The organism is Streptomyces sp. NPDC051921 (assembly GCF_040680975.1).
Lineage (GTDB): Bacteria > Actinomycetota > Actinomycetes > Streptomycetales > Streptomycetaceae > Streptomyces.
The window spans coordinates 1-46,785 of record NZ_JBFAXU010000041.1; the positions used below are offsets into that span (position 1 = coordinate 1).

The 46,785-nt window shown below is 72.5% G+C and carries 43 protein-coding genes, 1 rRNA gene and 1 riboswitch; of the genes, 16 read left to right on the plus strand and 28 right to left on the minus strand.

Annotation, left to right across the window (positions count from 1 at the left end; genetic code table 11):
• Window positions 1-100: 100 nt before the first annotated feature.
• From AB0M16_RS35110 to AB0M16_RS35120, 3 genes are all read right to left on the minus strand, one after another.
• Window positions 101-847 (minus strand): arylmalonate decarboxylase, encoded by a 747-nt coding sequence (locus AB0M16_RS35110; protein ID WP_365350386.1) that lies wholly within the window; start codon window positions 845-847, stop codon window positions 101-103.
• A 72-nt stretch (window positions 848-919) separates the two neighbouring features.
• Complete coding sequence (locus AB0M16_RS35115; RefSeq protein ID WP_365350388.1) at window positions 920-1,144, minus strand: tautomerase family protein; 225 nt, start codon at window positions 1,142-1,144, stop codon at window positions 920-922.
• A gap of 42 nt (window positions 1,145-1,186) precedes the next feature.
• Entirely contained in the window at window positions 1,187-5,086 is a 3,900-nt protein-coding gene (locus AB0M16_RS35120; protein ID WP_365350465.1) for an amino acid adenylation domain-containing protein, read from the minus strand.
• Between the two features lie 301 nt (window positions 5,087-5,387).
• Here AB0M16_RS35120 and AB0M16_RS35125 point away from each other — a divergent pair, with 301 nt between their 5' ends.
• Both AB0M16_RS35125 and AB0M16_RS35130 read left to right on the plus strand, forming a co-directional pair.
• The gene (locus AB0M16_RS35125; RefSeq protein ID WP_365350390.1) at window positions 5,388-5,987 is read left to right on the plus strand and encodes a TetR/AcrR family transcriptional regulator; all 600 of its coding nucleotides are present in this window, start codon (window positions 5,388-5,390) and stop codon (window positions 5,985-5,987) included.
• Window positions 5,988-6,134: 147 nt separating this feature from the next.
• Window positions 6,135-7,352, plus strand: a complete 1,218-nt coding sequence (locus AB0M16_RS35130; RefSeq protein ID WP_365350392.1) for a Cmx/CmrA family chloramphenicol efflux MFS transporter — start codon at window positions 6,135-6,137, stop codon at window positions 7,350-7,352.
• Here AB0M16_RS35130 and AB0M16_RS35135 read toward each other — a convergent pair.
• Window positions 7,331-7,660 carry a helix-turn-helix transcriptional regulator gene (locus AB0M16_RS35135; RefSeq protein ID WP_365350394.1) on the minus strand — a complete coding sequence of 110 codons (330 nt, stop codon included), beginning with the start codon at window positions 7,658-7,660 and terminating at the stop codon, window positions 7,331-7,333. The genes AB0M16_RS35130 and AB0M16_RS35135 overlap by 22 nt on opposite strands.
• Window positions 7,661-7,821: 161 nt before the next feature.
• On the opposite strand from AB0M16_RS35135, the gene AB0M16_RS35140 reads away from it, so the two are divergent.
• The 3 genes from AB0M16_RS35140 (at window position 7,822) to AB0M16_RS35150 (ending at window position 11,782) form a co-directional block, all read left to right on the plus strand.
• Window positions 7,822-8,697: an NAD(P)-dependent oxidoreductase gene (locus AB0M16_RS35140; protein WP_365350396.1), complete on the plus strand. Its 876-nt coding sequence runs from the start codon at window positions 7,822-7,824 to the stop codon at window positions 8,695-8,697.
• Window positions 8,698-8,722: 25 nt separating this feature from the next.
• Window positions 8,723-10,261, plus strand: coding sequence for an FAD-dependent monooxygenase (locus AB0M16_RS35145; protein WP_365350398.1), 1,539 nt, complete (start codon window positions 8,723-8,725; stop codon window positions 10,259-10,261).
• 195 nt (window positions 10,262-10,456) lie between these two features.
• The gene (locus tag AB0M16_RS35150; RefSeq protein WP_365350400.1) at window positions 10,457-11,782 is read left to right on the plus strand and encodes an ROK family protein; all 1,326 of its coding nucleotides are present in this window, start codon (window positions 10,457-10,459) and stop codon (window positions 11,780-11,782) included.
• Window positions 11,783-12,159: 377 nt separating this feature from the next.
• Here the strand turns inward: AB0M16_RS35150 and AB0M16_RS35155 are convergent, their stop codons facing one another.
• From AB0M16_RS35155 to AB0M16_RS35165, 3 genes are all read right to left on the minus strand, one after another.
• Window positions 12,160-12,819: a sigma-70 family RNA polymerase sigma factor gene (locus tag AB0M16_RS35155; protein ID WP_365350402.1), complete on the minus strand. Its 660-nt coding sequence runs from the start codon at window positions 12,817-12,819 to the stop codon at window positions 12,160-12,162.
• Between the two features lie 125 nt (window positions 12,820-12,944).
• Window positions 12,945-14,324: a deoxyribodipyrimidine photo-lyase gene (locus AB0M16_RS35160; protein WP_365350404.1), complete on the minus strand. Its 1,380-nt coding sequence runs from the start codon at window positions 14,322-14,324 to the stop codon at window positions 12,945-12,947.
• Window positions 14,325-14,442: 118 nt separating this feature from the next.
• Window positions 14,443-15,966: an SDR family oxidoreductase gene (locus tag AB0M16_RS35165; RefSeq protein WP_365350406.1), complete on the minus strand. Its 1,524-nt coding sequence runs from the start codon at window positions 15,964-15,966 to the stop codon at window positions 14,443-14,445.
• Window positions 15,967-16,133: 167 nt separating this feature from the next.
• On the opposite strand from AB0M16_RS35165, the gene AB0M16_RS35170 reads away from it, so the two are divergent.
• Entirely contained in the window at window positions 16,134-16,574 is a 441-nt protein-coding gene (locus tag AB0M16_RS35170) for a Rieske (2Fe-2S) protein (protein WP_365350408.1), read from the plus strand.
• Here the strand turns inward: AB0M16_RS35170 and AB0M16_RS35175 are convergent.
• Entirely contained in the window at window positions 16,561-17,211 is a 651-nt protein-coding gene (locus AB0M16_RS35175; RefSeq protein ID WP_365350410.1) for a cysteine hydrolase, read from the minus strand. The two genes, AB0M16_RS35170 and AB0M16_RS35175, sit on opposite strands and share 14 nt — an antisense overlap.
• A 92-nt stretch (window positions 17,212-17,303) precedes the next feature.
• Here AB0M16_RS35175 and AB0M16_RS35180 point away from each other — a divergent pair, with 92 nt between their 5' ends.
• On the plus strand, window positions 17,304-17,771 hold the full coding sequence (locus AB0M16_RS35180) for a pyridoxamine 5'-phosphate oxidase family protein (protein ID WP_365350412.1): 468 nt from the start codon (window positions 17,304-17,306) through the stop codon (window positions 17,769-17,771).
• A gap of 125 nt (window positions 17,772-17,896) precedes the next feature.
• On the opposite strand, the gene AB0M16_RS35185 is transcribed toward AB0M16_RS35180, so the two are convergent.
• Window positions 17,897-18,820 (minus strand): LysR family transcriptional regulator, encoded by a 924-nt coding sequence (locus AB0M16_RS35185; RefSeq protein ID WP_365350414.1) that lies wholly within the window; start codon window positions 18,818-18,820, stop codon window positions 17,897-17,899.
• Window positions 18,821-18,894: 74 nt separating this feature from the next.
• On the opposite strand from AB0M16_RS35185, the gene AB0M16_RS35190 reads away from it, so the two are divergent.
• Complete coding sequence (locus tag AB0M16_RS35190) at window positions 18,895-19,887, plus strand: DMT family transporter (protein ID WP_365350416.1); 993 nt, start codon at window positions 18,895-18,897, stop codon at window positions 19,885-19,887.
• On the opposite strand, the gene AB0M16_RS35195 is transcribed toward AB0M16_RS35190, so the two are convergent.
• Entirely contained in the window at window positions 19,878-21,209 is a 1,332-nt protein-coding gene (locus AB0M16_RS35195) for an aminotransferase class I/II-fold pyridoxal phosphate-dependent enzyme (protein ID WP_365350418.1), read from the minus strand. The genes AB0M16_RS35190 and AB0M16_RS35195 overlap by 10 nt on opposite strands.
• Window positions 21,210-21,244: 35 nt before the next feature.
• Between AB0M16_RS35195 and AB0M16_RS35200 the strand changes: the two genes are divergently transcribed.
• Window positions 21,245-21,979 (plus strand): pyridoxamine 5'-phosphate oxidase family protein, encoded by a 735-nt coding sequence (locus AB0M16_RS35200; RefSeq protein WP_365350420.1) that lies wholly within the window; start codon window positions 21,245-21,247, stop codon window positions 21,977-21,979.
• A 14-nt stretch (window positions 21,980-21,993) separates the two neighbouring features.
• Complete coding sequence (locus AB0M16_RS35205; protein WP_365350422.1) at window positions 21,994-22,653, plus strand: FMN-binding negative transcriptional regulator; 660 nt, start codon at window positions 21,994-21,996, stop codon at window positions 22,651-22,653.
• On the opposite strand, the gene AB0M16_RS35210 is transcribed toward AB0M16_RS35205, so the two are convergent.
• The 3 genes from AB0M16_RS35210 to AB0M16_RS35220 all read right to left on the minus strand — a co-directional run bounded on the left by AB0M16_RS35210 (window position 22,643) and on the right by AB0M16_RS35220 (window position 25,349).
• Window positions 22,643-23,611: a DMT family transporter gene (locus AB0M16_RS35210; protein ID WP_365350425.1), complete on the minus strand. Its 969-nt coding sequence runs from the start codon at window positions 23,609-23,611 to the stop codon at window positions 22,643-22,645. The two genes, AB0M16_RS35205 and AB0M16_RS35210, sit on opposite strands and share 11 nt — an antisense overlap.
• Before the next feature lie 176 nt (window positions 23,612-23,787).
• On the minus strand, window positions 23,788-24,795 hold the full coding sequence (locus AB0M16_RS35215; RefSeq protein WP_365350427.1) for an EamA family transporter: 1,008 nt from the start codon (window positions 24,793-24,795) through the stop codon (window positions 23,788-23,790).
• 41 nt (window positions 24,796-24,836) lie between these two features.
• The gene (locus AB0M16_RS35220) at window positions 24,837-25,349 is read right to left on the minus strand and encodes a Clp protease N-terminal domain-containing protein (RefSeq protein ID WP_365350467.1); all 513 of its coding nucleotides are present in this window, start codon (window positions 25,347-25,349) and stop codon (window positions 24,837-24,839) included.
• A gap of 295 nt (window positions 25,350-25,644) precedes the next feature.
• Between AB0M16_RS35220 and AB0M16_RS35225 the strand changes: the two genes are divergently transcribed.
• Window positions 25,645-25,866, plus strand: coding sequence for a hypothetical protein (locus tag AB0M16_RS35225; RefSeq protein WP_365350429.1), 222 nt, complete (start codon window positions 25,645-25,647; stop codon window positions 25,864-25,866).
• A gap of 70 nt (window positions 25,867-25,936) precedes the next feature.
• Window positions 25,937-26,365: an SRPBCC family protein gene (locus AB0M16_RS35230; RefSeq protein ID WP_365350432.1), complete on the plus strand. Its 429-nt coding sequence runs from the start codon at window positions 25,937-25,939 to the stop codon at window positions 26,363-26,365.
• A gap of 66 nt (window positions 26,366-26,431) precedes the next feature.
• On the opposite strand, the gene AB0M16_RS35235 is transcribed toward AB0M16_RS35230, so the two are convergent.
• A complete protein-coding gene (locus tag AB0M16_RS35235) occupies window positions 26,432-27,055 on the minus strand; it encodes a PadR family transcriptional regulator (protein ID WP_365350434.1) in 624 nt (207 codons plus the stop codon).
• Between the two features lie 185 nt (window positions 27,056-27,240).
• On the opposite strand from AB0M16_RS35235, the gene AB0M16_RS35240 reads away from it, so the two are divergent.
• Window positions 27,241-28,050, plus strand: a complete 810-nt coding sequence (locus AB0M16_RS35240) for a PhzF family phenazine biosynthesis protein (protein ID WP_365350436.1) — start codon at window positions 27,241-27,243, stop codon at window positions 28,048-28,050.
• A gap of 67 nt (window positions 28,051-28,117) precedes the next feature.
• Here AB0M16_RS35240 and AB0M16_RS35245 read toward each other — a convergent pair whose 3' ends face one another.
• Together AB0M16_RS35245 and AB0M16_RS35250 are read right to left on the minus strand one after the other, a co-directional pair.
• Window positions 28,118-28,906 (minus strand): CPBP family intramembrane glutamic endopeptidase, encoded by a 789-nt coding sequence (locus AB0M16_RS35245; RefSeq protein ID WP_365350438.1) that lies wholly within the window; start codon window positions 28,904-28,906, stop codon window positions 28,118-28,120.
• 66 nt (window positions 28,907-28,972) lie between these two features.
• The gene (locus AB0M16_RS35250) at window positions 28,973-30,490 is read right to left on the minus strand and encodes a glutamate--cysteine ligase (protein WP_365350469.1); all 1,518 of its coding nucleotides are present in this window, start codon (window positions 30,488-30,490) and stop codon (window positions 28,973-28,975) included.
• Between the two features lie 483 nt (window positions 30,491-30,973).
• Between AB0M16_RS35250 and AB0M16_RS35255 the strand changes: the two genes are divergently transcribed.
• Window positions 30,974-31,594, plus strand: coding sequence for a hypothetical protein (locus AB0M16_RS35255; RefSeq protein WP_365350440.1), 621 nt, complete (start codon window positions 30,974-30,976; stop codon window positions 31,592-31,594).
• A 302-nt stretch (window positions 31,595-31,896) separates the two neighbouring features.
• Complete coding sequence (locus AB0M16_RS35260; RefSeq protein ID WP_365350442.1) at window positions 31,897-32,103, plus strand: DUF5999 family protein; 207 nt, start codon at window positions 31,897-31,899, stop codon at window positions 32,101-32,103.
• 82 nt (window positions 32,104-32,185) lie between these two features.
• Here the strand turns inward: AB0M16_RS35260 and gcvP are convergent, their stop codons facing one another.
• Window positions 32,186-35,071: an aminomethyl-transferring glycine dehydrogenase gene (gene gcvP / locus AB0M16_RS35265; protein WP_365350444.1), complete on the minus strand. Its 2,886-nt coding sequence runs from the start codon at window positions 35,069-35,071 to the stop codon at window positions 32,186-32,188.
• 179 nt (window positions 35,072-35,250) lie between these two features.
• A riboswitch (glycine riboswitch) is annotated at window positions 35,251-35,350 on the minus strand.
• A 114-nt stretch (window positions 35,351-35,464) separates the two neighbouring features.
• On the opposite strand from gcvP, the gene AB0M16_RS35270 reads away from it, so the two are divergent.
• A complete protein-coding gene (locus tag AB0M16_RS35270; protein WP_365350446.1) occupies window positions 35,465-35,836 on the plus strand; it encodes a PRC-barrel domain-containing protein in 372 nt (123 codons plus the stop codon).
• Between the two features lie 109 nt (window positions 35,837-35,945).
• Here the strand turns inward: AB0M16_RS35270 and AB0M16_RS35275 are convergent, their stop codons facing one another.
• From AB0M16_RS35275 to rrf, 11 genes are all read right to left on the minus strand, one after another.
• Window positions 35,946-37,337: a DNA polymerase IV gene (locus AB0M16_RS35275; protein WP_365350448.1), complete on the minus strand. Its 1,392-nt coding sequence runs from the start codon at window positions 37,335-37,337 to the stop codon at window positions 35,946-35,948.
• 40 nt (window positions 37,338-37,377) lie between these two features.
• On the minus strand, window positions 37,378-38,001 hold the full coding sequence (locus AB0M16_RS35280) for a MerR family transcriptional regulator (protein WP_365350450.1): 624 nt from the start codon (window positions 37,999-38,001) through the stop codon (window positions 37,378-37,380).
• A gap of 209 nt (window positions 38,002-38,210) precedes the next feature.
• On the minus strand, window positions 38,211-38,684 hold the full coding sequence (locus AB0M16_RS35285) for a bifunctional nuclease family protein (protein ID WP_365350453.1): 474 nt from the start codon (window positions 38,682-38,684) through the stop codon (window positions 38,211-38,213).
• A 53-nt stretch (window positions 38,685-38,737) separates the two neighbouring features.
• On the minus strand, window positions 38,738-39,484 hold the full coding sequence (locus AB0M16_RS35290; protein ID WP_365350455.1) for a MerR family transcriptional regulator: 747 nt from the start codon (window positions 39,482-39,484) through the stop codon (window positions 38,738-38,740).
• Between the two features lie 28 nt (window positions 39,485-39,512).
• Window positions 39,513-40,439, minus strand: coding sequence for an FHA domain-containing protein (locus AB0M16_RS35295; RefSeq protein WP_365350471.1), 927 nt, complete (start codon window positions 40,437-40,439; stop codon window positions 39,513-39,515).
• Between the two features lie 82 nt (window positions 40,440-40,521).
• Entirely contained in the window at window positions 40,522-41,292 is a 771-nt protein-coding gene (locus tag AB0M16_RS35300) for a DUF881 domain-containing protein (protein ID WP_365350457.1), read from the minus strand.
• A 671-nt stretch (window positions 41,293-41,963) separates the two neighbouring features.
• Window positions 41,964-42,296 (minus strand): small basic family protein, encoded by a 333-nt coding sequence (locus AB0M16_RS35305; RefSeq protein ID WP_015032176.1) that lies wholly within the window; start codon window positions 42,294-42,296, stop codon window positions 41,964-41,966.
• On the minus strand, window positions 42,293-43,222 hold the full coding sequence (locus tag AB0M16_RS35310) for a DUF881 domain-containing protein (RefSeq protein WP_365350459.1): 930 nt from the start codon (window positions 43,220-43,222) through the stop codon (window positions 42,293-42,295). Before AB0M16_RS35310 ends, AB0M16_RS35305 begins: the two co-directional genes overlap by 4 nt.
• Before the next feature lie 110 nt (window positions 43,223-43,332).
• Window positions 43,333-45,828, minus strand: coding sequence for a mannose-1-phosphate guanyltransferase (locus AB0M16_RS35315; RefSeq protein WP_365350461.1), 2,496 nt, complete (start codon window positions 45,826-45,828; stop codon window positions 43,333-43,335).
• Window positions 45,829-45,945: 117 nt separating this feature from the next.
• Complete coding sequence (locus AB0M16_RS35320) at window positions 45,946-46,554, minus strand: CDP-alcohol phosphatidyltransferase family protein (RefSeq protein WP_365350463.1); 609 nt, start codon at window positions 46,552-46,554, stop codon at window positions 45,946-45,948.
• A 139-nt stretch (window positions 46,555-46,693) separates the two neighbouring features.
• Window positions 46,694-46,785, minus strand: a 5S ribosomal RNA gene (gene rrf / locus AB0M16_RS35325); the annotation flags it as partial.

The window sequence follows — 46,785 nt, forward strand, 5'->3', positions numbered from 1 at the left end:
GCGTCGACCAGGATCTCGTCCCGGCCCTCACCGGCGAGCCGGGCGCCCGCGACGACCGCCTTGAGCCGGGGCGCCGCACCGCCGGGAGGGTGGCTGTCGGTCAGTGCTCGGAGAGCAGCGAGCCGTGGCCGTGGACGCGGTCCTCGATGCCGTTCTGGCGCAGGGCGTGCCAGTACAGGACGGTGTTGTTGGAGATGACGGGCTTGCCGATCCAGAACTCGGCGAGCGCGGCCACGCGCGACAGCGCGACGTTGGTGCCGACCTGGACGATCGCCTCGATGTCCGGTCCGTCGATCTCCTTGATGACGTCGCGGAGTTCGGTCTCGGAGACGTGCGAGATCTTCGCCGGGCTGGGCATGCCGAGACCCTGGATGCGGACGACGTCGTAGCCGCTGTCCTTGAAGAAGCGGCTGACGGAGTCGTCGCCCACGGGGAGGTACGGGGTGATGACGGCGATCCTGCGGGCCTCGTAGGCACCGAGGGCGGCGTTGATCGCGTCGGGGCTCATGATGACGGGCAGGCCGCCCGCGGCCTCTCGCATGGAGGCGAGGACGCGCTCGTGGGAGGCCGGGCCGTCCCAGTAGCTCTCCGGGGAGACGCCGATGATCACGGTGTCGGGACTGCAGCTGACGACGCTCTTGATCGCCGGGTGCGTGGAGTTTCGGATGCTGTGCATCACGTGGTCGAAGCCGGGCTCGTCGACCATCGAGTCGTCGCCGATGACCATACGGCCGATGTGGTTGGTGACCTGGTGCGGCCGCAGGGCCTCCAGCTCGGGCTGGGCCGAGGTGTTGGTGGAGGGGACGACGACGCCGACCTTGAGTCGGGGGCCGAGGGAGTCGGTCATGTGCGGGTACCTCTCAGAAGATCGCGTGGTGCGGGTACGGCCGGGGCGCGGCCGTCGGGGTGTGCGGAGGGGTCACTCGGGCCGGTAGTCGGGCGCCTTGATCAGCAGGTCCGGCCGGCCGGTGATCCGGGGCTCGAGGACCTGCTCGGTCCAGTCCTTCCGGTCCACGGGGTGCAGGGAGACCGAGACGGCCCCGTCGTAGGTCGAGAAGTGCTCGACGACGACGTCGGCGAGGGCGCGGCCCAGCCGTTCCTTCTGCTCGTCGGTGAATTCCCTGCCGTAGTAGGAAATGTCCACGTGCGGCACGATGGGGACTCCAAGTCCTCAGGAAGAAGTGGGTTATGCGCCGAGCCGGGCGCGGATGGCGGCCACCAGTTCGGCGACGCCGCGCTCCTTGAGGACGCTGTAGTGGTCGCCCTCGAGCTCGACGACCGTCACGGGCGCGGCGGAGTAGCCGGAACTGCCCTCGATGAACGCGTAGTCGTCACCGGTCGCCTTGAAGAGGGTGACCGGGGTGTTCAGCTTGCGCTCGCTCAACTCGCGGAAGTTGTACTCGAATTCGTAGGTCTCGCCGACGATGCGGGTGATCCGGCGGATCAACTGCGCGTCGAGTGCCGGTATTCGCTCGTGGACGAAGGCGACGAAGCTGTCCTCGTCCCGGGCGGCCGCCAGGCAGTCCTCGACCTCGGGGCCGCTGATGGAGCCGGTGAAGACCGAGTACAGGATGGTGACGTAGGCGGGGTTGGCGAAGGAGGCCTCCCGGCCGTGGCGCTCGGCCTCGGCCGCCCGGACCTCGGGGTTGCCGGGGCACAGCAGGAGCAGCTGCTCCACCTTCTCGCCGGCCTGCTCCAGCTGCCAGGCCGCCTCGAAGGCGACGCGGGCGCCGAAGGAGTAGCCCCACAGCAGGTAAGGCCCCTCGGGCTGGATCCGTCGTATCTCGGCGACGTCGGCGGCGGCCATCTCCTGGACGGTCGGATAGGGCTCCTCGCCCTCGTTGATGCCGTGCGCCTGGACCCCGTAGAACGGCCGGCCGAGGCCGGACTCGCGGCCGAGCAGCCGCAGGTTCATCGGGTAGCCGCCGAGACCGGGCCAGCAGAACACCGGGCCGGCGATGCCTTCGGCCCCCTTCGGGGTGTCGTCGTGCAGCCGGACCAGGCGCGAGACGGGCGCGCCCGAGCCGTCGGCGATGCGGGCGGCCAGGTCGCCGAGCTTCGGCGCCTCGAAGACGACCTGCAGCGGGAGTTCGGTGTTGAACTCGCGGTTGATCCGGTTGACCAGGGCGACGGCGATCAGCGAGTTGCCGCCCGCCGCGAAGAAGTCGTCCTGGGTCGAGACGTCCTCGTACTTGAGGGCCGTCCCCCAGACGTCGGCGAGCCACCGCTCGTGGGCGGTCGCCGGGGCGACGTAGGGGGCGCCGCTGCCCGCGGCCCGCACCTGCTCGCTGCCGGCGAGGGTCTTGGCGTCGACCTTGCCGTTGGCGGTCAGGGGCAGGTCGTTCATGACCAGGACGCGGTTGGGGATCATGTAGTCGGGCAGGAAGCCGGCGAGCTCGTCCTTGATGATCTCGGCCGGGCCCTTGGTGTGGACGGCGTCCTCGTTCATGCCCTCGCTGAGGATCTGCTCCTGGGTGACCCGGCCGCCGAGGAAGAAGTACGAGGGGCCGGTCCCGGTGCCGATGGACGCGAGGATCTCGTCGATCCGCCGCGCGGCGGGCAGCGGGTTGCCGGACTTGGAGCTGTATCCGGAGGACATGAAGCCGAGCGCGAGCCCGTTGCGCTGGAGGTGGTGCAGCTTGGCCCCCATCGCGACGTACTCCAGCCAGGGTTCCTCGGCGCGGCTGATCGCCGTGATGCCGAAGGAGGCCCGGTCGTAGACCGACTGGTTGATGGCGATGACGTGGCGGCGCTGGATCAGCGCGTCGGAGACGCGCTCGAGCTCGCCGTCGACGTAGCGGTAGTGGCCGCCCGGCAGGTCCGCGATCCGGCCCGGGTGGGCCTGGACGTAGATCTCGGTCGGGTCCTGGCGGGGTTCGCCGTCGTTCGGGTGGATCTCGAAGGTGCCGAGGTAGTGGTCCTCGTCGACGACGTCGAGCCGGTCCTTGACGGCCGGGGTGAAGCCGGCGGGGCGGATGGTCAGTCCGTACTCGGGCAGCACCTCCTCGAAGACGCCGAGCATGTGGCCCGTCTCGAACTCCAGGACCTCCAGGATGTTGTTGGCGTAGACCGGCTCGATGGCCCGTCGCTTGCCGACGAAGTGCACGTTCAGGGCGGGGCCCGTCAGCTCGGTGCCGGCGACCCGCACCAGCGTGTGGTCGAGCGGGTGGTGGTAGTACACGCCCGCCTCGATCCCGGCGACGCCGCTGGTCTCCAGGTACATCTGGGTGGCGTACAGGGCGCCCGGCGAGGCGTAGGAGTACTTCGGGAGGAGGCGCTCCTCGCTGCGGAACTGCCCGAACCAGCGGAGGATTTCTCCCAGCTGGGCGAGGGACAGTTCGTCAAGTCCGCGCGACAGCCGCGAGACCGGCGGCGGCGCGAGCAGCTGCCGGATGTCCTCCCGGCCGACCTCGCCGCCGTCGTAGTAGCGGTAGGTCTTGCGGGCGAAGGTCTCCCGGCGCTGCCGCTCGGAGGCCTCTCGGCCGGGCAGGCCGAGCACCGGCCGGCCGGCCAGTTCGTCCGCGTCGCGCAGGCCGGGGTTGGACAGCTGCGCCTTGACCTGCAGCTTGCTGGCCTTGGACTGGTGGTGGCCGCCGTGGTTGCCCTGATCCATCAGGGCCGCCTCGCGCGGGTTGAGCTCGATGCAGGCCACCAGGTTCTGGAAGCCGGTGCGCGGGTCGTCGGTGACGACGGCCGCGGCGCGGCGGACCCAGGCGTGCTCCTCGATGGCCAGCGAGATCTCGTCGAGCTCGACGCGGTAGCCGCGCAGCTTGACCTGGTTGTCGGCGCGGCCGACGCAGGTGATGGTGCCGTCCTCGTTCCAGTAGGCGAGGTCACCGGTCTTGTAGAGCCGCTCGGTCGGGACGAACGGCGACGGGATGAATCGTTCCGCCGTCAGGTCCTCGCGGTGCAGGTACCCGCGGGCCAGCTGGACGCCGCCGATGTAGAGCTCACCGGTGGTGCCGATGTCGACCGGCCGGAGCTCCTCGTCGAGGATGAAGCAGGGCGTGTTGTCGACCGGGACACCGATCGGCACCGAGCCCGCGCCGTCGCCGAGCGCGTCCGGGTCGACCAGGCACGCGGTGGCGTTGATGGTCGTCTCGGTGGGGCCGTACAGGTTGACCAGCGAGATCCACGGCAGATCGGTCAGCAGCGAGCGGGCGAGCCGCTGCGAGAGCGCCTCGCCGCCGGAGAACACCCGGCGCAGGGTGGTGCAGGACCGGAACTCCTCCAGGTCCACCAGTGCCTGGAGCAGCGTGGGGACGCCCTGCAGGGTGGTGACCTCGTGCCGGTCGATGGTGGCGACGATCGCCTCGGGGTCGCGGTAGAGGCCGGGCGCGCCCACGACGACCTTGGCCCCCGCGGCGGGGGCGAGGATCTCCCACTGCGCCGCGTCGAAGCTCATCGGGGTCTTCTGCAGGACGGTGACGTGGCTGCCGAGGTGCCCGAAGGAGTGCATCCAGCGCAGCTGGGACACAATGCTCCGGTGCTCGATCATCACGCCCTTGGGCTTGCCGGTGCTGCCCGAGGTGTAGATGACGTACGCGAGGGAGTCCGGGCGGGGGCCCATCCCTCTGGGGTCGCGCTGCTGCGGGATCCGCGCGGGCTCGACGGGGCCGGCGGCACCGGCTCCCCCGACGCCGCAGTGCGGAACGCCGTCGAGCGGGACCTCCGGCACGTCCGCGAGCGTGACGATCCGGGTGCCGGCCGGGGCGATGGCGGCCAGCCGCTCCCGCAGGTGCTCCTGGGTGACGATCACCCCGGTGCGACTGTTCTCGATCATGTAGCGGAGCCGGTCCTCGGGGTACTCCGGGGACAGCGGCAGGTACGCGGCCCCGGCGAACAGGATTCCCCAGGCCCCGGTCATCAGGTCCAGCGACGGTTCGGTGTAGAGGCCGACGCAGTCGTCGACCGACACGCCGAGCCCGTAGAGGTGGACCGCCAGTCTGCCGCTGGACTCGGCGAGCTGACGGTAGGTGAGGCTGCGGTCGTCGGACACGACCGCGACGGCCTCGGGCCGCGCCGTGGCCTGCTGCTCCAGCAGGCCCGGCAGGCAAGCCCCGTTTTCCAGACGTAAGCCGTAAATGGGCGCAACGGACTGAACGGGTGCCAAGGTGATCCCCCATGGAAATGATGTTGATGCCCTGGTCAGAGGGCGCTCCCCCGCGTCCGCCCGGGTCGTTCGACGGGCGGACCGGGTCTTCGCGGCACGCCGGCGACGGGGGATGGTCGGACTCCCGCGCCGGATGGGTCGACACGAATGCCCGGGAGAGGTCCCGGGACACTCGGTGCCGCGTCGACGACTTGAGGTAATCACACCTTCGAGCAGGCCGTCACGCCGGTCCATCGAATTTTAACAATCGTTCCAGAACTGCTAACCTGTCGACATGTCACCTCGCCCCCGGGGCTTCGACCTCAACCACGCACTGGACGCGGCAATGGCCACGTTCTGGGACAAGGGGTACGCCGGCACGTCGGCCCAGGACCTCGTGGAAAGCACAGGACTGGGTCGCGGCAGCCTCTACAACACGTTCAACAGCAAGCGCGGGCTGTTCGAGGCAGCACTCCGGCGCTACGACACCGAGTGGACCAGCCGCCTGACGACGCTGCTCGAAGAGGGCGAAGGACCGGCCCGCGAACGCATCCGCGCGGTCCTGCTGAGCGTCGTCGACGAGGAGACCGCCGACACCCCCGAGCACCGCGGCTGCCTCGTGGTGAACACGGCGATGGAGATGGCCGGACAGGATCCGGAGATCACCGAGCACGTCCGCGGCACCTTCGCCCGGATGCAGACGGCACTGCGTGTCAGCATCGAGCAGGGGCAGCGCGACGGCTCGATGGCGGGCGACCAGGAGCCGCAGGCACTCGCGGTCTTCCTGCTCAACTCGATGTACGGGCTGCGGGTGCTCGGCAAGGTCAGCGACCGCGCGACCCTCTCGGCCCTCGTGGACCAGATCCTGCCGCCCGCACCCCGGGCCACTCCCTAGCCTCCCGACACCCCGGCCGACGCCCACCCGCGTCGGCCGTCCTTTCACCCTCATTTTGGAATGATGATTCAAAAAATTCCGGCCACGAGCCGGACATGAGCCGGTCATGAACCCGACACACTCGAAGGATTCCAAGGAGGAGCGGCGATGCCCTTCGCCGTCTACGTGCTCGGCCTGAGCGTCTTCTGCATCGGGACGACCGAGTTCATGATCTCCGGGCTGCTGCCCGACCTCTCTCGCGACCTCTCGGTCTCCGTGCCCGCCGTGGGCTGGCTGATCTCCGGTTACGCGCTCGGCGTGGTGGTCGGCGGCCCCGCGCTGACCGTCGCCACCCTGCGCGTCAACCGCAAGAAGGCCCTGGTCCGGCTGCTGTTCCTGTTCGTCCTCGGGCAGACCATGGGCGCCGTCGCGCCGGGGTACGGCGTGCTGATGGCCGGCCGGGGCGTCGCCGCGCTCGCGCAGGGCGCCTTCTTCGGCATCGGCTCGGTGGTGGCCGTCGAGCTCGCGGGTCCCGAGCGGCGCGGCCGCGCGCTGGCGATCATGTTCGCCGGACTCACCGTGGCGAACGTGTTCGGTGTCCCGGCGGGGACGTTCCTCAGCCAGCACGCCGGCTGGCGCGCCAGCTTCTGGGCGGTCGACGCGCTGGCGGTGCTCGCACTGCTCGGCGTCCTCCTCCTGGTGCCGCGGGGGCCGAACGGCCCGTACGCGGGGGTGCGCGCGGAGCTCTCCGCGTTCCGCAACCCCCGGGTGTGGGTGGCCCTTTCGACCTCGATGCTCACCCAGGCGGCGATCTTCTGCTGCTTCAGCTACCTGTCCAAGCTCCTCACCGACGTCAGCGGCTTCTCCGAGACGACCGTGCCGCTGCTGCTGACCCTGTTCGGCGTCGGCTGCTTCGCGGGAAGCCTCGTCGGCGGCCGCTTCGCCGACCGCCATCTGCTGCCCAACCTGTACGCGGGGATCGCGGCGACGGCGCTGGTGCTGGCGGTCCTGACGGTCACCGCACACCACCGGGCGGCCACCGTGATCGCGGTCCTGGCCTTCGGTCTGGCCGCCTTCTCCATCAACCCCGCACTCCAGGCACAGGTGATGCGCGAGGCCGGCGACGCCCCGACGCTCGCCACCACGACCAACACCTCGGCCTTCAACCTCGGCAACACGATCGGCCCGTGGGTGGGCGGCAGCGTCATCGGGGCGGGGCTGGGTTACACGGCTCCCGTGTGGTCCGGGGCGCTGCTCGCGGTGGCGGGCCTGGGCACGGCGGCACTCTCGGGACTCCTGCTCCGGCGGGCGCGCTCGCACCCCACGCCCGGGGCGGACGAGGTCGTCGCGCGGGCGGTCCCCCGTCAGGAGGCCGGCGCCCCGTGACCGGGCTCCAGGGTCAGCAGATTGCCGAGGAGACCGGGGAAGCGGCGCTCGAAGTCCGGTCGCAGCCTCAGCAGCATGCCCGTGCCGGTACTGCGCTGAACGATGAGCCCGGCCTCGCGGAGCACCTTCCAGTGGTACGAACGGGTGGACTTCGCGCCCGGCACGTCCAGCGCGGTGCAGGCGACCTCGGCGTCCGGGGTGCGGGCCAGCCGGACCACCACGCCGCGCCGGTGCCGATCGGCCAACGCCGCGTACACGGCGTCGAGTTCGACGGTGTCCAGCGGGGGGTGGAACAACTCGACGGGCATCGCGGGACCTCTCGGAGTCGGACAGGTGACAGAGACGGCCGGGACGCGTTGTGGGCCCGGTCGCGGCCTGCCTAAGGTAGCCCGGTACGAATATTTTCGAACCACTCGTGCGTTCGGCGCGAGCGGCGCGTACCCCCGAACCCCCTTTTAGGAGTACGGACATGACCTCCGCACAGCCGGTCATCGCAGTCCTCGGCACCGGCATCATCGGCGCCCCCGTCGCCCGCAACCTCGCCAGGAGCGGCTTAACGGTCCGCGCCTGGAACCGCACCCGGGCCAAGGCCGACGCCCTCGTCGCCGACGGCGTCACGGTCGCCGACACCCCGGCCGAGGCCGTCGACGGCGCCGACGTGGTGCTGACCGTCCTCAACGACGGCCCCCGCGTCCTGGAGGCCGTCCGGGCCGCCGCGCCGAAGCTGGCGCCCGGCACCGTCTGGGTGCAGGTCAGCACCGTCGGCGAGGCCGTGGACGAGCTCGCCGCCTTCGCCGACGGGGCCGGCCTGGTCTTCGTCGACGCCCCCGTCCAGGGCTCGCGGCAGCCCGCCGAGCTGGGCAGGCTCGTGGTCCTGGCCGCCGCCCCGGAAAGCGTCCGCCCCACCGTCCAGCCGCTGTTCGACACCATCGGCGCGCGCACGGTCTGGGTCGGCGAGGACGGCACGAGCGGCGCGGCCAGCCGGCTCAAGCTGGTCCTGAACACCTGGGTGGGCGCCCTCACCCACGGCGTGGGCGAGGCCCTCTCCCTCGCCGACCGGCTCGGCGTCGACCCGCGGCAGTTCGTGGACGTCGTCACCGGCGGGCCCATGGACAGCGGCTTCTTCCAGGGCAAGTCCGCCGCGATCCTGGACCGGGACTGGACGCCGCAGTTCTCCGTCGACAACTCCGAGAAGGACGCCCGCCTCGTCCTGGAGGCCGCCGAGCGCGTCGGTGTCCGGCTCGACGCCACCGAGGCCGGTCACCGCCGCTTCCAGCGCGCCGCCGCCCAGGGCCACGGGGACAAGGACATGGCCGCGGGCTGGTTCGCCAGCTTCGACGCGTAACCCGCGAGGACCGGGAAGGCCCGCCATGTTCCCCGAACACACCACCGTCCTCGTCGTCGGCGGCGGCCCCGTGGGGCTGCTGCTCGCCGGCGAGCTGGCGCTGCAGAACGTCGACGTGCTCGTGCTCGAACAGCACGAGCGGATACGGGACACCCCGCGCGCCGGCACCCTGCACGCCCGCAGCGTGCAGTCCCTGCTGCGCCGGGGCGTCCTGCGGCTGCCCGTACCGGGCCGCCTCGACCTCCGACAGCGCACCGGCTTCCACTTCGCCGGACTGCCGCTCCTGACGATCACCAGCCCCACGGCCGAGGGGCCGCCGATCTTCAACCGGCCGCAGTCCTCCCTGGAGCAGGCCTTCGAGGTCAGGGCCCGCACGCTGGGCGCCGAGGTGCGCCGGGGGCTGGGCGTCCGGCGGCTGACCGAGCGCGCCGACCTGGTGGAGGTCGAGGTCGTCGGCACCGACGGCACCGCTCGCACCCTGACGGCCGACTGGGTCGTGGGCTGCGACGGAGCGCGCAGCACGGTGCGGGAACGGGCGGGCTTCCCGGTCACCACGACCGAGCCGTCCTTCAGCGGTGTCATCGGCCTGGTCGAGCTGATCGACCCGGCCGACGCCCCCGGCGGCTGGGCCCGCGGTCCGGAGGGTTCGACCCTGATCAACGTCAACCCGCGCGGCTACAGCCGGGTCCTGACCCACGACTTCACCCGCCCCTTCCCCGACCGGAGCCGGCCGGTGACCCTGGAGGAGCTGAGCACCACCGCCGCCCGGGTCCTGGGCCGCGAACTGCCGATGCGGGACCTCGTGTACGCCTCCCGTTTCAGCGACTTCACCCGCGTGGCGGACCGCTACCGCTCACCCGGTCACGGCCGGGTCCTGCTGGCCGGCGACGCGGCGCACGTGCACGCGCCGCTCGGCGGCCAGGGCCTCAACACCGGCCTCCAGGACGCCTTCAACCTGGGCTGGAAGCTGGGTCTGGTGGCCCGCGGCGACGCGCCCGCCGAGCTCCTGGACACCTACACCGACGAGCGGCGCGCGGTGGCCCGCACCGTCGTCGCCAACACCCGAGCCCAGGCGGCCCTCATGGACCCGCGGCCCCAACAGGAGCCGCTGCGCGCCTACTTCGGGCGCCTCATGGAGGTGCCCGAGGCCCGCGCGGCGACCGCGGACGAGATCAGCGGACAGGGCATCCGCCATCCCCGGCCGGGCGCCGACCCGCTGACCGGGACCTTCCTGCCCAACCACACCTTCCTGACTCCGCGAGGCCCGCGCAGCACGGCCGAACTCCTGGAGGACGCCACTCCCCTGCTGTTGCTCGCCGAGGACGTCACGACCGTGCCCGGCGAGCTCCTCGACGGCTGGCCGCCGGACCGGCTCCGTACGGTGCGGGTCGCCCGGGCCGACGCGGACGGCGCGGCCCTCGGCTGGCGCGCGGTGCTGTGCCGCCCGGACGGCTACCTGGCCTGGGCGGCCGGCGACACGGAGCCGGACCCCGCCGAGCTCACCGTGGAGCTGGCGCGCTGGCTGGGTCCGGCCAGATCGCCGGCGGGGGCGCGCCGGGGGTAGGACACGCCCGTCGGGGGACGGCGGCGGCACCCGCGGCGGCGCCGCCGCGGGCCACGGCTCCGGTGGAGCCACGGCTGCTCCGCCCCCTCGCGGACGCGGCTTATTTCAGGACGCGAGCTAAACTGCGAGGGAAGGGACGGCGGGCTTGGCGCCGGGTGTATGTTGCACATCTGACGCCGACGAACTGGGGGTACGGTGCGAGCGACGAGTGGCCGCACGGTGCGCGACCTGCGGCGGGAGAACCGCACCGCGGTGCTGCAACGCCTGTACTTCGACGGCCCGACGAGCCGCCTCGCGCTCGGCCCGGCGACCGGTCTGAGCTCCGGCTCGGTGAGCAACGTCGTCGCCGAACTGGTGGCCGAGGGCCTCGTCGAGGAGGCCGGCAGCGTCGACTCGGCGGGCGGCCGGCCCCGCACGCTGCTGCGCATCACCCCGACCAGCGGCTGCATGATCGGCGTGGACGTCGGCGAGACGCGGGTCAGGATCGAGCTCTTCGACCTCACCCTCACCGAACTCGCCCGCACCGAACGCCCGTTGGCGGTCGACAGCCGGGAGCGCCACGACCGCTACGAGGTCGGGCTCGTCGTCGGGCACATCCGCGAGGGCATCGCCGAGGTGCTGCGCACCGCGAACATGCCCGCGGACCGGCTCCTCGGCGTCGGCGTGGGCGTCCCCGGCATCGTCACGCACGGCACGGGGGCCGACGGTGCCGTCGTGCACGGCCAGACCATCGGCTGGGACGCGGTGCCCCTGGAGCGGATGCTGCGCGAGGCCGTCGACCTGCCCGCGGCCGTCCCCTACCGCATCGACAACGGCGCCCGCACCCTCGGCCAGGCCGAGCTGTGGTTCGGCGCCGGACGCGGCGCCCACAGCGCCGTCTTCGTGCTCTTCGGCTCGGGGGTCGGCGCCTGCGTCGCCACCGACCCGCTCGGGCCCGGCCGGGCCCTCGAATGGGGCCACCTGACCGTCCGGGTACGGGGCCGCCGCTGCCGCTGCGGCTCCCGGGGCTGTCTGGAGGCGTACGCGGGCGCCGAGGCGCTCCTCGAACGATGGCAGGAGGCCGGCGGCCGTCCCCCGGCGGGCACCGACGAGGAGACCGCCCTCACCGCGATGCTCGCCGCCGCCTACCCGGCCGAGGGCTCGCTCGTCGCCCCCGACACCACGGCGCTGGCCGTCCTGGAGGAGACCGCCGAATACCTCGGCGCCGGCTTCGCCGACCTGATCAACCTCTTCCAGCCCGAACGGATCCTGGTCGGCGGCTGGGCCGGCCTCCAGCTCGGCAACCGCTTCCTCGACACGGTCCGGGGCCACGCGCGGGAGTACGCGCTGCGCTACCCGGCCGCCCGGGTCACCATCGGCCTCGGCACCCTGGGCCCGGAAGCCGTCACCATCGGCGCCGCCATCCTCCCGCTGGCCGACTTCTTCGCCCGCGGCGGACGGCGCGCCGACACCGGCGCGGAGTCGGCCGAAGGGCAGCAGCCCGCGTGGACGACGACGGTACGGGACCGGACGGCGCACTGAGCGGGGCGGCCTCCCCGTTCTCGGCTGAGCGGACACCGTGGAGCCGGGACGAATCCGGCGCGGCCCTCGGCCCCTGTTCACGGCTGCGTGGGCGCGCGCGGCGTGCGACGGTCGGTGCACGGTTCGCGTCGCTTGTGCGTCGCACGGCCGAGGCATGCCCGACGCGGAGCCTCGCAAGCCCCCGGATGCGGTGGCACGGGCACCCGGACGCCGCGCCGACCACCCTGCGCTCCCGGGACCGGCGGTAGGGCCGCGGCCCGGCCGCCCACGAGGACGGCCCGCCCCGCCGGCGGCCCGACCTGGGCGAAGCGCCGGCCCTGCTCTCCCGGCGGTACGGGGAAGCCGACGCGGCCGACGGGTAACGGCCCACCCGCGCCTCACCCGGGGGTGACGGCCGCCGCGGTCAGGTTGCGGCGCAGGCTCTGCAGTCCTCGGCGTGCGTGGCTCTTGACGGTGCCGAGGGGGAGGCCGGTGCGGTCGGCGATCTCGGTCTGGGTCAGGTCACCGAAGTAGGCCAGGGCCAGCACGTCACGCTGGACGCGCGGGAGCCGGGCGAGTTCCCCGGCGACCACGATCCGGTCGAGGACGCGCTCCGGCCCGCGCTCGGCCTCGTCCCGAGCACGGGGGCCGACCTCCGTGGCCGCCGCGGCCTCCGCGACGAGTTCGCGTCGGCGGGTGCGTGCCGCCAGCGCGTCGACGGTCTTGCGACGGGTGATGCCGACGAGCCAGCCCGGCACGGTGCCCCGCTCGGGGCGGAAGCCGGCCCGCCCCCGCCACGCGGCGACGAAGACCTGCTGGGCGACGTCCTCGGCCTCCCGGGGGTCGCCCAGGGCACGCGCGGCCAGCGTGTGCACCAGGCGTGCCCAGCGGCGGTGCGCCTCGGCGAGGCACCGTTCGTCGCCCCGGGCGATACCGAGCCCGACCTCCGCGTCCGAGAGTTCCCGGGCATCGGGAGCCGGTTCGTGACCGTGGTCGGGCTCGGGCGCCGGTCGGAACGGATCGCGGCCCGTTCCGCGCTCCTCGGCGGTGGCAGTCATGACGGCTCCTTCTCCGGCGGGACGACGGTCCGGAAGCGCCTCGCGCTTCCGACGTCCTGCCCTCAGCCTCGGCCCGCCGGACCCGGTGGTCCACTCGCATCGGTCGTGCGTCGAATGAGCGGCCGCTACGTCCCCGAGTCGTCCCGCGCCGCCCGGAACCGCGCCAGACCGTCGGCGAGCCCGATCACGGGGTCGGGGTAGTCGACTGCCGCCCGGTCGAGTCCGTCGAGCCGCCACGGTTCGTGCACCTCCGGCACCGTCAGCCCGGCGAGCTCCGGCACCCAGCGGCGCACGTAGGTGCCGTCGGGGTCGTGGCGCCGTGCCTGCAGGACGGGGTTGAGCACCCGGTTGGGCCGCGTGTCCGTCCCCGTGCCGGCCACCCACTGCCAGTTGAGCTGGTTGTTCGCCACGTCGCCGTCCACCAGGAGGTCGAGGTAGTGGCGGGCGCCCTCCCGCCAGTCCAGATAGAGCGTCTTGGTGAGGAACGACGCGGCGATCAGCCGCCCCCGGTTGTGCGTCCAGCCCTCGTGGGCGAGTTGCCGCATCGCCGCGTCGACCAGCGGGTAGCCGGTGCGCCCCTCCCGCCAGGCGCGCAGGTCCGCCTCCGCGTCCGGGCCGCTGCGCCAGCGGTCGTGCCGCGAGCGGTAGTCCTCGCTCGCGGTCTCGGGCCTCGCGGCCAGCACCTGGTGGTGGAAGTCCCGCCAGCACAGCTGCCGGACGAAGGCCTCGGCCCCGGTGCCGCCGCGTGCCCGCGCCCGGTGCACGGCCTCGGCGGCCGAGACGGCGCCGAAGTGCAGGTACGGGGAGAGCCGTGAGGTGGCGTCGCCCGCGAGATCGTCGTGGCGCTCGGCGTAGGCGTCGGCGTGCCGGGACAGCCAGGCGGAGAGCCGCTTGCGGCCCTCGCCCTCCCCGCCGGGCGCGAGGCCCTCGGACACCCCCGCGACGGCGGACCGGTCGGGGAGTCCGGCGCCCCGCACCGCGAGCGGCACCTTGACGGTGCGCGGGGCGGCGAGCGGCGTGCGGAGCCGTGCGGCGTTCCAGCGCCGGAAGTAGGGGGTGAAGACGGCGAAGTGGTCGGAGCCTTGGGGGGTGAGGTCACCGGGCGGTACGGCAGTGATCACCGCGTCGTGGACGAAGAGCCGGCAGCCGTCCGCCTCCAGGGCGCGCCGCAGGCGGTCCTCCCGCGCGCGGGCGAAGGCCGAGCAACCGGCCGCCGTGTGCACTTCGTCGGCCCCGGTTTCCCGGACCACCGCGAGGACCTCGGCGGTGGTGTCGCCGGTACGGACGACGAGCCGGCCGCCGCGCTCGTCCAGGGCGCGGTCCAGGTCGGCGAGGCAGTCGGCGAGGAAGGCGAGCCGGTTGGGGGCGGCGAATCCGGCCCGGTCCACGGCGGGGTCGCGGACGAACAGCGGGACGACCTCGCGCCCGCCCGCGGTGGCGGCCCGCAGCGGTGGATGGTCGTGCACACGGAGGTCCGAGGTGAACAGGACGACGGAGACGTTCATGGCACCACTCCTGGGTAGGGATCGCCGGCGGTGGTCTTCCCGCCCTCGGCACCCCCCGGATGCACCCGCTTCACGCGGACCACCGGACGCCCCTCCGCGGCCGGGTGCCGTCCCGCCCTCATCGCCGGGCGGCCTTCTCCGCCGTGCGCGCGATGTTCCTCGCCATGCCGCCGAAGACGATCGCGTGGAACGGCGCGACGCTCCACCAGTACACCTGCCCGAGGAGACCGCGCGGATGGAAGAGCGCGCGCTGGCGGTAGCGGGTGCGGCCGGCCTCGTCGCGTTCGGCGCGCAGCTCCAGCCAGGCGAGGCCGGGCAGCCGCATCTCGGCGCGGAGCCGGAGCAGTCGGCCGCGTTCGATCTCCTCGACCCGCCAGAAGTCGAGTGCGTCACCGACCCGCAGGTGCTGCGCGTCCCGGCGGCCCCGGCGCAGGCCGACGCCGCCGACGAGCCGGTCGAGCCAGCCGCGCACCGCCCAGGCCAGCGGGAAGGAGTACCAGCCGTTCTCGCCGCCGGTGCCCTCGATGACCCGCCACAACTCCTCCTCCCCCGCGTCGACCAGGCGGGCGCGCTCGTCGGTGTAGAGACTGCCGCCGGCCCAGTCCGGGTCGGTGGGCAGCGGGTCGCTGGGGGCGCCGGGGAGCGAGGCGGAGGACCAGCGGGTGGTGACCTGGGCGTCGCGCACCCGCTGGAGGGCGAGCGTCAGGGCCCGGTCGAAGGGCAGGGGGCCGCCCGGCGGTTCCGGTACGTACCGGCTGATGTCGTGCTCGGCGCACACCACCTCGTACCGCAGGGATTCGGCGAGCGGGCGGGCGAGATGCGGGGGCACGGGGGTGACGAGCCCGATCCATTGGCTCGACAGGCGCGGGGTGAGCATCGGGACCGGCACGATGAGCCGCCGCGGGAGCCGGGCGACGGCCGCGTACCGGATCATCATCTCCCGGTACGTGAGGACGTCCGGCCCGCCGATGTCGAAGGTGCGGTTCACCTCCGGCGGCATCCGGGCGCTGCCGACCAGACAGCGCAGCACGTCGCGTACGGCGATCGGCTGGACGCGGGTCCCCACCCAGCTCGGGGTCACCATGACGGGCAGTCGTTCGGTCAGGTAGCGCAGCATCTCGAAGGACGCCGAGCCGGATCCGATGACGACGGCGGCGCGCAGCACGGTGGTGGGCACGCCGGACTCCAGGAAGATCCGGCCGACCTCGGCGCGGGAGCGCAGATGGCGGGAGAGCCGGTCCTCGGGCACGTCGCGGGGTGTGAGGCCGCCGAGGTAGACGATGCGCCGCAGATGGGCGCGGGCGGCCTCCTCGGCGAAGGTGCGGGCGCCGTCCCGGTCGGTCTGTTCGAAGTTGCCACCGGACCTCATGGAGTGGACGAGGTAGTAGGCGACGTCGATGCCCTCGAGGGCGGGCCGCAGGCTCGCCGCGTCGGTGACGTCGCCCCGGACGATCTCGACGCGGTCGGCCCACGGGTGGTCCTTCAGGTGGGCCGGGGTGCGGGCGAGGCAGCGCACGCGGTGTCCGGCGTCCAGGAGCTCGGGGACCAGACGTCCTCCGATGTAGCCGCCCGCACCGGTGACCAGGCAGTGAAGGGCGTCGGGCGCGTGGTGGGGCTCGGGCGTGGGTCCGGGCAGGGGCATGGCGGCTCGGCCCCCTTTCGTGTGCGTGAGGTGTCGCCTCCGTCCGATGGTTCCCCCCCGGCGGCTCCGCCGGATGCACCGACCCGCCTTTTCGTGACGGGAAGCGGGTCCATGCGCCACCATGGCGCGCAGAGATCGTGACGACGGTGAGGGCAAGGGGAGCGGGTATGAGTGGTGTGGCGCGCAGGACGGTCGTCGCGGCGGCGGGCGGAGCGGGGCTGACGGCGGCCCTCGCCGCCTGCGGCGGCAGCGAGGACGGCGGCACGGGCGGTACGGACGGCACGGGCGGTACGAACGGAGCCGAGGGCACCGTCGGGGAGAACGCGCCGCTCGCGATGACCGGCGACATCCCGGTGGGCGGCGGCAAGGTGCTGGCCGACAAGGGCCTGGTGATCACCCAGCCGAAGGCGGGCGAGTTCAAGGCGTTCTCCGCGCGCTGCACCCACCAGGGCTGCAGCGTGAGCAGAGTGGCGGACGGGGTCATCGTGTGTCCCTGCCACCAGAGCCACTTCGACTTCTCGGACGGCAGCGTGAAGCAGGGCCCCGCCAAGGAGCCGCTGGAGCCGACGCCGATCGAGGTGACCGGACAGGCGATCAGGCTCGGCTGACCGGCCGGGACGCCGTCCAGCAGTCGAGCACGTCGTCGGTGCTCGCGACGGTGGCGACCAGCGCGAGCGTGTTGCGGATCATGGCGGGGGTGTAGTCGGCCGGGACCCCCGCGATGGCGTCACCGGGCACCACGACCGTGTAGCCGAGGTTGACGGCGTCGAAGACCGCGTTGGGGACGGCCACGTTGGCGGAGACCCCCGTGACGACCAGCGTGCGGCAGCCCAGGTTCCGCAACAGGGCGTCGACGTCGGTGCCGGCGATCGGCGAGAGACCGTGCAGGCGCCGCACCACGAGGTCCTGCTCGGCCACCGCGATGGGTGCGGCGATCCGCACGGCGCCGCTCCCGCTGTGCTGCTGCACCGGAAGCCGCGCCGCGGCGCGGAACAGGCGGGCGTTGCGGTTGGCGCCGCGCCCGTCGGGGCGCCGCTCGGCGACGGCGTGCATGACCTGCACGCCGGCCCCGTGGGCCGCGTCGACGAGCCGGGCGACGTTCTGCAGGGCGCCCGACTCCCGTGCGGCGGCGCCGAGTTCGGGCAAGGCGCTCTCGTGTCCGACGACGCCCTCCTGGCACTCCACCGTGAGAAGCACGGCGCCGTCCGGGACGAGCTGTTCCCTGAGCCGTTCCGACTGCCTCACGGTGTCCTCCTCGTGGTCGCCCCGCTTGCACCCCGGCGGCGCAGCCCCCATGATTTCTGACACCTCGTCAGAAATCCAGAAGGGTGCGGACGATGACCGTCGCACAGCGCCGTGGACGCCGGATCATGATGACTCCGGCCGAGCTCGACTCCTTCCTCACCGAACAGCGCACCTGCCGGGTCGCGACCGTGTCGGCCGACGGGCGCCCGCACGTCAGTGCGCTCTGGTTCGCCTGGGACGGCAGCTCGCTCTGGCTCTACTCCCTCACCCGCAGTCGCCGCTGGGCCGAGCTGCGCGCCCGGCCGCGGATCGCCGTCGTGATCGACGACGGCGAGGAGTACGGGGAGCTGCGCGGGGTCGAGCTCTCGGGCACCGTGGAGTTCGTGGGCGAGGCCCCCCGCACCGGCGAGCCCTGCCCGGAACTCGAAGCGCCGGAACGCCTCTTCGCCGCGAAGAACTTCGGCCTGGACGCGATGCCGCACGACGGCCGGCACGCCTGGATGCGCCTGACCCCGGACGCCCTCGCGTCCTGGGACTTCCGCAAGCTGGCGGCGCTCTAGCGGCACTTCGCGGAACGGGACAGGACACCGGAGATCACCACCCCCGTCCGCTGTCGGTCCCCGGTGCGAGACGCGCGCGGTCGGCACGGACCGCCGAACCGCCGCGGCCGGGTGTTCACCGAGCGTCAGTCACCCGGCGCCGTCCTGCTCGCGGCCGGCGCCCCGGCCGCCCGCAGGGCCTCGACGACCGCGCGGATGGACGGCCGGCGCCCGGCGTCCGTACGCCAGGTCGCGTAGATGTGCCGCTGCATCGGCTGCCGTACGGGCACGAAGGAGACCCCGTCCATGGTCGCCGGCCGCCCGAGCCGGGGCGCGACGCAGATGCCGAGCCCGGCGGCGACGAGGGCCAGCTGGGTGTGGTGGTCACCGGCGACATGGGCGATCCGCGGCTCTATGCCCTTGGAGCGGAGCGTGAACATCAGCCAGTCGTGACAGAACTCGCCCGCGGGCCAGGAGACCCACTCCTCCTCGGCGAAGTCCTCCAGCTCCACCACCGCGCTCCCGGCCAGCGGATGGTCGGCCGGCAGCGCGACGTCGGCGGAGTCGTCGAGCAGGTGGGCCCGCTCCAGGCCGGCCGGGACGGGAGCCCGCTTGTTGTTCCAGTCCAGCACGACGGCGAGATCGCTGTCACCGCGCAACACCTCGCGCACTCCGAAGTCGGGCTCCAATTCGGCGGTGTGCACGCGCAGTTCGGGATGAGCGGCGCGCAGGGCACGGATCGCCGCCGGGAAGAGGCCTCTCACCGCCGTGGGGAAGGCGGCGATGCGCACCTCTCCCACGACCTGCCCGCGCTGCGCCTCGATGTCCGCCTGGGCGAGCTCCACCTGGGAGAGGATCCGCGCCGCGTGCTCGGCGAGCAGCAGCCCGGCGTCGGTGAGCCGCACCCCTCGCCCGTTCTTGGCCAGCAGCTGCTGGCCGATCTCGCGCTCCAGCTTGGACAACTGCTGCGAGACCGCCGACGTGGTGACGTGCAGTCCTTCGGCGGCCCCGCTCACCGAGCCGTGCCGTGCGACGGCGTCGAGTGTCCGCAGGCGCTCCAGGTTCAACATGTAAGCGATACTAAGACATCGCCTCCACGAATTCTCGCTTGTACTACACCATGACCTCGACGAGTCTGGACTCCATGAGCAGCCCCACCGCCCCTTCCCCCCGTTCCGGAGTCGACTGGCGCGTCCGCTTCGGCGCCCTCGCCCTGATCTGGGGTTGCAGCTTCCTCTTCATCAAGGTCGGCACGGAGGGCTTCGCCCCCTTCCAGGTGACCTTCGGCCGCCTCCTGTTCGGTACGGCGGTCCTGCTCGTCGCCCTGATCGCGAAGCGCGACCGTCTCCCGCGCGGCGCCCGCACCTGGGGCCGCCTGGCGGTGGCGGCCTTCCTCCTCAACGCCCTGCCGTTCTCCCTCTTCTCGTACGCCGAGCTGACCATCCCCTCGACGCTCGCGGGCATCTGCAACGCCACGACCCCGCTGTGGGGCATGGCCCTCTCGCTCGTCGCGCTGTCCGAGGACCGGCCGACCCGCGTGCGCGCGGCGGGCCTGGGCATCGGCTTCGTCGGCGTCCTCACCGTGCTCGGCGCCTGGCAGGGCTTCTCGGGCCTGGACGTCACGGGCACGGCCCTCGCCCTGCTCGCCTCGGCCAGCTACGCGGTCGGCTGGATCTACGTCCGCCGCACCCTGTCCGGCACGGGCTCATCGAACCTCTCCCTCGCGACGGCCCAGGTCGGCCTGGGCACCCTGCAGCTGGCCCTGGTGACCCCCGTCTTCACGACCTGGCCGGCCACCGTCGAGGTCCTGCCCCTCCTCTCCGTCATCGCCCTCGGGGCACTGGGCACGGGCTGGGCGATGCTGCTCCAGTACGGAGTGGTGGCCGAGGTCGGCCCGACGACGGCGTCGATGGTCACGTACTTCATCCCGGTCATCGCCACGGCCGCCGGCGTCGCCCTGCTGGGCGAGCACCTCAGCTGGAACACCCCGGTCGGCGCCCTGGTCGTCCTGGCCGGTGCGGCCCTCACCCAGACCCGCACGTCCAGCCGCCGGCAGCCCCCGCGCACGGCGGCGGCGGGCACCGCCGCCCCACGGGTCCGGCGTGACCCGCGGGCCGGGGCCCACCCTCAGCCGTAGCTGCGGGCGGGCGCCGGCCCCGCGGCGAGGGCCACCGCGTCGGCGAGCGGCTCGAGGTCCCCGACGGCGAGCCCGGACACGGTCAGACGGATCGCCGGCCCGGCCTCCATCCGGAAGCGGGCACCGGGAGCGACCGCCCACCCGCGCCCGAGCAGCCGCGCCACGGCCCCGGTCTCGTCGGCGACCGGCACCCACACGTTCATCCCGCTGACCCCGTGCGCCTCGACCCCGCGCCGGGCGAGCGCCCGGACCAGACCGTCGCGCCGCGCTCCGTACGCCGCCGCGACCACCTCGGGGTCGACGGCTCCCGTACGCCACAGATGGACCACGGCCCGCTGCAGCAGCCGGCTGACCCACCCGGGCCCGAGCCGCTGCCGCCCCAGCACCCGGTCGACGGTCTCGGCGTCGCCGGTGAACGCGGCGATCCGCAGATCGGGCCCCCACGCCTTGGCCACCGACCGCACGAACACCCACCGTCCCCGCCCCGTGGCGAGCGGTCGCAGCGGCTGCGTGACGATCCCGTGCCCGTGATCGTCCTCGACGAGCAGCACGTCCGGATGTGCGGCGAGCACCGCGCGCAGTGCGGCGGCGCGCGCCTCGGAGACGCACGCCCCGGTCGGATTCTGCGCCCGGTCGGTGACGATCACGGCCCGCGCTCCACCGCGCAGAGCACGCGCGACGGCGTCCGGGAGCGGCCCCTCGTCGTCGACGGCGACCGGCACGGGCCGCAGCCCCAGCGCCGGCACGAGGTCGAGGAGACTGCCCCAGCCGGGGTCCTCGACGGCCACGGCGTCGCCCGGCCTGAGGTGCGCGGCGAGCACCCGCTCGACGGCGTCGAGGGAGCCGGACGCGACCCCCACCGGCCCCGCAGGCACTCCGCCCGCATCGAACGCGGCCCGCGCGAGCCGCGCGAACTCCTCGTCGACGGGGGCCTCCCCGTACAAAGGGGTGCGTGCCGCGTACTCTCCCGCGACCGCGGCGAGGACGCCGTCGAGCGCCGGCAGCAGCACGGGGTCCGGGCTGCCGTTGCTCACGTCCCGCACGCCTTCGGGGGCCTCCACGCGGAGGGATCCGCGAGCGGTCGTGGCGGGCGCGGGCCGGACGCGACTGCCGCGCCGCCCGTCGGTCTCGATCACCCCGCGCTCCCGCAGGGTGCGGTAGGCGGCGGCGACGGTGTTCGGATTCACTCCGAGCGTCCCCGCCAACTCCCTCATGGGTGGCAGTAGTTGACCGGGCGCGAGCTGCCCGGAGCCCACCCCCCGCTCCACGCTGGCGGCGATCTCCGATGCGCGACGACCTTCGATCCGATACTCTCCTAGCACAAAACCAAGTATGCACTAGTGCAATGGGGTGCACAATGACCGACGCGGTGGCCACGACGCAGACGCCGGACGCGAGGGACGGCGGGGGCACGACGGACCCGGCTCCGGTGGCGCGGTCCTACGAGCCCACCGAGCGGACCGTCCCGACCCGCTCCCGCGAGCGCGCCTCGTACGACCGCGAGCTGGTGCACTCGATACTCGACGAGACCTGCCTCTGCCACCTCGGCTTCGTCCGCGACGGGGCCCCCGTCGTCCTGCCCACCCTCTACGGACGGGTCGGCGAGCGCCTCTACGTGCACGGCTCGACCGGCTCCCGACCGCTGCGGACGGCGGGCAGGGGCGAGGACGCGCCCGGGCTGCCGGTCTGCCTCACGGTGACCCACGTGGACGGCCTGGTGCTCGCCAAGTCCGCCTTCCACCACTCGATCAACTACCGCTCGGTCGTGGTGCTCGGCACCGCCCACCAGGTCACCGACCCGGACGAGCTGCGCACGGCCCTCGACGCGCTCGTCGACCACGTCGTCCCGGGCCGCTCGTACGACTCGCGCCCCGGCAACGCCAAGGAGATCGCCGCCACCGCCGTCCTCCGTCTCGACCTGAACGAGGTCTCGGCGAAGGTCCGCGCCGGCGGCCCCGACGACGAGCCCGAGGACCTGGCGCTGCCCCACTGGTCCGGCGTGGTCCCGGTACGGCGGGCCTACGGGACCCCCGTCCCGGCCGCCGGCCTGGACCCGGCCATCGCGCTGCCCGGCTATCTCGCCACCCTCTGAGGACGGACCCCCGCATGCTGATCCATCCCTGGGACGCCGCCCACGACGAGGGAGAGTGGCGCGGCTGGCTCGCCGCCCACGACTTCGGCCAGCTCGCCGTCAACGGCTCGCCGGGCGAGCCGCCGTGGGTGCAGCCGATGCACTTCCGCTACGAGCCCGGCCCCGGCCCGTACGGACAGGCGATCGCCCACCTCGCCCGCCCGAACCCGCTCTGGCGCGACCTGGAGCGCAACCCGACGGTGCTGCTCAGCGTCGTGGACGACTACGTCTACGTCCCGGGGCACTGGACCGCGCCGGACGGCTCCCCCAGCGCGCACGGCACGCCGACCTCCTACTACGCGGCGGTCCAGCTCCGCTGCACCGCCCACATCGTCGACGACCCGGTGGAGAAGGCGGTCCTGCTCGACCGCCAGGTCGCCCACTTCCAGCCGGAGGGCGGCACCGCCGAGGTCCGGCCCGCCGAGGCCCCGTTCGGCCGCATGCTCCCGGGCATCCGGGTCCTCCGCCTGGAGGTCACCGACGTCCGGGCGAAGTTCAAGTACGCGGGCAACAAACCCCAGGACGTCCAGGACCGCGTCGCTGCCCGCCTCGCGGAACGCGACGGACCGGGCGACGCGGCGGCGAGGTCCCACCAGACCCGCCGCCGCGGCACCGGGCCTGCGCCTACGAGGTGACCGCCACGGCCTCCGTCCGCCGCCTTCCCGCCGCCGTGCGGGCCTCCGCGAAGGCGAGGCCGGTGACGGCGGTGAGCAGCAGCAGGGTGCCGCCGACGGTCGCGGCGGTGAGGTGCTCGCCGAGCAGCGTGACCGCGACGACCGCCGCGCTGACCGGCTCCAGGAGCATGATCACGGAGACGGTCGCGGCCCGGACGACGGCCGCCCCGGCGAAGTACAGGGCGTAGGCGAGGGCGGTCGGCACGGCCGCCACGTACGCGAGCAGGGCGAGTACCTGCGCCGGGGCGTCGGTGTGCGGGACGAGGCCTTCCAGGGCGGCCATCGGCAGCAGGCCGACCGCCCCGATCGCGAAGGCCCAGGTGGTCGTCGACAGCGCGTCGGTGGCACCGCCGTCGCGGCCGAGCCACCGGGTGAGCAGGGTGATCGCCGCGTAGCCGGCCGCGGACACGAGGGCGAGGACGACGCCGAGCGGCCGGACCTCGGCGGCGCCGCCCCCGAGGACGAGGACGCCGAGTCCGGCGAGCGCCCCGGCGACGGCCGCGCCGCCCCCGGCGCCGATCCGCTCGCCCATCAGGACGCGGGCGCCGACCGCGATGAGCACCGGCCCGGCGCCGAGGGTGACGACGGTGCCGACGGCGAGGCCGGTGGCCTCGACCGCGGCGAAGTAGGCGCTCTGGAAGACGGTCAGGCCGATCCCCGTGCCGAGGACGCGGACGAGCCGTCGCCCGCGCGGTTCGGCCTGCGCTGCGGCCCGGGGTCCGCGCCGCAGCGCGAGCGCGCCCAGGAGCAGGATGAGCCCGCCGACGCAGCGCCAGAAGGAGAGGGCCAGGGGGCCCATGTCGCTGGCTCGGAACACCAGCGAGGCGGCGGCCCCGGCGGTGCCCCAGGCGATTCCGGCGACGATCAGATAGGTGAGGCTCCGCCCGGTGGACAGGGCGGAGGCAGCGGTGTTCGACACGTGCGTTCTCCGTGTGAAGACAGGGATGGGGGTGGTCGCTCGGCTCCGCGGGCGGGCAGCGACGAACCGCTCGGGGGCCTGTGACGGCCCGCCCGAGCCCGGTCTTCGTCAGCGGAAGGTGCCGCCCGCGCTAGGCGGCGGGAGGCGGAAGAACGGTCGCGTGCATGATCGGCACCCTACTGGGTGGCCCGCCCGGCCGCTGGCTCGGTCTGCCCGGCGTCGCCGGAACCCTCGGCCGCCGGCTCCTTGGACCCGGCCACGGGCTCTTCCGGCGCCGCCTTCGGCGTCGAGGACTGCGCGATGAAGGCGCCAACGAGGACGACCGCACCACCGATGATCTGCGGCGCCGCGAGGTGCTCACCGAGCAGCACCCAGGCGAGCACGGTCGCGATGACCGCCTCCAGGCAGGCCACGACCCCGGCGACCTGCGGGGAGAGCCTGCGCACCGAGACGACGCCGGTGACGTACGCGAGGACGGTGGCGATCAGCACGATCCAGCCGAGCAGCAGCCAGGCCGGTGCCGCGGTGCCGTTCAGGTCGGCGCTGCCGCCGAGGACCGCCCAGTCCATGCCCCACGGGCGGGCGACGACGGTGAGCAGGAGCGCGCCGACGAGCAGTCCGTACGCGATGACGCCGAGCGGGTCGGCGGGCTCGGCCTCGCCGCTGCCCTGGTCGGAGAGGACGAAGTAACCGACCTGGCAGCAGGCGGCGGCGAGCGCGAGCAGCAGTCCGAGCAGGTCCAGCTCGAGCCCGGACCAGACCTGGACGACGCAGGCGAGACCCCCGACGGCGAGGACGACCCCCACGGCGGCGGCGCGGGTCACCGGACGCCGCTGGACGAAACGGACCCAGCCGAGGACGAGAGCCGGGGCGAGGTACTCGATGAGCAGGGCGACGCCGACGGGGATCCGGGATATGGCGGCGAAGTAGCAGGCCTGGACGCCGGCGACGGCGAGCAGACCGAAGCCCGCGAGCAGGGCCGGCTTGCGCCGCACCAGGTCGCGGTGGCGCCAGGCCACGGGCAGCATGACGAGGGCGGCGCCGGCCACCCGGAGCCACACCACATGAAGCGGGTCGAGTCCCGCCTCGATGAGCGGCTTGGCCGCCACTCCTGAACCACCGAATGCGAAGGCCGAGCCCAGGGCGAGTCCCAGGCCGGCGCTTCTCCCCTGAGACGCGTGCATCGGGCCATCATGACAGGACGCGGACAGGTGCGTAACCCCCGTTACACCTGTTGAGACGACTCCTCGATCCGGGCGGCCAGGACGAGCCGGTCGACCCCCGCGCGCCGCAGCACCTCGGCGGCCCGGTTCTCCGGATCGGCGGCGAGCTCGGCGAGGAGGTCGAGGCCGCGGACGCGCCGGTCGCCGCGCGGTGCGGCCCGCTCGAAGGCGCCGGAGAGGGCGACGGCGGCGGCGGGTGACCAGCCGGAGACGGCGTTCTCGGCGCCCCGGACGACGGGGAGGGCGGAGCCGGTGTCCTCGACGGATCGCTGCCAGCGCAGCCCGTATCCGATGGAGCGCTGGACGAGATAGCCGAGGACGCGGGCGAGCTGGTGGCCGTCCTCGAAGACGGCGGCGACCTCGGGGTCGGTCTCGACGAGGGAGTGCAGGAGGTGGGCGGTGTCGATCTGACGGTCACCGTCACGCAGGGCCCGGCGCCGGGCGCCGGTGACCACCGTCAGGAGCTCGGCGGTCAGCCCCTCCTCCAGTGCGGCGCGACGCTCCGCGGGCAGCAGCCGGGGCACCCGGGGGACGGGCACGCGGCTCGGTGCGGGGACCGGGCGGCCGGGCGCGGGGTCGAACGGAACGGGGGCCGGAGGGACAGGAGGTTGCACCCTTCCACCTCATCATTCGCACCGGGCGAGGACATCCCCGGGGAGAAGCATGTGCACATCCCACCGGAGGTGGGCACGGGCGCGCGGTTGCTCCTCCTTACGGATGAGATCGCGCGAGTTCCCCCCAAGGGGCGCGCGCCGCCTTGCCATGCGCCCCGTACGCAACCACGACCCCGCCCCGTATCGTCTTCCGGGCATGTTCTGGATGGTGGCCCTGCTCGCGCTCGACGGGCGGCAGTACGTCTACCGCGTGTACGCGCCGCGGGAGGCGCTGCGGGCCGATCTCTTCTGGGCCGCGTTCCACTGTCACGACGAGGGCGGCGGGCCGCGCGCGTCGGACGGGTTCGACTCCGCGCGGATCTGGTGGATCGACGGCGTCGACGGCGAGACCGCAGAACTGACGGTTCATCAGTATTGAATGTTCACGCCGCTGCGGCTACGTTCCGCGACACCGAAAGCCCGACTGGTACGCGTGAAGGGGTGTTCCCATGGCCGAAGTCAGCGCGGAGGCACGGATCGAGGCACCGGCCGAGAAGGTGTGGGCGCAGCTCACCGACTTCACCTCGTACGGGGAGTGGAACGCCACCCACACCAACTTCCCGAACGGCGGCCCGGCCACGCTGGAGGCCGGTGCCACCTTCGCGGAGAACATGAAGCTCATGGGCTTCCCCGCCGAGGTGACCTGGACGGTGGAGGAGCTGGAGACCGGCCGGGTCCTCGCGATCCGGGGCAAGGGCCCGATGGGCGTCAACGTCGGCACGCGCTACTCCCTCAGCGCCGACGGCGGGGCCACCACCGTGCGGATCGACGGGGAGTTCACGGGTGCGGCCGTCTCCCTGATGGCGGGCAAGCTGAAGGACTCGGCGACGGCGGCGCTGACCGAGTCCCTGCGCAAGCTGGCCGGCCTGGTCGCCTGACCGGCGCTCCGTACGGGAGGGGCCCCGCGGCGGATCGCCGCGGGGCCCCTCGCCGTCGCTCCGGCCTCAGTGCTCGTCGGCCAGGATCAGGTACAGCTTCTTGCGGGCCTCGTTGATGACCTCGACGGCCTTCTGCCGCTGGTCGGCGCTGCCCGTCTTCCAGACCTGACCGAAGGCCTCCATCAGGCCGAAGCCGGCCTGCCGGATCTCGTTCACGGCGTCCCAGTCGACGCCGCGACCGGCCTCCTCCCAGGGGGCCTCCGGCCCCGCCCCGGCCTCTTCGCGCCCGGCGTCGGTGAGGGTGAACAGCTTCTTTCCGCCCTCGCTCGCGCTGGCGATCAGACCCTCGTCCTCCAGCATCTGGAGGGTCGGGTAGACCGAACCGGGACTGGGCTTCCAGGCGCCGCCGCTGCGCTCGACGATCTCCTGGATCATCTCGTAGCCGTGCATCGGGCGGTCCTTGAGCAGGGCCAGGATCGAGGCGCGCACATCCCCGCGCCGCGCCCGGCCGCGACCACCGCCGCGCCCCCGGCCGCCGAAGGGGCCACCGCCCCAGGGGCCGCCGCCGAACCCCGGCCCGAAGGGGCCGAAGGCGGCGCGCCGTCCTTCGAAGTCACCACGAGGGCCGGGTCCGCACGGTCCGCGTCCGGCTCCCGGGCCGTGTCCGTGCTCGTGTCCGTAGGTACGCATCGCAACGCTCCTTCCATCGGGATTCCATCGTTGAACTGTCGCGATGCCTCAACGATATATCGGAACTGTTCGGTGAGCAACACGCCGACTGCCGTCCGCCCGGAAGCCGGCGGCCCGGAGAGCGGTCCAGACATCCCGAATTGGCCTTGGCCTGCGCTTTCGCCGCTCGGGTACGGTCCCGTGCCATGCGGATTCGAATCGTCGACGCCTTCACCGACCGGCCCTTCTCCGGCAATCCGGCCGGAGTCCTGCTCCTCGACTCCTTCCCGGAGGACGCCTGGCTCCAGAAGGTGGCCGCCGAGGTCAACCTCTCGGAGACCGCCTTCGCCCACCCGCTGCCGCCGGGCGGCGAGGCCGACTGGGCGCTGCGCTGGTTCACCCCCACCACCGAGGTCGACATGTGCGGCCATGCCACCCTCGCCACGGCCCATGTCCTGCACAGCAGCGGCATCGCCACCGGCACCGTGCGCTTCGCCGCCCGCTGCGGGATCCTCGTCGCCACGGCCGAGGAGGACGGCACGATCACCCTCGACTTCCCGACCTCCGGGCTGACCGCGGTCCCCGCGCCCGACGGCCTCGCCAAGGCGCTGGGCGCCGAGCCCGTCGCGGTCCACGACACCGCCGCCCACATCGGCGACCTGATCGTCGAGCTCGAGGACGAGGCGACCGTCCGCGGACTCGCCCCGGAGTTCGCCCGGCTCGCCGCCCTGTCCGACCGGGGCGTCATCGCGACCGCCGTGGCGGACGACCCCGAGGGTGCGTACCAGTTCGTCTCGCGCGGCTTCTTCCCCGCCGTCGGCATCGACGAGGACCCGGTCACCGGCAGCGCCCACACCGCGCTCGCGCCGTACTGGTCCGCCCGCTTCGGCCGCGACGAGCTGACCGGCTTCCAGGGCGGTGCCCGCACCGGCCTGGTCCGCACCCGCCTGCGCGGTGACCGCACCCTCCTCAACGGGCACGCGGTCACCGTCATCGACGGCGAGCTGCACGCCTGAGAGGTACGCGCAGACGCGGAAGGGGCGTACGGCCGGTGCCGTACGCCCCTTCTCCCGGGTCCCGTGCTCAGACGGTGGGCAGCCAGCCCACCTTCCCCGCGAGCAGCCCGTAGCCGACGAAGGCCACGATGTCGAGCAGGGCGTGCGCGACCACCAGCGGTCCCACCCGCCCCCAGCGCCGGTACAGCCACACGAACACCACGCCCATGACCATGTTGCCGACGAAGCCGCCGATGCCCTGGTAGAGGTGGTAGGAGCCGCGCAGCACCGAGCTCGCGGCGAGCGAGGCCTTCGGGGACCAGCCCAACTGGTCGAGCCTGCGCAGCAGATAGCCGACGACGATCACCTCCTCCACGACGGAGTTCTGGATCGCCGACAGGATCAGGACCGGGTACTTCCACCACACGTCCGGCAGCGACTCGGGCACCACGGTCAGGTTGAACCCGGCCGCCCGCGCCGCCAGGTAGAAGGCCAGGCCGGCACTGCCGATCCCGGCCGCCACCAGGGCCCCGCGTCCCAGGTCCGGCCACGGCCGGGTGCGGTCGAAGCCGATCGCCCGCAGTCCCCGTACGCCGGCGCCCTCGCGCAGCAGCAGGTGCGCGACGAGCGCGACCGGCACGAGGGCGCTCGCGATGCCGAAGAGCTGCCACGCGAGGTCGAGCCAGGGGCGCCCGGGCGCGTACGAGCCGTTCAGCGTGGCCGCCTGCTCCTTCAGGGCGCCCGGCCTGGTCAGCGAGCCGATGAAGCTGATGAGGGACGAGACCGCGCTCGCGCCGAGCGACAGCGCGAGCACGATCAGCGTCTCGGAGCGCAGGATCCGGCGCGGCAGGCCGTCGGGGGGCAGGGAAGCGTCCATCACTCGTTGCTCCGACACCACACCTGTCTCCCATTCCCCATCGCCTGCCGGGTACGGGAACCCTACCTACGCGGCCGGGGAACCGCCGTCGAGCCCCACGGGCCAGGTGTGCACCGGCTCCCCGGTGAGCATCAGCTCGCGGTAGCGGCGGGTGGTGGCCGCGAGGGCCGCCGGGCGGTCCAGGCCGGAGTCGAGGGCGCGGTGGAAGGTGTCGGCCTGCCAGGATGCCCCGTTGACCCGCCGGCGGCAGCGCTCCTCGATCACACCCAGGTAGAAGTCCCGGTCGCGCGGCTCGACGTGCCAGGCGTCGAGCCCGGCGGCTGCCATCGGGAGCAGCTCGTCGAGGACCAGGCGCACGGCGGGCACGGTCGTGACCCCTCCGGAGCGGCCCGCCCGGGGCCAGCGCAGCTCCGCCTCGATGCCGTGGCGGCACGCGGTGTCGAAGTTGTGCTCGGCGTCCGCGAAGTCCATCCGCTTCCACAGCGGCCGGGACTCCTCCGCGAGCGCCCGGACGAGACCGTAGTAGAAGGCGGCGTTGGCGACGACGTCGGTGACCGTGGGACCGGCCGGCAGCACCCGGTTCTCGACCCGCAGGTGCGGCACGCCGTCGACCCAGCCGTACACCGGGCGGTTCCAACGGTAGACGGTGCCGTTGTGCAGGACCAGCTCCGCCAGCCGGGGCACCCCGCCCTCGTCGAGGACGCGCAGGGGGTCCTCTTCCTCGCAGATCGGCAGCAGGGCCGGGAAGTAGCGCAGGTTCTCCTCGAAGAGGTCGTACGCCGAGTCGACCCAGCGCTCGCCGAACCAGGTGCGCGGGCGCACGCCCTGGGCCTGGAGCTCGGGCGGCCGGGTGTCGGTGGCCTGCGTGAACAACGGCGGCCGGGACTCGCGCCACAGCTCCCGGCCGAAGAGGAAGGGCGCGTTGGCGCCCACGGCTATCTGGACACCGGCGATCGCCTGGGCCGCGTTCCACACGGCGGCGAAGCGGGGCGGCGTCACCTGGAGGTGCAGCTGGACCGAGGTGCAGGCGGCCTCGGGCACGATAGAGGCGGAGGTGCACAGCAGCCGCTCGACGCCGTGGATGTCCAGGGTGAAGTCCTCTCCGCGGGCGGCGAGGATCTGGTCGTTGAGCAGTGTGTAGCGGTCGGCGGCGGACAGGTTGGCGAAGACCGCGTCGTCCTGGGTGAGGGTCGGCAGGATGCCGATCATCACGACTCCGGCGCCGAGTTCCCCGGCCTTGCGGTCGGCATATCCGAGGCCGGTGCGGAGTTCCTCCGCGAGCCGGTCGAATACATGGCCGCCGAGCCGGTGCGGAGTGATGTTCACCTCCAGGTTGAACATTCCGAGTTCGGTCTGGAAATCGGAGCTCGCGATGCGGTCGAGCACCGGAGCGTTCAGCATCCTGGGCAGCCCGTCCTCACCCGCGAGATTGAGTTCGATCTCCAGGCCCATGAGATTGCGGGGCCGGTCGAACCGCTTCTCCGCGAGCAGCCGCGCGAGGGCGGCGAGACATTGCTGGAGCTTTCGGCGGTAGCGCTGCCGGTCGGACGGGCCGAACCCGTCGGCCACGACCTTCTCCCCCATCGAGCGTCCCTCCCAGTGGGCAGCCGCCACGACGGCCGCGAGCGTCACGGACGATGATGCCCAGCCCACTGATCGACAACGCCTGCGAAACCGAGGTGTGGGCGGATAGTCTGGACCGGCTTTCTCCAGGGGCAGTCCCCGAGGGCATCGGTCAATCGACATATACCAATGTCATATTGTCCCGTGGGGTGGGGGTGAGATTCGGCCGACCGACCCTCCACGGAAAGTGCAGGCAGACGTTCCGGTGGACGCTCGCATTCCACAGAATCTCCTGGGAAATACGACCGGATGACGCCTTGTCAGGAATATAGGGGCCGTCTACCGGAAACACTGTGTGAACACGTGTCGTATAAACTCCGCGCACGAGGCAGAGTGTTGGCGCACGGCCATGCACCCATGGCCCCCCTCTCTGGCCCCGTCGCTGACAGCGCCGTCGTACCTGCCCACGCGTCACCGTGTCTCCTGAGTGAGAGGCGACCCATCATGCTCCGACCCTCCCCGGCCCCCGCGCCGGCTCTCCGCAGTGTCCTCGCGGCCCTCGGCTCGCCCTCGGCGGTCCGTGAACCCCGCACCCCGGCCCTGCGGGCCGCACAGGGACCGCTGAGCCCCGAACTCCCCCTGCCCGTGCACGTCCTCGCGCTGCCCAGCAGTCCTGGCGCCCCCGGAGCGGCGGCCGCGACAGGGCAGCAGCCACCCCGCACCCGGCTGGCCGGCTGGCGCTTCCTGATCAGGAACGGGGACCGTGCGATCGCCGCCGGCGACACGATGCTCACCCCCGACGGCTGGTCCTTCTCGCACTTCTTCGAGGGCCCCTACGTCACCGCCACCGAGCGGGCCCTGATGCAGGCCGAGGCGCTGGTCACCCCGTACCAGCCGCGGCTGCTCTCCGTACCGGAGCTGTACATGCTGACCCTCTGGCTGCACAGCGACACGGGGGCGGACGGCGCCACCACCGAGCCCGGACCGGACGACCTCCTGGTCCCGCTCGCCCCCGCGCCGCCCGGAATCGCCGCCGACCGCGCGTACCGGGTCTCCGACCTCCTGCCGGTGATCGGTCTGCGGCTCGCCCCGCCGCCGCTGCTCGGCTCCCCGGCACCCGCTTGATCCACCGCACCCGCGTGCGCCCCGGGACCGGATCGGCCCCGGGGCGCACGGCTGTCCGAGCGGGGTCCCGTTCGGACTAGCCCGCTGGGACCACCCCGAACCCCCCGAAGAGATGGTGCAGTTGACCTGAACCGCCCCTGCGGGTGATGCGTCTTCCCGGGAGAGGACGAGCTGCCGCGAAATACCTGCGGAACGCCGTCCGTGAGGCAAGACTGGGACCGGAACCGAACCGACCGACGGGGGCGGCCATGCCTACGAAGAGCCGCAGGACATCCACCACGACGCAGCGAAAGAATCCACCCATGTGCCAGCACCAGCCTGCCTGTCCCACCGCCGACTCCGCCGACCGGGAGGCCGCCCGACTCGTGGCGCACCACCCGGAGCAGGGCTGGAGCCTGCTGTGCAACGGGGTCCTGCTCTTCGAGGACACCGGTGAGCTGCTGCCGGACGGGCAGATCATCGCCCCGCACCGCCCGCTGACGGCGGCCCGGGTGACGACGGCGGCCTGACGGAACGTCGCCGCGGGGCACGAGGAACGCCGAGGGCCGGCCCGGAGAGATCTCCGAACCGGCCCTCACGTCATGCCTGGACTCAGTTGTCGTACTCGTCCAGCGGCGGGCAGGAGCAGACCAGGTTGCGGTCGCCGAAGGCCCCGTCGATACGGCGCACCGGCGGCCAGTACTTGTCCGCGGTCGAGACGCCGGCCGGGAAGACGGCCTCCTCGCGGGTGTACGCGTGGTTCCACTCGCCGCCGAGCGCCGCCGCGGTGTGCGGGGCGTTGCGCAGCGGGTTGTCGTCGGCGGGCCACTCACCGGAGCCGACCTTCTCGATCTCGCCGCGGATGGCGATCATCGCGTCGCAGAAGCGGTCGATCTCGCCGAGGTCCTCGGACTCGGTGGGCTCGATCATCAGCGTGCCGGCAACCGGGAACGACATCGTCGGGGCGTGGAAGCCGTAGTCGATCAGGCGCTTGGCGATGTCGTCGACGCTGACACCGGTCTCCTTCGAGAGCGGGCGCAGGTCGATGATGCACTCGTGCGCGACCAGGTCGCCGGGGCCCGTGTACAGCACCGGGTAGTGCGGCTCGAGGCGCTTGGCGATGTAGTTGGCGCCGAGCACGGCCACCTGGGTGGCGCGCTTGAGGCCCTCGCCGCCCATCAGGCGCACGTACGACCACGAGATCGGCAGGATGCCCGCGGAGCCCCACGGAGCGGCCGAGATCGGACCGACGCCGGTCTCGGGCCCGGCCGTCGGCTGCAGCGGGTGGTTCGGCAGGTACGGGGCGAGGTGCGCGCGGACCGCGACCGGACCGACGCCGGGGCCGCCGCCGCCGTGCGGGATGCAGAAGGTCTTGTGCAGGTTCAGGTGCGAGACGTCGCCGCCGAAGTGGCCCGGCTTGGCGAGGCCGACCAGGGCGTTCAGGTTGGCGCCGTCGACGTACACCTGGCCGCCGGCCTCGTGCACGGCCGCGCAGATGTCGGCGACGTGCTCCTCGAACACACCGTGCGTGGACGGGTAGGTGATCATCAGCACGGCGAGCTCGTCGCGGTGCTGCTCGATCTTGGCACGCAGGTCCTCGACGTCGACCTCGCCGTCGTCCGCCGTCTTGACGACGACGACCTTCATGCCGGCCATCACCGCGGAGGCGGCGTTGGTGCCGTGCGCGGAGGACGGGATGAGGCAGACGGTGCGCTGCAGGTCGCCGTTGGCGCGGTGGTAGGCGCGGACGGCGAGCAGACCGGCCAGCTCGCCCTGGGAGCCGGCGTTCGGCTGGATCGACACCTTGTCGTAGCCGGTGACCTCGGCGAGGCGCTCCTCCAGCTCGGTGATGAGCGTGAGGTAGCCCTGCGCCTGCTCGACCGGCGCGAACGGGTGGATCTGACCGAACTCGGGCCAGGTCACCGGCTCCATCTCGGTGGTCGCGTTCAGCTTCATGGTGCAGGAGCCGAGCGGGATCATGCCGCGGTCGAGCGCGTAGTCGCGGTCGGCCAGCTTGCGCAGGTAGCGCAGCATCGAGGTCTCGGAGCGGTGCGCGTGGAAGACCGGGTGGGTCAGGTACGCGTCGGTGCGCAGCGCGTCACCGGGCAGCCCGTCCTCGGTGACGGCGTCGAGGGCCTCGATGTCGGCGGTCACGCCGAACGCGGACCAGACCGCGGCCAGCTGGGCGCGCGTGGTGGTCTCGTCGCAGGAGGCGGACACGTGGTCGGCGTCGACGCGGTAGAGGTTGACACCGGCCTCGCGGGCGGCGGCGACGACCTCGTCGGCGCGGCCCTGGACGCGGGCGGTGAGGGTGTCGAAGAAGGCGCCCTGGGTGAGCTCGACGCCCCCGGCGCGCAGCCCGGCGGCGAGGACGGCGGCGTAGCGGTGGGTCCGCTGCGCGATCCCCTTCAGCCCCTCGGGGCCGTGGTAGACGGCGTACATGCCGGCCATGACGGCGAGCAGCACCTGAGCGGTACAGATGTTGCTGGTGGCCTTCTCGCGGCGGATGTGCTGCTCGCGGGTCTGCAGGGCCAGGCGGTAGGCCTTGTTGCCGTCGGAGTCGACGGAGACGCCGACGAGGCGGCCGGGCAGGGAGCGGGCGTGCTTGTCCTGGACGGCCATGTAGCCGGCGTGCGGACCGCCGAAGCCCATCGGCACACCGAAGCGCTGGGTGGTGCCGACGGCGATGTCGGCGCCGAGCGAGCCGGGCGAGGCGAGCAGCGTCAGGGCGAGCAGGTCGGCGGCGACGGTGACGACGGCACCGAGCTCGTGGGCCTGGTCGATGACCGGCTTGATGTCACGGATGGCACCGGAGGCACCCGGGTACTGGAGCAGCACACCGAAGACGCCGCGCTCGGCGATCTCGGCGGGGATGCCGGCGCTCAGGTCGGCGACGACGACCTCGACGCCGGTCGGCTCGGCGCGGGTCTCGATGACGGCGATGGTCTGCGGCAGCGCGTCGGCGTCGATCAGGTAGACACCGTTCTTGACCTTGCCCACGCGCCGGGAGAGCGCCATGGCCTCGGCGGCGGCGGTGCCCTCGTCGAGGAGGGAGGCGCCCGAGGTGGGCAGGCCGGTCAGGTCGGCGACCATGGTCTGGAAGTTGAGCAGCGCCTCCAGACGGCCCTGGGAGATCTCCGGCTGGTACGGCGTGTAGGCCGTGTACCAGGCCGGGTTCTCCATGACGTTCCGCAGGATGACCGGCGGCGTGAAGGTCCCGTAGTAGCCGAGCCCGATCATCGGAGCGAGCACCTGGTTGCGGTCGGCCAGCGCGCGCAGCTCTGCGAGCACCTCGGCCTCGGTGCGGGCCGCCGGGAGCGCCAGGGCCTCGGCGTTCTTGATGACGTCCGGAACGGCGGCGGCCGTGAGCTCGTCGAGGGAGCCGTAACCGACCTGGGCGAGCATCTTGGCCCGCGCCTCGGCGTCGGGTCCGATGTGCCGCTGCTCGAAGGGAATACCCTGCTCGAGCTCGGAGAGCGGAATGCGGTTGGCGGTCATGTACGGGGGCCTCCTGGTCGTCACGACCTGCGAGGGGCACCACGGCGCGGGTGCCCGGACGGCCTCCCCCTCTGTCATCCAAACCTGAGAGCTTCACCGGCCCCGCCTCGCGGTGGGCCGGCTTTCACCGTCGGTGAGAGCGGATCGCCGTCGACGCCCGCCCTGCTTTCCAGAGTGACCTCGTCCGCGCGGTACAGGGGCCTGAGAGATTCCGGGGAGGATTTGCTCCTTCGGCGCCTCCGTGAGGATTCCTCCGGAGGACTCTCCCGCGCGGGGTCGACAGCCACAGCCAGCCTACCAGCGCCGTTCCTTCTTCCATCGCTCAAGTGGCCGACATCCCAGATGTGCACTTTCGTAGTGCTTGTAGAGCAGTTGCGACCAGTTGGAGGGACCGTGCAGACCGACATCGATCCGCGCAGCCTGATCGGCCGCAAGGCGTTCGACCGGAACGGACACAAGATCGGCACCGTGGACGAGGTGTACCTGGACGACGCGACGGGAGTCCCCGAATGGGCCGCCGTACGCACCGGCCTGTTCAGCCGGGACGCCTTCGTCCCCCTGGAGCCGAGCGACTTCGTGAACGACGCCCTCCACATCCCGTACGACCGCGCCCTCATCAAGGACGCCCCCGACTTCGGCGTGGGACGCCACCTCTCCCCGGAACAGGAGCTCCAGCTCTACCGCCACTACAGCATGGCCCTCCCGCCACCGCCCCAGGACACCCCCAGGGACTTCGGTCGCCTGGCGGGCCAGGAGGACATCTAGCCGAGCAGTGCCAGGGCCAAGCCCTTCGGGTCACACCAGTCCGAGCCCGGCATGCCCCGGACGGAGCCCGGCATGGCGGCACGGAGCCCTGCACGGCCCGGGGGCGGCACTAGGCCGCCGCCCCCGTCTCCCCGCCCGGGACCAGCGGCAACGGGTCCGACGGCGACAGGTCCGGGTCGTCGACCGGGAACGTCCGGACACGGCCCGGCGCGGACGTCGGCTCCTCGAAGCGGACGGTGACCCGCCCGAGGCCGCTGCCCTGCACCCACCCGGCCCCGTACACCGCGTGCCGCACGTCGTGCCCGGCGGCCCAGCGTCGCTCGGCGGTCTCCGTGGCCGTCGGGGGCGCCGGCGCGGCGGCGACGTCGGGCTCCTCCGGGCCCGCCGGTCCGGTGGCCTCCCCCTCGCCCCCGAGCGCCGCCTCCCGCGCCTCCGCCTGCGCGAACAGGTCTTCCTGGGTGTAGTCCGCGAGCCCGCTCACCCCGACGCCGAGCAGCCGCACCCCGCCCGTCGTGTCCACCAGCTCCAGCAACCGCCCGGCGGCCTCGCGCACCACCACCGGGTCGTCCGTCGGCCCCCGCAGCGTCTCGGACCGCGTCAGCGTCGAGAAGTCGTACCGCCGCACCTTCAGGACGATCGTCCGCCCCGAGTGGCCCGAGCCGCGCAACCGCGCGACGCACCGCTCCGCGAGCCGCTCCACCTCCAGCCGGATCCGCAGCCGGTCGTGCAGGTCCACGTCGAAGGTGTCCTCGACCGACACCGACTTGGCGTCCCTCTCGGCCACCACGGGCCGGTCGTCGTGCCCCAGGGCCATCTGGTGCAGGGAGGACCCGTGCGCGCGCCCCAGGAGCCGTACGAGCTCGTCCTCCCCCGCTTCCACCACGTCCGTCACGGTCACGATCCCGGCCCGCCGCAGGTGCTCCCCCGTGGCCGGGCCGATCCCGGGGATGATCCGCACCGAACGGGGCCCCAGCAGCTCGCGCTCCGTCCCCGGCTCGATGAGCACGAGCCCGTCCGGCTTGGCCTCCTCGGAGGCGATCTTCGCCAACATCTTCGACCCGGCGAGCCCGACCGACCCGGTCAGCCCGGTCGTGGCCAGGATGTCCCGGCGCAGCCTCTCCCCCGCCGCCCGCGCGCTCGCGCTGTCGTCGGCCACGCCCCCGGCCTCCAGGTCGACGAAGGCCTCGTCCAGGCTGAGCGGCTCGACGAGCGGCGAGAGCCGGCCGAGCAGCTCCATGACCTGCCCGCTGATCGCCCGGTAGAAGGTGAAGCGCGGCACCAGATAGGCCGCGTTCGGCGCGAGGCGGCGCGCCTGTCCCATCGGCATCGCGGAGTGCACACCGAAGCGGCGCGCCTCGTACGACGCGGTGGCGACCACTCCGCGCGGCCCGAGGCCGCCCACGACCACGGGTTTTCCCCGCAGGCTGGGCTTCGACGCCTGCTCGGCGGCGGCGAAGAAGGCATCCATGTCGAGATGGAGGATCGTGGGCGCGGCTCTCACACGTCCGATGCTGCCCTACGGCACTGACAATCGGCGGCGATCAGACCGCGCGGTCCCTGCGCCGCCGCGCCAGCTCGTCCGCCGGGTTGTGCCCGATCAACGTCTCTCCGGTGTCCACGCGCTCACCGTGCAGCTGCGACAGCGCCGCCTCGACGTCCCGCCACACCACGCCCACGGCGATCCCGAAGACGCCCTGGCCGCCCTGGAGCAGGTCGACGACCTCGTCCGGCGACGAGCACTCGTAGACGGTGGCACCGTCGCTCATGAGCGTCATCCGCTCCAGATCGCGGAAGCCACGGGCCCGCAGGTGCTGCACGGCGGCCCGGATGTTCTGCAGCGCGACCCCGGTGTCGAGGAAACGCTTGACGATCTTGAGAACGACGACGTCACGGAAACTGTAAAGCCGCTGCGTCCCGGAGCCGTACGCGGGCCGCACGCTCGGCTCGACCAGACCCGTGCGCGCCCAGTAGTCCAGTTGGCGGTACGTGATGCCGGCCGCCGCGCAGGCCGTGGGTCCGCGGTAGCCGACGGCGTCCGACCCCACGTCCGAACCCGCGCTCGCGTCCGCACCGAGGTCGCCCACACTGCCGTGAAGCGGATACGGGCCACTCTCCCCGGGGGCACGCCCCAGGAAGCCCCCTGCCGTACCGTCGCCGCTGCTCATCACGCCGACCCTCCGTCCTTGACCTGCCCACACGAAGGTAGGCAGTCACTCGGGGTGCGTCAACGATCGCCACACTCGGCACGCCGAGTGATAATCACCCTGAGAGTGGTTTCCCGTATCCCACTCCGGGGAACGGCTACTCGAATGCTCCGAGGGCACCGCCAGGCGCCGCCCGACCACGGGCGGCCCGGCGACCACCGACCGCCGGCCTACTGGTTGCTGGTCCCGAAGTCCTCCGGGGAGATCTGGTCGAGGAACTCGCGGAACTTCTCCACCTCGTCCTCCTGCTCGTCCGGAATCGCGATCCCCGCGTCGTCGAGCACACCGTCACTGCCGTAGATCGGCGATCCCGTGCGCAGCGCCAGCGCTATCGCGTCGGACGGCCGAGCGCTCACCTCGACGCCGCTGGCGAAGACCAGCTCGGCGTAGAAGACCCCGTCACGCAGATCCGTGATGCGGACTTCGGTGAGCTCCTGCCCCACGGCCTCGAGCACGTCCTTGAAGAGGTCGTGCGTCAGCGGCCTGGCCGGGGCCATGCCCTGCTGGGCGAAGGCGATCGCGGTCGCCTCCCCCGGTCCGATCCAGATGGGGAGGTACCGGTCGCCTCCCACTTCACGCAGGAGCACGATCGGCTGGTTGGAGGGCATTTCCACCCGGACACCCACAACGTCGAGCTCGTTCACACAGCAACCCTAGGACGTGCCCGACCGGTTTGGGTAGTCGGGCCGTCCGGAGATCACTGCAGACGGAGTCCGAGCGCGGTCTGGACCAGTGCCGCGTGGAGCCGCACGGAGAGTCCGGCGAGCTCTTTGGCGGTGGCCTCCGCATGGGCCCTGGTCTGCGGATTCCGGTGCCGGCGCAGCGGTGCCACCATCTGCTCGACCAGGCCGGCCTCCCGGTCCGCCGCGGCCTTGACGGCCCGCAGGTGCCGGGGTTCCAGACCGAATCTCCCCAGATCCGCCACCAGCTTGGCGACGGTCACGGTCTCGGCGTCGTAGCCCCCGCCGTCCGCCTGGCCGATCAGCCCGTAGGACTCCCATTCGGCGAGCTCCGACTCGGTGACCTCCGCCGCGGCCAGCAGCTCGGCCCGGCCGAGCCGGGCCGCCGTGGGCCGGTCGCCGCCGTCCGTGTCCCAGGCCCCGTCGAGCAGGTCGCGCTGGGGGCTCGGCGCGGGCAGGGCGACCTGCTCACCCCGGGCAAGGGCGTCCAGGTGCTCACGGATGACCTTGAGCGGGAGGTAGTGGTCCCGCTGCATCCGCAGGATCTGGGCGAGCCGCTCCACGTCCTGCGGGCTGAACTTCCGGTACCCGGAGGCCGTCCGCCGGGGCTCCACGAGCCCCTCGGCCTCCAGGAACCGGATCTTGGAGATGGTCACTTCGGGAAACTCGTCGCGCAGCTGGCTCAGCACCGTGCCGATGCTGACCAGTGCGTCGCCCGCGGCGGCGGTGCCGAGGCCGGCACCGCCCGTCGGTGTACGCAGCATGGACCTTCCCTGAAGGTTCTCCGGGGCGTCACACGCCCCGCTGGCTCGCGAAGAACACGAGCCGGTACTTGCCGATCTGCACCTCGTCACCGTTGGAGAGCACGACCGAGTCGATCGGCTCACGGTTGACGTAGGTGCCGTTGAGGCTGCCGACGTCCGACACCGTGAAGGTGCCGTCCTGCTGGCGCCGGAACTCCACGTGGCGACGCGACACGGTCACGTCGTCGAGGAAGATGTCGCTCTGCGGGTGGCGGCCGGCCGTGGTCAGCTCGCCGTCCAGCAGGAAGCGGCTGCCCGAGTTCGGACCGCGGCGCACGATGAGCAGCGCGGCGCCGACGGGCAGCGCCTCCACGGCCGCGAGGGCCTCGGGCGAGAGCGACGGGATCTGGCCGGTGACCTCGGCGTCGTAGGCCTCGAGCCCCGAGATGGAGATCGTCGAGGTCGTCTCGGAAGCACGCTCCGGCACGACTCCGCCCCGCAGCGGCGCGCCGCAGTGGGAGCAGAACCGGCTGTCCGCCGTATTACGGTGACCGCACCTCGTACACACCGGCATGGACGCGTCCTCCTGCCGCGGCTGCCCCGCGGAGGTCTGGGTCGCATACGGATCGGGGGCGAACCCTCCACCCGTACTTGAGGTTGATGGTTCTCCGAAACCTATGCGCGCGGCACCGGCAGGGTCAACAGAGGACGCGCCCGGAATGTCGCCACCCTGGCCGGCGACCTCGTCACGGAAGAGCGGGCGCTCGGCGCCCTGTTCCTCACTCTGGGCGTGGCGCGGCGCGCGGTGCTTGGCGTTGCCGCCGTCCTCGCGTCCGCTCTTGCCGAACAACTTCGAAAACAACTTCACGGGCGATTCCCCTTGACCGAAACAGACCCGCCCGTGGGGCAGGACGAACCCTGACTGAACACACCTGCCGACCCGGACATCTTCACAACGTCCGTAGCCACTCGACAGTTTCCACCACGCACCACCCTTGTGGTGCGGCGACCCCCCGCAAGGTCATGCCCTTGCCGCGTGACCGTCATCCAGTCCCGCCTCACTGCGAGGACGACTGAGCGTAGTCAGGCCGCTTCGCAGGCCGCAAGGCGTCGACGACGATCTTCCCGGAACGCTGCACCGTGGCCGTGGCCTGCTCCTTCTCCAGTGTCTGGACGACGCCGCCGGGGATGTTGAGCGCGGGCTCGAGATCCTCCGGCTTGCCGATGACCTTGAAGACGTACGGAGCGGTCACTTGCGTTCCATCGATGCGCATATCGCGTCCGCTGCCCGAGAAATAGCTGTCCGCCACCACGCGCACGTCGTTCACCTGGATCGCCTCCGCACCGGCCGCGCGCAGCTCCTGGATGGCGTCGAGCAGCATGTCCGACTCGATGGAGCCGGACGGATCCGTGATCGTGAGCGTGATCCCGGGGCCCTCGGCGGCGACCGTACCGGCCAGGATGCCGAGCTGCCGCTCCTTCTCCTGGGTCTGCTTGCGCGCCTCCTCGGCCTGGTCGGAGCTGGACTCCAGCTCCGACTGCTGCTTCTCCAGACGGGTCTTCTCGTCCTCAAGGCGCTGGGTGCGGTCGTCGAGCTCGTCGAGGATCCGCACCAGGTCCTCCTGGCGCGCGCCCCGCAGCGCACTGTTGTCGCTCGTCGACCGGACCTGGATCGCGAGCCCGAGACCGAGCACGAACAGCAGCAGCGCGACGACGAGTTGAGCCCTGCTCACCCGCGGCGGCCACAGACTGGCGGCCAACCGCTGCCGCCCGGAGCCACCGGACTCGGCCTTCGGCGCGGCAGCCTGCGGGGGCGCGGGCTGAGGCACCGGCTGCGGCTGCGGCCGCCCGTGGGCCTGCGGTTGGGGCCGCCCGGGAGGCTGGGGCCGACCCGGCTGCGGCTGACCCTGCTGCGGCCGGTCCTGCGGACGAGGTCCCGGCTGCCCCGGTCCCGGGGGCTGCTGCCCCTGCGGCCGGAACTGCGGCTGCGGCTGCCCTTGAGGCCGAGGCCCGCCCTGCCCGTGCGGCACGGGCCGGGACTGTCCCGGCTGCGGACCCTGCGGCTGCGGCTGCTGCCCCTGCGGGGCAGCCTGTGGGCGCCCCGGCCCCGGAGGCCGCTGCCCCTGCGGGGGCCGACCCGGCCCCTGCGGCTCGGGCCGGGGCTGACCGGCCTGCGCCGGGCCCTGCGGCCGGGCCTGGGGTTCCGGCCGAGCCGGACGAACGGGGCCCTGGGGCCGCGGCTGCGACTGACCGGGCTCCTGCGGCGCACCGGCCGGGCCGGCCTGCGGCTGTCCCGGAGCGCGCAGCGGCGGCTGGTCCTCCGGACGCGCCGGCGGCGGCTGCGGCGACTCCGGCCGCTCGGCCGGCCCGACCGTACCGTCTTCGTCCGGCACCTGTACCGGGTTGTTCTCGCCTACGTTCTCGGCCCGGCTCTCGTTCCCGGTCCGATTCTCGGTGCGGTTCTCGTTCTCGTCCCGGTTCTCGTTCTCGCTCATCGGCCTCACGCCCGGAACACGTGCCGCCGGATGGCGGCGGCGTTGGAGAAGATCCGGATGCCGAGGACGACGACGACACCGGTCGACAGCTGCGCGCCCACGCCCAGCTTGTCGCCGAGGAAGACGATCAGGGCGGCCACGACGACGTTCGACAGGAACGACACCACGAAGACCTTGTCGACGAAGATGCCGTCGAGCATGGCGCGCAGTCCGCCGAAGACCGCGTCGAGGGCGGCGACCACGGCGATCGGAAGATAGGGCTCGACCACCGCCGGAACCTCGGGCCGGACCAACAGTCCGACCACGACTCCCACGATCAGGCCCAGTACGGCGATCAAGATGTGCCCTTCCCTGTGTCGGCCGTGGCCTGCCCGGTGGCCTTGGCCGCCCCGGCTCCCCTCGGCTCTGCTGTACGTACGGTCAGGCTCGGCGCGGCCGGCAGACGCACGTCACCCTCCGCCGAGATGCTGGTACGGATCCCGAAGTTCTCCTGCAGCGCGTGCAGGTACTGCCCGTCGGCGCTGTCCTGGAACGCGGTGCTCAGCCGCTGTCCGTCGCCGATGGCGAGGATCGTGTACGGCGGCACCAGCGGCTTGTTGTCGACCAGTATGGCGTCGCCCGCGGCCCGGATCGCCGACAGCGCCGTCAGCCGCTGCCCGTTGATCGCGACCGCCTCGGCGCCCGACTCCCACAGGCCGTTGACCACGCGCTGCATGTCGCGGTCGCGCACCCGCCCGGTGTCCGAGAAACCGCTGCTCTCGCGGGGGCCGCCGCCGCCCGTGTCGGTGCCCTTGGCGTCGTCCACGACGAGTTTCACGCCCGGCCCGTGCACGGGGGTCGCCCCGGAGAGCACCGCCACCACCTCGGCCTGGTCGCCGCCGTGCTCCTCCAGCGCCTTGCGCTGCCGCTCCCCGACCTCGTCGCGGATCCGCTCGACGTCCTGCTCCAACTTGTCGGCCGCGGAGGTCTCCGAGTCGATCCGGTCGATCAGGTCCTGCCGCTCCTTGGCCACCACCGGCGCGGACACCCGCGCCTCGGCCGCTCCGAGCGTCACCACGGCCGCCGCGAGCACCAGGCCGGCCGCCAGGCCGAGCTTCGCGCGGACCGTACGCGGCATACCGCCGCCCTCGGCCGCGCGCCGGGCCGAGGCCTCCGCGTATCCGTCGTCCAGGGCGTGGTCGATCACGTTGTTCAGCAGCGACATGGACGCGTCCGGACGCGGAGGTGGCGTTCCTGTGCTCCGAACGGGGGGCTGCTGCGACATGCCGCTCATCGTCGCACGTCGCACGCCGTACCGCCGAATGGCCCCACCGAAGAGCCGGGAGGCGCACACGGGCGCCTCCCGGCCCATCCGGCTCGGGCGTCCCCGCCCGCCTACTGACCTGCGCTGTCCACCACGGCCGACCACTCGTCGAGCAGAGCCTGCGCGGAGGTGTCGTCCGGTCCCTCCGCCCACAGATGGGTGACGGCCTCCGCCGGGTCGGGCAGCACCATCACCCAGCGCCCGTCGGCCTCCACGACCCGCACACCGTCCGTGGTGTCGACGAACCGGTCCCCGGCCGCCTCCACCACCCGGCGCATCACGAGCCCCTTGACCGCCCAGGGCGTCGCGATGTCCCTCCGCAACACATGGGCCCGCGGGATCCGCGCGTCGATCTGGCTCAGCGTGAGCTGGGTCCGCGCCACGAGTCCGATCAACCGGACGAACGCCGCGGCCCCGTCGAAGACGCTGCTGAACTCCGGCACGATGAAGCCGCCGCGCCCGTCACCACCGAAGATCGTCGACTCCTCCCGGCCGACCCGGGTCAGGTCGTCCGGCGAGGTCGTCGTCCACTCGACCTGGGTGCCGTGATAGGCGGCCACCTGCTCGGCGATCCTGGTGGTCGTCACCGGCAGCGCCACCCGGCCCGACCTGCGTTCGGCCGCCACCAGGTCGAGCAGCACGAGCAACGCCCGGTCGTCCTCGATGATCCGGCCGCGCTCGTCCACGAGCGAGAGGCGCTCGCCGACCGGGTCGAAGCGCACGCCGAACGCGGCCCGCGCCGACGCCACGATCTCCCCGAGCCGCACCAGGCCGGCCCGCCGGCTCTCGGCCGACTCGGTCGGCCGCGCCTCGTCGAGGCCCGGGTTGATCGTCAGCGAGTCCACCTGGAGCCGTCCGAGCAGGCTGGGCAGGACGAGGCCCGCGCTGCCGTTGGACGCGTCGACGACCACCTTCAGACCGGCCTCGGCGATCCCGGAGGTGTCCACGTTCCCCAGCAGCGAGCCCGTGTACGAGTCGAAGACACTGGACGGGAAGGAGAGGTCGCCGATCTCCCCGGGGAACGCCCGCCGGTACTCCTGACGCGCGAAGACCCGGTCGAGCTTGCGCTGCCCGGCCTGCGACAGGTCGGCGCCGCGCTCGTCGAAGAACATGATGTCCACGGAGTCCGGCACACCCGGCGAGGTCCGCACCATGATCCCGCCCGCGCTGCCCCGCGCGGTCTGCTGCCGTGCCACCGGCAGCGGTACGTTCTCCAGGTCGCGTACGTCGATGGCACTGGCCTGCAGCGCCGAGATCACCGCCCGCTTGAGCGCCCGCGCACCACGCGAGTGGTCACGCGCGGTGGTCACGGTCGCGCCCTTCTTCAGCGTGGTGGCGTACGCGCCGGCCAGCCGCACGGCCAGTTCGGGCGTGATCTCCACGTTGAGGATGCCGGAGACCCCGCGCGCCCCGAACAGATGGGCCTGTCCGCGGGACTCCCAGATCACGGAGGTGTTGACGAAGGCGCCGGCCTCGATCGTCTTGAACGGGTAGACCCGTACATTGCCCTGCACGATCGATTCCTCACCGATCAGGCATTCGTCCCCGATGACGGCGCCGTCCTCGATCCGGGCCGCCCGCATCACATCGGTGTTCTTCCCGATGACGCAGCCCCGCAGATTGCTCTGCTGCCCGATGTAGACGTTGTCGTGGACGACGGCCTTGTGCAGGAAGGCACCACTCTTGACGACGACGTTGGATCCGATGACGGTGTGCTCGCGGATCTCCGCGTCGGCCTCCACCTTGGCGTAGTCGCCGATGTACAGCGGCCCGCGCAGCACGGCGTCGGGATGCACCTCCGCGCCTTCGGCCACCCAGACCCCCGGGGAGATCTCGAAGCCGTCGATCTCGACCTGGACCTTGCCCTCCAGGACATCGGCCTGGGCCTTGACGTAGCTCTCGTGCGTGCCCACGTCCTCCCAATAGCCCTCGGCCACATAGCCGTAGATGGGCTTGCCGTCCTTCATCAGGCGCGGAAAGACGTCACCTGACCAGTCGACCGGAACGTCGGCCTCGACGTAGTCGAAGACCTCGGGCTCCATGACGTAGATGCCCGTGTTCACCGTGTCCGAGAAGACCTGCCCCCAGGTCGGCTTCTCCAGGAATCGTTCGACCTTGCCTCCCTCGTCCACGATGGTGATGCCGAATTCCAGCGGATTGGGCACCCGGGTCAGACAGACCGTGACGAGGGCGCCCTTCTCCTTGTGGAAGCGGATCAGATCGGTGAGGTCGAAGTCGGTGAGTGCGTCACCCGAGATGACGAGAAAGGCGTCGTCCTTCAACGCCTCCTCGGCATTCTTCACACTCCCCGCAGTGCCGAGCGGCTTCTCCTCGTTCGCATAGGTGAGCTCCATTCCGAGCTCTTCCCCGTCCCCGAAGTAATTCCGTACGAGGGAGGCGAGAAACTGCACGGTGACGACGGTCTCGTTGAGACCGTGCCTCTTGAGCAGTCGCAGGACATGCTCCATGATCGGCCGGTTGACCACCGGCAGAAGAGGCTTGGGCATGCTCGAGGTCATGGGGCGCAGGCGCGTGCCTTCGCCACCGGCCATCACGACGGCCTTCATGTCGGAAGCGTCCTCCTTGAAGAGACGACGGTCCTGCCGACTTCACCCTTCCGTTCAATGGCCCTCGGACGTCCTCGTTCCTGCCGGCGTCGTTGCTCGGCGGACGGAGGGACGGGCTCAATCGGCCGCGGGATCCGCCTTCACGAGTCGACGGACCTGGACCACGTAGAGGATCCCTGCCCACCAATACAGAGTTGTACCCCATCCGGCGAAGGCCCACCCGAAAACTTCAGCGAGTGACGCGAGCCAGCTGGTTCCGTCACTGAGCAGTAGCAACGGGAACGCGTACATCAAGTTGAAAGTGGCAGCTTTCCCGAGGAAGTTCACCTGCGGCGGCGGATAGCCGTGCCGGCGGAGGATTGCCACGGCGACCAGGAGCATCAGCTCCCGTGCCAAAAGGGCCACGGTCAGCCAGAGCGGAAGGATCTCCCGCCAGGTGAGGCCGACGAGCGTGGAAAGGATGTACAGCCGGTCGGCGGCGGGGTCGAGCAGCCGGCCGAGGCTGCTGATCTGATTCCAGCGCCTGGCGAGCTTCCCGTCGAGATAGTCGCTGACGCCGCTCAGGGCGAGCACGAGCAGAGCCCAGCCGTCGCTGTTGGGCCCCCCGAACACGGGCCGGAGGATCAACCACAGGAAGAGCGGCACGCCGACGAGGCGGGCCATGCTGAGGATGTTGGGGATGGTGAGGACCCGGTCCGTCTGAACGCGAGTCTCCTGGACCTCCACCCGGGGGCCTCCTGTGGGAAAGAGCTGGACAATGCCCCATGACCTTACCCTCAGCCACGACGGCGGGCCGCACAGGGGTCTCCGGAACGCAAAAATGCCTCAACCCCCGGACCAGGTCCGGGGGTTGAGGCTAAAAATTGTTCGGCGGCGTCCTACTCTCCCACAGGGTCCCCCCTGCAGTACCATCGGCGCTGAAAGGCTTAGCTTCCGGGTTCGGAATGTAACCGGGCG

What these genes read in the sequence shown, in the direction of transcription:
- AB0M16_RS35200 (WP_365350420.1), top strand. Translation starts at nt 21,245, where the DNA reads ATGACCGACGCGGTGGCCACGACGCAGACGCCGGACGCGAGGGACGGC.
- AB0M16_RS35190 (WP_365350416.1), top strand. Translation starts at nt 18,895, where the DNA reads ATGAGCAGCCCCACCGCCCCTTCCCCCCGTTCCGGAGTCGACTGGCGC.
- AB0M16_RS35180 (WP_365350412.1), top strand. Translation starts at nt 17,304, where the DNA reads ATGACCGTCGCACAGCGCCGTGGACGCCGGATCATGATGACTCCGGCC.
- AB0M16_RS35160 (WP_365350404.1), bottom strand. Translation starts at nt 14,324, where the DNA reads ATGAACGTCTCCGTCGTCCTGTTCACCTCGGACCTCCGTGTGCACGAC.
- AB0M16_RS35255 (WP_365350440.1), top strand. Translation starts at nt 30,974, where the DNA reads ATGCTCCGACCCTCCCCGGCCCCCGCGCCGGCTCTCCGCAGTGTCCTC.
- AB0M16_RS35235 (WP_365350434.1), bottom strand. Translation starts at nt 27,055, where the DNA reads ATGCGTACCTACGGACACGAGCACGGACACGGCCCGGGAGCCGGACGC.
- AB0M16_RS35260 (WP_365350442.1), top strand. Translation starts at nt 31,897, where the DNA reads ATGTGCCAGCACCAGCCTGCCTGTCCCACCGCCGACTCCGCCGACCGG.
- AB0M16_RS35185 (WP_365350414.1), bottom strand. Translation starts at nt 18,820, where the DNA reads ATGTTGAACCTGGAGCGCCTGCGGACACTCGACGCCGTCGCACGGCAC.
- AB0M16_RS35290 (WP_365350455.1), bottom strand. Translation starts at nt 39,484, where the DNA reads ATGCTGCGTACACCGACGGGCGGTGCCGGCCTCGGCACCGCCGCCGCG.
- AB0M16_RS35165 (WP_365350406.1), bottom strand. Translation starts at nt 15,966, where the DNA reads ATGCCCCTGCCCGGACCCACGCCCGAGCCCCACCACGCGCCCGACGCC.
- AB0M16_RS35280 (WP_365350450.1), bottom strand. Translation starts at nt 38,001, where the DNA reads ATGAGCAGCGGCGACGGTACGGCAGGGGGCTTCCTGGGGCGTGCCCCC.
- AB0M16_RS35145 (WP_365350398.1), top strand. Translation starts at nt 8,723, where the DNA reads ATGTTCCCCGAACACACCACCGTCCTCGTCGTCGGCGGCGGCCCCGTG.
- gcvP (WP_365350444.1), bottom strand. Translation starts at nt 35,071, where the DNA reads ATGACCGCCAACCGCATTCCGCTCTCCGAGCTCGAGCAGGGTATTCCC.
- AB0M16_RS35215 (WP_365350427.1), bottom strand. Translation starts at nt 24,795, where the DNA reads ATGCACGCGTCTCAGGGGAGAAGCGCCGGCCTGGGACTCGCCCTGGGC.
- AB0M16_RS35155 (WP_365350402.1), bottom strand. Translation starts at nt 12,819, where the DNA reads ATGACTGCCACCGCCGAGGAGCGCGGAACGGGCCGCGATCCGTTCCGA.
- AB0M16_RS35250 (WP_365350469.1), bottom strand. Translation starts at nt 30,490, where the DNA reads ATGGGGGAGAAGGTCGTGGCCGACGGGTTCGGCCCGTCCGACCGGCAG.
- AB0M16_RS35140 (WP_365350396.1), top strand. Translation starts at nt 7,822, where the DNA reads ATGACCTCCGCACAGCCGGTCATCGCAGTCCTCGGCACCGGCATCATC.
- AB0M16_RS35205 (WP_365350422.1), top strand. Translation starts at nt 21,994, where the DNA reads ATGCTGATCCATCCCTGGGACGCCGCCCACGACGAGGGAGAGTGGCGC.
- AB0M16_RS35125 (WP_365350390.1), top strand. Translation starts at nt 5,388, where the DNA reads ATGTCACCTCGCCCCCGGGGCTTCGACCTCAACCACGCACTGGACGCG.
- AB0M16_RS35135 (WP_365350394.1), bottom strand. Translation starts at nt 7,660, where the DNA reads ATGCCCGTCGAGTTGTTCCACCCCCCGCTGGACACCGTCGAACTCGAC.
- AB0M16_RS35225 (WP_365350429.1), top strand. Translation starts at nt 25,645, where the DNA reads ATGTTCTGGATGGTGGCCCTGCTCGCGCTCGACGGGCGGCAGTACGTC.
- AB0M16_RS35310 (WP_365350459.1), bottom strand. Translation starts at nt 43,222, where the DNA reads ATGTCGCAGCAGCCCCCCGTTCGGAGCACAGGAACGCCACCTCCGCGT.
- AB0M16_RS35110 (WP_365350386.1), bottom strand. Translation starts at nt 847, where the DNA reads ATGACCGACTCCCTCGGCCCCCGACTCAAGGTCGGCGTCGTCGTCCCC.
- AB0M16_RS35240 (WP_365350436.1), top strand. Translation starts at nt 27,241, where the DNA reads ATGCGGATTCGAATCGTCGACGCCTTCACCGACCGGCCCTTCTCCGGC.
- AB0M16_RS35230 (WP_365350432.1), top strand. Translation starts at nt 25,937, where the DNA reads ATGGCCGAAGTCAGCGCGGAGGCACGGATCGAGGCACCGGCCGAGAAG.
- AB0M16_RS35170 (WP_365350408.1), top strand. Translation starts at nt 16,134, where the DNA reads ATGAGTGGTGTGGCGCGCAGGACGGTCGTCGCGGCGGCGGGCGGAGCG.
- AB0M16_RS35315 (WP_365350461.1), bottom strand. Translation starts at nt 45,828, where the DNA reads ATGAAGGCCGTCGTGATGGCCGGTGGCGAAGGCACGCGCCTGCGCCCC.
- AB0M16_RS35245 (WP_365350438.1), bottom strand. Translation starts at nt 28,906, where the DNA reads ATGGACGCTTCCCTGCCCCCCGACGGCCTGCCGCGCCGGATCCTGCGC.
- AB0M16_RS35130 (WP_365350392.1), top strand. Translation starts at nt 6,135, where the DNA reads ATGCCCTTCGCCGTCTACGTGCTCGGCCTGAGCGTCTTCTGCATCGGG.